A 57671-nucleotide genomic window follows, 5' to 3' on the forward strand; every position below is an offset into this window, starting at 1 on the left:
CAGGACGTGCTCCCACAGGAGCCTGAGCCCCTGCTGTACGCCGTCCTCGGCCGAGCTGGCGCCGCTGCCCGTGACCGTCAGCTCGCGCGCGGCCAGTGCCTGGCGGTCGAGCTTGCCGCTGGGGGTGAGCGGCAGCCGGTCCACCGGGACGAACGCCACCGGCAGCATGTACTCGGGCAGGGCCTCGGCGAGCCGGTCCCTGAGGTCGCCGGGCAGCGGCGTCTCTCCCACGACGTAGGCGACGAGACGCTTGCCCGCCGTGGGACTCTCGTTCACCACGACCGCGGCGTCGGCCGCCTCCGGCAGGGCCCTGACCGCCGACTCGATCTCACCGAGCTCCACGCGGTAGCCGCGGATCTTGACCTGCCCGTCGTCGCGGCCGAGGAAGTGGATCCGCCCCTGCGCGTCGACCCGGCCCATGTCGCCGGTCCGGTACACCCGCGATCCCGCGGGCCCCAGCGGATCGGGCGTGAAACGCTCCGCGGACAGGCCGGGCCGGTTGAGGTAGCCGCGGGCGAGCACCGGGCCGCCGATGACGATCTCACCGGTGACCCCCGCCGGGACCGGGTTGTCCTGCCCGTCCACGACCCGCACGCGCGCGGCGTCGATGGACCGGCCGATGGGAGCGCGCTCCGGCCAGGACGCGGGCTCGCCGGGCAGCCGCAGGGCCGTCACGTTGTGCGTCTCCGACGGTCCGTACTGATTGTGCAGCGCGACATCCGGAAGGGCGCCGAAGAACTGCCGCACGGCGGGAGTGACGTAGAGCTGCTCACCGCCGCAGACGACCTCGCGGAGCGAGCGCGGATGGCCACCCACGTCCTGTGCGGTGTGGGCGAGCGACTGAAGGGCCACGAACGGCATGAACACGCGGTGCACCCGCTGCTCGTCGAGGAAGCGCAGCAGCCGGTGGGAGTCCCGGCGTATCTCCTCGTCGATCAGCACCAGGCAGCCGCCCGTGCCCCAGGTGCTGAACATCTCCTCGAAGTGCACGTCGAAGCTCGCCGCCGCGAACTGGAGGGTCCGGTCGCCGATGCCGCATGTGAACGTCTCGCGCTGCCAGCTGATCAGGTTGCGCAGCGGGCCGTGCGGCATGGCGACGCCCTTGGGCGTGCCCGTGGACCCCGACGTGTAGATGACGTACGCGAGGTCGTCGGTGCCGGCTGTGGAGACCGGAGCCTCCGGAGGGTTCGGGCTCGGGTCCGGGCCGGTCGTCAGGTCGTCGTCGAGCAGCACGACCTCCGTTCCGAGGGGCGCGGGCGGCAGCCCCGCGGGGGTGCGGTGCGTGAGCAGGACGCGCATGCCGCTGTCCCGCATCATGAAGTCGAGCCGGGCCTCCGGGTAGGCGTGATCCAGAGGCATGTACGCGGCGTCGGCGCGCAGCGCGGCCAGGATGGCGACCGGGAGCCGGAAGGACCGGTCGGTGCGGACGCCGACGACCGTGCCCGCGACGGAGAGGCGTCGCAGGCGCGTGGCCAACTCGTCCGCCGCACGGCCGAGTTCCTCGTACGACAGCCGGCGCCCCCGGTACTCCACCGCGGGCAGGTCGGGCCACGCGCGCCGCGTGTCGTCGAAGTACCGCAGCACTGTTCCCTGAGGCGGGGACGGCGTGGCACGGGTCTCGTCAGGCATGAGGGACGTCCGCCTCCTGAAGGGTCTTCTCCATCTCCGCCGCCAGGCCGGACACGAACGGCTCGTCCAGCATGGAGTAGTGGTCACCGGCCAGGACCCGTGGCGGGGCGAGGGCCGAGCACAGGTCCGCCCAGGCCGCACCCGCCGTCGCCCGTACCCGTGGATCGCTCTCCTGCGCCTGGAACAGGGCCGTCGGACCGTCGTAGGGCGCCGGTCGGTAGCGCAGGGCCGCGCGCCCGTGCGCGTCCTCCGGCGCCGATCCGGCGTCGGCCGGGAGCTGGTCGCCCAGGTAGCTGTCGACGAGGATCAGCATGGCGACCCGCTCTCCCAGCCGCGTGAGCCGCCGGGCCATCTCGTAGGCGACGAGGCCACCCATGGACCAGCCCATCAGGAGGTACGGGCCGTGCGGCCGGACCTCGCGGACCACCGCGAGGTGGCGCTCCGCGAGTGCCTCGACGTCGGTCTCCGGAGTCCGCCCCTGCCCGGTCTCTCCCTGTTGCGCGCCATCGGTGCCATCGGAGCCATCGGCGCCGTCGTGCAGGGCGTACAGCGGGCGCCGGAGCACGGACCCATCGGTGAGGTTCCGGAAGCCGATGGCGTCCCCGCCGCCGGGGTGGACGCAGAACAGCGGGGTTCCCTCGCCCCGGGTCTGGAGCGTGACGAGGTCACGTGGACGCTCGCCTGTGCCTGTGCCTGTGCCTGCGCCTGTGCCTGCGTCTCGGAGCAGTGCGGCAAGTGCCCTCGGCGTCGCGGGGTCGAGCGGTGGTCCGTCGAGGGCCGCCGTCTCCTCGAAGAGCACCGACACCGGCAGCTCGGCGGAGAAGGCCGCGTTGATCCTCGCGATCAGCCGCACCGCCAGGATCGAGTGGCCGCCGAGATCGAAGAAGACGTCGTCCGCTCCGACGGACGGGACCGAGAGCAGATCACCGAAGATGGCCGCGACACGCGCCTCCAGGCTGTCGCCGGGCGGCCGGACCGCTGTCCGTGCGCCGGGGTCGCGCGGGGCGTCGGCGGCGAGCAGCGCGTCGCGATCGGTCTTGCCGTTCGCCGTGAGGGGCAACCGGTCGAGCCAGACGTACGAGGCGGGGACCATGACGGCAGGCAGCCGCCCGCCGAGGTGGCCGCGCAGTTCGGAAGGCGCGACCGCGCCTTCGGCCGACGGCGAGAGGAACGCGGTGAGCAGGCCGCCGTCGCCACCGTCGGGCCCGAGCACCACCGCCGCGTCGCGAACGGCCGGGTGGTCGAGCAGCGCCCGCTCGATCTCGGCCGGTTCCACGCGGACACCGCGGACCTTGATCTGCTCGTCCCGGCGCCCGAGGCAGTGCAGCGACCCGTCAGGGGCGTAGTAGCCGACATCACCGGTCCGGTAGAGGCGTTCACCCGGCACATCGGAGAAGGGATGCGGTACGAAGCGTTCGGCCGATCCGGCCGGATCGGCGACGTAGCCGCGCGCGAGGCCGATGCCGCCCACGCAGATCTCCCCGAGCGCTCCGACCGGTACCGGGTCCAGGCGGCTGTCCAGGACGTGGATGTCGCCGCCGTCCACGGGCCGGCCGATGGGCACGTCACCGACCGCCGGGTCGTCGGCCGTGATCTCGTGGACGGCGCAGCCCACCGCGGCCTCCGTGGGCCCGTACTCGTTGAAGATCCGTGTGGTCGCCGCGTGTTCGCGCCAGGGCGCGATGTGCTCCCAGGAGAGGTTCTCGCCGCCGAGGACGAGCGAGTGCGCGACCCCGTGCGTGTCGGCGGGATCGAGCGCGTGGTTGATCACGCCCAGATGGGAGGGCGTCATCTTGAGCACGTCCAGACCGGCCCGTCGGCCCAGCTCACCGGTGAGGCCGAAGACGTCGCGCCAGGCCGGGTCCAGGTGCACCGTGCGTCCGCTGACCAGGGGCACGAACAGACTGGTCACCGTCATGTCGAAGGCCACGGAGGAGTGGACCATGGACCCCGTGCCGTTCTCGTGCACGTAGGTTCCGGCCGCCCAGAGCACGTAGTTGGCCAGGGCCCGGTGGGGCAGCATCACGCCCTTGGGGACGCCGGTGGAGCCGCTGGTGAACAGGATGTAGGCGAGGTTCTCCGGCGTCACCTCGGGCAGCGGCCCGACCGGTTGCTCCGGCGCCGGCTGTCCGTCGGCACGCAGGCAGCGGATCGTGCCCGCCTGGTCCTGCGGAGTGTCCGGTGCGGTGAGGATCAGGGAACACCCCGAGCGCGCCAGCATGTCCTCGGTCCGTGCCGCGGGCAGCTCCGGATCGAGCGGCAGATACGCGCCGCCCGCCTTGAGCACGCCGAGCATCGCCACCAGAAGGTGACGGGTGTGCCCGATGGACACCGCCACCGGCCGATCCGGCCCGACCCCGTGCTTCCGCAGCATCAGGGCCACTTGGCCGGCCTGTTCGTCCAACTGCCGGTAGGTCAGCCGGGCGCCGGGGTCCACGACCGCCACGGCGTCCGGTGACCGCCGGGCCTGCCGCTCGATGATCCGGTGCAGGCACGAGGGCGTCTGCCGGGTGGCACGGCCGTGGTCGGCCGCAACCCGTACGAGGTCACGGCTGTGGTCGTCGAGCACGCTGAGGGTGTCGAGCGGGGCCGAGGGGGCGGCGACGGCACCTTCCAGCAGGGTCAGGTACTGCCCGGCGATGCTCCGCACGTAGTCGGCGGGGAACTCGCCCTGGTGGTGGCGCCACACCAGCCGCAGGCAGTCGTAGCCCGTGATGCTCTCCAGCTTCAGCGCGCACGGCTCGGCCTCGACGTCGTCCCAGACCAAGGTGAAGGTGACGCCGTCGGCATGCTCGGCGGGTGTCTCCTCCTTCGCCTCGAACGCGGCCGTCCGGTCGGCGGGGGCGGTGGCGTACGCAGCCGGCAGGCGCTCCGCGGCACGCTCGGCGCGCGAACGCTCGCTCCGGACCTGGGCCAGGAGACCGGAGAACGTGGTGGCCGAGCCGGGCCCGGTGCGTACGGGCGACCAATGGGCGAAGGGACCGGCGCAATCGCTCAGATCGTCGTACGGGCGCCCCGGCAGGGCGGCGGCGACGGTGACGTCGGGCCGGTCGGTGACCCTGCGCAGGAGAGCCAGCAGGCAGGTGAGCAGCACGACGTCGGGCGTGACGCGGTGCTGCTTCGCACAGGCCCGGACGGCCCGCGCCAGCAGGGGCGGCACCGTGCGGTCCAGGCGCAGGACGTCGGTCCCGGTGTCCTGCCCGGCCCGCGGAGCACGGCGCAGGGGCAGGGCCAGTGGGCCGGGGTGCGGTGTGTCGACGCCATGGGCGGCGTCGTCGGACACCGGCTCGGCGGCGTCGACCTGGTGCTGCCATTGCGCGTACTGGATGTACTGCAGAGGTTCGGCGTCCGGTGATCGGCCGTCGTGGGCGAGGGCGAGCTCGGCCGGGAGGGCGCGCAGGGTCCGGCTGTCGGCGGACAGACCGGAGGCCGTGATCAGCAGCGCGTGCCGTTGGTCGGTGAGCCTGAGCAGGCGGGCGCGCAGCGGGGCGGCGTCGTCGATGCCCGCAGGCCGCAGACGCTCGGCCCGTACCTCGGCGTCCAGCTGCGCGGGGATGTCCGCGGGCGCGAACGCCCGCAGGTCCCGCACCGTCCACTCGACGCTTCCGCCGTTCCCTCCGCCGAGGTCCGCGAGCGCGGTGTTCGCCCCCGGTACACGGCGGTACCGGGCCCGCAGCGCACCATGGCGGGCGGTGACCGCGCGCAGCGCGTCGGCCAGCCGGTCCGGGTCGACGGCGCCGTCGACGTGGAGAAGCGCCTGTGCCCACCCCGGAGCTTGTGCCCACCCCGGCGCTCGTGCCCCTCCCGGCGCCTGCGCCCCTCCGAGGTCCGAGAATCCGTACGCCCGCCAGGTGCGCTGCTGCTGGAACGAGAGCCGGAACCCCTCGACCCGGTCGGCCGTCCCGCCCCGGTTCCCGTCTTCGGCGGTCTCCTGCCCCGTCATGTGAACCGCACCATGTCGCCCATGGCCACCAGGAGTTCGCGTGGGCCGCGGAAGGGGTTGCGGGCATGCGCGACCAGGATGTTGTCGAGCACCAGGACATCGCCCCTCTCCCAGGGGAAGCAGACTTCGAGCTCGGCGTACACCCGGCACATCTCGGCCATGGCCTCGTCCGGGATCACGGAGCCGTCGCCGAAGTGGCACTGGCGCGGCAGCGTCTCCGGGGTGTGGGTGGCCTCCAGCGCCGCCCGGGTCGCGGGGGCCAGGCAGGCAGGGTGCCAGTGCTGGGCCTGACAGATCCAGGACCACACGCCGGTTCGCGGATGCCGGACGGCTGCCGGGCGTACCGCCTCGGTGCGCAGCCGGTCGCCGTCCCAGGTGGAACGCAGGCCCTGCTCGGCGCAGCGTGCCTCGGCCGTGTGCCGGTCGTCGGTGCGCAGGACGTCACGCCAGTCGAGACCGAGCCCGGTGCCGTAGTTCCGGACGTACATCACGCCCTTGGCCAGGAACTCGGCCCGCAGGTCCGCGTCGAGCCGCCGGAACACCTCACGGCTGTCGACGATCGGGGTCTCGCCGCCGGAGGCGGCGGGCCGCGCACAGCAGAACATGATGCGGGCGGGCCCGGTGTCGTTGAAGGAGTTCTCGGTGTGCCACAGCAGCTTCTCCTCGGGCGGAAAGAACACCGGGGAGACGATGCTGCCGCTCAGCGAGGCACGGGGATGCTCGCCGTTGTCGCGGTACAACTGGTCGATGAGCGCGTCGGCGAGGCGTTCCAGGTCGTTCGTGGTGGTGACCGAGAACCCCCTGAGCAGCACGGCGCCGTGGTCGTCGAGGGCTTCGTCGAGCCACGCCCTCGAACGGGAGGCCCAGGCCGCGACATCGACGCCGGCGGCGGTGGGCCGGATGAGCAGGGGCGGTTCGCCCGGGGCGGCGAGCGGCGCGTGGGTGACGAGCGAGTCGGAGGTGAAGGTGAGGGGGGAGGGAACGGCCTGCCGGAGGCCCTCGGGGCCCGGCATGCCTCCGCGCGGTGTGTTCACGCGGGCTCCTCCTGGTGCAGGGCCCGGCCGAGGCGGTCGGCGGCGAGCAGATACAGGGCTTCGACGTCCCGGCCGGTGATCGAGGAGAACTGATGCGCCGTCTCGAAGGCCGGGTGGCGCACCAGCTTCTCGCGGTAGTCGGGCAGCGTGGCGCCCGACTGGAGCATCTGGAGCCATTGGCGGGTGCCGGGGTAGGGGCTGTTGACGTTGAGGGCGACGCAGCCGTCGGGGATGCAGCCCGCCCGGTGCAGTTCGGCGATGAGGTCGAGCGTCGTCAGCCGCTGCTCGGCCGTCTCCCCGAGTCCGAACTGCAAGGACGTGCCGACCCGGATCCCGGCCTCGCGGCACCAGTGCGCCACGCTGCGGAAGCGTCCGGTCCAGTCGCTCTCGGAGACCAGCAGCAGCTGCCGGACCTTCTGGACGCGTACGGCGTCGGGCTCGGCCGATTCGACGCCGAAGTACACGTAGCTGCAGCCGGCCGCCGCCATGCGCCGCAGGAGGTCGCGGTCCACGTCGTTGACGGTGGTCTGGCAGCCCCACTCGAAGGTGCCGTGCTCGGCCGCGAGGTCCTCCAGGAGGGTCAGGAACTCGGCGAGCCAGCGAGGATTCTGGGTGAAGGTGCTGTCGTCGAAGAACACCGCCTCGAAGCCCTGGTCGACGCGCAGCCGGATCTCCCCGATGACGTGCTGCGGGGACCGCTGGCGGATCTTGGGCTGTTCGTAGAGGAACGCGTCCGCGGATTCATGGCAGAAGGAGCACGCGTACTTGCACCCCAGACAGGCCATGACCTGCGCGGTGAGGCGGTGTCCGAAAACGGGGAAGCGGTTCTCGTGCGTCAGCCGGGTCACGTCGATGTACGGGAGCCGGTCGCCGTCGATCGGCACGCCGCTGAGCGGCATCGACTCGATGCGGCGCGTGCTCCAGTCGTACAGGAACAGGCTGCCCACGCCCGGCAGTTCGGCGATCCGGTCCTGGTCGGCGAGCAGGCGCTTCTTGACGGTCTCGGTGTCGGCCGGCAGGCAGTCCGCCACCACCTTGAGCACCTCGGGCAGCGCGAACGCGGAGTCGCCCGCGAACACGATGTCCATCAGCTCCCGTTCCTCGGGGCGGGCGAACGTCTGCAGGGCGGTGAGGCGGCCGAGTTGCTCCGCGCCGATCCGGAACTCGTCGTGGCTCTCCTGCCGGCGGCCGCTCATCTTGGCCACACGGTGCGAGGCCGCGCGGTAGGCGTCCGGGTTCACGGCGTCCTCGTGCTGGCCGCCGAGCAGGACGAGGGCCTGCGGGCACTCCTTCTTGACCGTCTCCGCGATGCGCAGGGCGAAGTGGTGGCCCTCGGAGAGGTTGCTGATGCCCACCACCACCGGGCGGTGCTCGCGCAGGCAGGCGACGAGCTCCTCCTCGAAGGCGGGGGAGTAGGCATGGGGGTTGAGGACGGCGACGACCTCGGGGACCCGCGTGCCGGGGAACTCGTCGATGCGCAGCATCCGGTCGAGGACGCAGGTCGCGTAGAGCAGCGGGGTCGGCATGCCGGGGAACGAGCCCGTCGCGCCTTCCTCGATGTGCGGGGCGCTGACGAAGAGCACCGGAAAGTACTTGAGGCGCCGTCGTTCTTCCCGGCGACGCGGGTCTTCGGGACCGGCCGTGGCCGGCCCGAGCCGGGCGGTGATCTCCTCCTCCACCGCGGCCTCGCGGAGCAGCGCTTCCTGCGAGACGGTGCGCGGGTCCTCGCCGTCGCCGGGACGCAGACGCCAGTGCTTCTCCTCCTCGTACAGCTCACGGTCTATTCGGTCCGCGCGTGCCTGGCGCACACGGCGCGCCAGGGCTTCCGGGACGGCGAGCGGTGCGGGGTCCATGGGTGTCACCCGCCCATCACACGGGAGACGTACGCGGCGACCTCGGGGTCCGCGAGCAGTCGGGTCCGGTCCACGGTGAACCCGGTGGTCGTGCCGCGCGGGTCGGCGGCGCAGGTGCCGACGCCCCCGGTGGCGGAGAGGACGGTCGTCGCCGGGGGCGCGTCCGGCGGCGGGGGCTGCGCGTCCGTCCAGGCGGCCGCGGCCAGGTAGGCGAGGTAGTGCGAGAAGCGGTCGGCGAGTTGCTGCCGCACCGCGGGGGCGACGTCTAGGCGCCGGCAGGCGGCGGCCACCGCCTCCTGGTAGGCCGTTTCCAGCGCCGCGGCGAGCGGCAGAACGTCCGCTCCGGTCGCCGCGGGTTCGCCGTCGCACGGCAGGGCCGCCGCGAGGGCGGTCTCGAGGTCCTGCGGGGAGAGCTGGGCGGCGAGCGTGCGGACGGCGGTGCGGTAGTCCTCGCCCAGGGTGTGGCTGTCGACGAGCACCGGATCGAAGGTGATCAGGGAGGGCTCGCCGAGCCCCAACATCCGTAACCGGTACGCCAGTTCGCGGGCCAGGCCGCTTCCCGCGCAGTGTCCGAGCACGGCGAGCACCGGTTGCCCGCGCTCCTTGACGGCCTCCAGCCAGGGCGTCACGTACTCGCCGGGCCCCTGCCGCAGGAGCGCTTCGACCGTGCAGTGATTCGGCACCCCCTCCAGTACATGCCTTCCGTCCAGGAAGGAGGCCAGGTCGGCGAAGCGGGCGTCCCCGCGCCCCGCGTCGAAGGCCACCGTGAGGATGAGGCCCGCGTCGCCCTGCCGCAGTACGTGCCATCGAGAAGAAGTCATGGTGCTCCCGTCTGTCCGGGGCCGCGGAAGGCTATACGTGGGCATCGGCCCAGAAGGTGCCGTACTCGTCGGCGGTGCCGGGGGCCGGCGCGGCACCGAAGTACGGGGTCTTGTCCATGGCCTGCGCGAACAGGTCCTGGCCCTCAAGGAACACGTCGTAGACCTGGTCCGGGGTGGCCTTGTCGGTGGCGAAGACGGGTGGCAGATCCTCGTGGTAAAGACGGAAGTCGCGGTGGAGCAGCTTCATCCCGAAACGCTCGGGGTGCTCGAACATGGCACTTCCCGGATAGGGCACGAGGCCGAAGAGATAGGTCGCCTGCAGCAGGTCCTCGTCGAGCAGTTCGCATACCCAGTCGATGCTGCGCCGCATGTCGTCGGTGCTCTGGTCGGGAAAGCCGTTCACGGTGAAGGAGCAGGCCGCGAGCCCGGCGTCCCTGACCTTCTTCAGGGTTTCCCTGGTCGCACTCAGCTTCATGTGGTGTTTGTGCGTCTCATGACTTTCCTGGACCGCGGTCTCCAGGCCGATCTCCACCCACTGGCAGCCGCTGCTCTTCAGCTTGCGCAATATGCGGTCATCGGTCAGACAATTCAGCCGGGTCTGGCAGTCGTAATTGATGTCGCCTTCCTGCTCCAGGAGTTCCAGGAGTTCGAGGGTGCGGTCCGGGTGCAGGGTGAAGGTTTCGTCGCCCCAGTAGATGTTGTGCCGACCGCCGTAGCGGGACCGGTAGGCGCGGATCTCTTTGAGAACGCGGTCCAGGGGGAAATAGTCGGGGCGTTGACCGATCGTCTGGATGGTGCAGAACGTGCACTTGTAAGGGCAGCCCAGGGCATAGACCTGGCGTAAGTAGCGGATGTCCTCGCCGGTGCTCGTGGGGAAAAGGTCCACTTTGGGGAAGGGGATGTCGGCGGGGAGCAGATGCGGATAAGTGGATTCCGTCCGGACGGTGGAGCCGTCGGAGCGCCGGTGCACCAGGTTGCCCACGCCGGACACGTCGCGTCCGTCGGTCAGGGCGTCCAGGAGCGCGGGCAGGGCATGCTCGCCGCGGTCGACCACGACGTAGTCGACGCTGGGGTGGGCGGCCACCTCGTGGGCCAGCGGTGTGGCGACGACCCCGCCGTAGACGATGTGGGCCGCGGGACTGATCCGCTTGACGGCGTCCGAGATCTCGTACGCGTAGCAGAGGTTCACGGTCATCGGGGAGAACAGATAGACGTCCGCGGGGTGCCGGCGCACGGCCGCCTCCACGGCGTCCACGGCCAGGTGCCCCGGTCGCGTGAACGCGTCCGGATCGGTGTAGAGATCGACCACGTCGATGTCGGTGTAGCCGTGCGCGACGAGTACTCCGCCCAGCCAGTGCATCCAGTGCGGAAGCTCCCACATGTTCTTTCGCATGTGGTCGAGCCCCGGGTGGGCCGCATGGTACTGAATGTCGAAGTTCCGCCAGAAGTCTTTGCGCTGAGCAATAGGAACGGTAGACATGGGCGTATGCACAAAAGCGACCCGCAATTTCTCTCCAGGCAAGAGGCGGTTGGGGGTGCGTACAGACGTACCAAGCGAAATTGAATGTTTAGCATGTGTGACGGAGCACCGTCAAGAAGGCGCATCAAGGGGGCTTGATCCAGGCGTCCTTGACGGCCCTCTGGGCGTGTGATCTACTGCCCGTCGGCAGATCTGGATTGGGGGAACCCGTGCCGTCAGGGGAACTGTCCGAGGATCAGGATCAGGCACGGCCGACGGGTACGGAGGGCAGTTCGCCCTCTTTATGGAGCAACCCCGCGTATCGCATTTTCTTAGGCGTTCAGACCCTTTCCGCGCTCGGTGACTCCTTCTCTTATGTCGCGTTGCCGCTGTTGGTGCTGCACAGCACGGGTTCGGTCCTCCAAATGGGTCTCGTCACCGGCCTCACCGGTGTCGCGTCGATCCTGACCGGCCTGTTCGCCGGAGTCGTGGCCGACCGCTTCGACCGCAGACGGCTCCTCATGCTTGCCGACGGGGCGCGCTGCCTGCTCTACCTCGTGATCCCCCTCGCGTGGATCTCCGCGACGCCCGTCTGGCTGATCTACACCGTCGTCCCCATCGCGGGATGCTTCTCGATGCTTTTCCAGGTCACCTACGTGACCGTGGTGCCGGCCATCGTTCAACCGGATCAGATCACCAGGGCCAACGGCCACATGTACGCGACGTACGCGGTCGCCAGCGTCGCCGGACCCGCGCTCGCGGGTTTCGTGGCCTCGTCCGCGGGTCCCGCCGCCGCGATCGGCATCGACTCCGCGACCTTCGCGGTCTCCGCCCTGGGTGTTCTGCTGGTGAAGTTCAACGGCAGGCCGCGCACGTCCGAATCCGCCCAACACGGCTCCATCCGCAACGAGTTCCTGGCCGGCGCGAAGTTCCTGTGGCTGCACCCCGTGCTGCGTCCCCTGACGCTCCTGCTCTCGCTGATCACCTTCCTCATCTACGGCCTGACCGACCTCGTCATCTACCTGGTCAAGGACGAGCTGAACCGCCCGGACACCACGGTCGGCTATGTGCTGACGGCCGGGACCGTCGGCTCGTTCATCGCCTCCGCGGTGGTCGCCCGGGTGCGCCGACGGTTCGCGTTCGGCGCGACCTGGATCTGCGCGTTCTCGGTCGCGGGGTTCGCCGTCGCCGGGATCGGCCTGTCCGGGAGCGTCCCCGTGATCGCCGTCCTGATGACGATCACCCTGATGTGCACCGGCATCGCCGGCATCTCCTCCATGTCGCTGCGTCAGGAAGTGACGCCCAGTCATCTGCTCGGCCGCGTCACGTCCGCCTTCTGGACCATTCACACGGCGCTCGGGCCGATCGGTGCGGCCATCACCACCGCGGCCGCCGCCGGAGCCGGGGTCACCACGATCTGTCTCGTCATCGGTGTCGCCGTCCTGGCCATCGCGCTGACCGGCATGCTGACCGGCATCGCCCGGCCCCACGCCGCCGACCGCCCGGCAGGAGAGGTCGCATGAGCTTCGGCACCCCCGGCACCCGGCCCCTGTCCGGCTCTACGGCGCCGTCGGCGACGGACACGCTCTCCCCGGTCCAGGAGAGCTTCTGGTTCCTGGACCGGATGCATCCCGGCACCGCGCTCTACAACGCGTGCTCGGCGATCCGCCTGAGGGGCCCGCTCGACGCCGGCGCGACCGCCGGCGCCGTGCGGGAGATCGTCCGCAGGCACGACGTCCTGCGCGCGAGCTTCCCGGCCGACGGCGGCGTACCCCGCACCCGCGTCGCGTCCGAACTGCCGCTGACCACGGCCCTGATCGACCTGACCGGGCTGCGCCCCGAGCGCCGCGCCGCCGAGACCCACCGCCTCGCCGAGGAGCACGCGCGACGCCCCTTCGACCTGGAATCCGGCCCTCTGATACGCACGGTCCTGCTGCGCTCGGCCGACGACGACCACACCCTGCTGCTCAACTGGCACCACATCGTCAGCGACGGCTGGTCCCGGCAGGTGTTCCTCGACGAATTCCTCGAACTCGTCGGCGCACAGGCCGAGTTCCGCGAGCCCGACCTGTCCCCACTGTCCGTTCAGTACGCCGACCTCGTCGCCCGGCGTCGGCACCTGAGCGCCGGTCACCCCGTGTACGACGCCGAACTGGCATACTGGCGCGCGCGACTTTCGGCACTTCCCGACGTCCGGCGACTGCCCCCGGACCGCACGCCCTCCGACCGGTCGACGCCTCCCGCTGCCACCGCGCGCCGCACGCTCGATCCTGAACTGATGGGTCGCATAAGGGATTTGGCCCGCGCCGAGCGCGGCACCCCCTTCATGGTGCTCCTCACCGGCTTCGTGATCGCGCTCTCGCGCCACATGGACCAGGACGATGTCCTGGTCGGTACGCCGAGCGCCCTGCGGGAGGACGTCGACGCCGACCTGCTGATCGGCCCCTTCCTCAACATGCTCGCCCTGCGCACCGACCTGTCGGGCGACCCGACCGTGCGCCAGGCCCTGGCCCGGGTGCGCCAGACCTGCCTGGGGGCCTACGAACACCAGACGGTCTCCTTCCAGGACGTCGTGTCCGCCCTCGACACGGAGCGCGGCGACGGCGACGGCGACGGTCAGTTCTTCGGCGTCACCTTCCAGTACATCGCTGCGCCCTCCACCCGCACCGGACCCGGCGCCCTGACCGCGAGCGCCGAGGAGGTGGACATCGGCGTCGCCAAGTTCGACCTGACCGTCGACGTGTTCGCCGAAGAGGGGCGTACGGACGTCCTCGCCCACTACGACAGCGGGCTCTACCGCGCGGAGACCGTCGACGGGCTGCTCCGCCTGTGGCGGTCCGTGCTCGACGACATGACCCGGGACCCGGAACAGCCCGTCGGCCTGACGGGAGCGCTCGGCTCCGAGGACCGCGCGCTGCTGCTCGGCGCCGCGACGGGAGTGCCGGTCGCGTCCGACGCGTCCGCCGGGTCCGTCGCAGAAGGCTGCGTGCTCGACGTGTTCGAGCAGTGGGCCGACCGCACGCCCGACGCCCCCGCCTTGGTGCACGGCGACACCCGGCTCACCTACGGCGAACTCGACCGCGCGGCCAACCGCCTTGCCCACCGGCTGCTCGGCGAGGGCGTCACCCCCGGGTCCCGCGTCGGCATCTACATGGAGCGCTCCGCCGAGAGCGTCGTCGCGGTCCTCGCGGTGTGGAAGGCGGGCGCCGCCCATGTGCCGCTCGACCTCGACAGCCCCGCCTCCCGCCGCGCGATGATCGTCGCCGACGCCGGGGTGGAGGTGGTGGTCACCCAGGGGTCGATCGTCGCCGACCTGGCCGGCGATCCCGTACGCAGCCTGATGGCAGGACCGGACGGCGGTGTCCCGGGCGGGGCCGCCCGCGCGGACAGCGCCGGCACCCCCGGCACCCGGCCCGAGCGCGACCTCGGACCTGACAGCCTCTGTTATGTCATGTATACGTCGGGCTCGACGGGGCGCCCGAAGGGCGTCATGGCCACCCACGGATCGCTCCGGCGCATCCAGCTCGCGTGGGAGCACGCCTTCGCCCTGCGCGGCCGCATCCGGGCCCATCTGCAGATGGCCAACTTCAGCTTCGACGGGTACCTCGGCGAGCTCGTCCGCTGCGTCGGGTCCGGCGCCACCCTCGTGGTCTGCCCCCGCGAAACGCTGCTCCTTCCGGCCCGGCTGCTGCGGCTGATGCGCGAGGAGGGCGTCGACGTGGCCGACTTCGTGCCCACGGTGCTGCGGACCCTGGCCGCGCACGTCGCCGAAAGCCGCGCCGACCTGGCCTTCCTCAAGCTGCTCATCGTCGGCTCGGACACCTTCCCCGCCGACGAGCTGGCGAGGATCCGCGGGCTGTGCGGACCGGAAACAGACGTGGTCAACTGCTACGGGCTGACCGAAGGCACCATCGACAGCACCTACTTCACCGTCGGCGCCGATGACCACGACACCCGGTGCGTGCTCATCGGCACCCCCCTGCCCGGCACCGAGGCCTATCTCCTCGACGACCGGATGCGCCTGGTGCCCCCGGGTGTGCCCGGCACCCTGTACATCGCGGGCCCCACCCTCAGCCGCGGCTACCTCGGCGCCCCGGGCCGCACCGCCGACGCCTTCGTGCCGCACCCCTTCGCCTCCCGGCCCGGCGAGCGGATGTACCGGACCGGCGACCGCGGCCGCTACCGCCACGGGCCACAAGGCCTGCGCATCGAGTTCCTCGGCCGCCGCGACCACCAGCTCAAGGTGCGCGGCTACCGCGTCGAACTCGGCGAGATCGAGGCCGCGTTCCGCCGCTCCCCGCACGTCCGCGACGCCGTCGTCCTCACCGAGGGGGAGCCGGACGCGAAGCGAGTCCACGCCTACCTCGTACCGAAGGCCGGGCAGGACGGCGTGGACTGGCACGGCGTGCTGCGCGAGCACCTGCCGCTCTACATGCTGCCCGACCGCCTGGTGCTCCTGACCGAGCTCCCGCTCACCCCGAACGGCAAGCTCGACCGCGCCGCGCTTGCGGGAGCCGTCGGCACCGAGGTCGCCCCGCCCGGCACCTCACGGCCGGCCCGCACCCCGGTCGAGCACACCCTGCTCGACCTGTGGCGCACCGCGCTGCGGCGCGCGGACATCGGCGTCAACGACGACTTCTTCAGCCACGGCGGTGACTCACTCATGGTGATGCGAGTGATCGCCGCCGCTCATGACACCTGGGGCGTGGACATCACCGTCCGGGCCTTCTTCCGTGCTTCGACGGTGGCCCGCCTTGCGCCACTGGTCGAGCAGTTGCTCGCCGAGCCCGCCACCGACGGCGGGACGGACGAAGGACCGGGCCGGCTCGACCGGATCGTGCCGGTCGCCCGCCAACGCATCGTGTACGAGGAGGGCTAGTGACGGCTGGACCGCACGGCGGCGACCCGGACGGATACCGGGTGGTCGTCAACCACGAGGAGCAGTACTCGATCTGGCCCGCGGGACGGGAGCGGCCGGCGGGCTGGGACGACACCGGGCACGGCGGGACGCGCGAGGAGTGCCTGGCGTACATCGAGACCGTGTGGACCGATATGCGGCCGCTGAGCCTGCGCCGCCGGATCGAGCGGGAGGCCGCGGGATGACGCCGTACTACCTGGGCTGCCTCCTCGGCGATGTGCGCGGCTTCGCCGGCTGGGCCGCATCGGCGGCCGGGGAACAGCGCGACCTGCCCGACGACACCGTGGTGTACCTGCGCGACGACCTGGCCGTCGTACGGCACCCGGTCCAGGCCGACCAAGGGGTGCTGTGGGAGGCGTCCACGCCGCAGTGGCGTGCCTTCTGCGCCGACGAGCTGCGGTTCGAGCCGCCCGCCGGGCGGGAGTGACGGCCGTGGAGCTGCCCCACGTCATCGAGGCACACGAGGGCGAGAAGCTCCTCGACCGGATCGGCGGGGACCGCACCGCGATACGGCGGCGGCTGCGCACGAACGGAGCCGTCCTGCTGCGCGGCTTCGCGGTCGGCGGGGTCGACGGATTCGAGTCCGCGGTGCGGGAACTGTCCGGCGAGGACCCGCTGCCCTACGAGGAACGGTCATCGCCGCGCAGCACCATCAAGGGCCGGGTCTACACCTCCACCGACTACCCGCCGCACGAAGAGATCTTCTTCCACAACGAGAACTCCTACCGCGTGTCCTGGCCGATGAGCCTGTACTTCTACTGCGTCCAACCGCCGGGCGGCCGCGGGGCGACCCCGCTGTCGGACACCCGTCGTGTGCTGCACGCCCTCGACCCCGCCGTGCGCGAGGAGTTCGAGCGGCGTGGCTGGAAGGTGGTGCGCAACTTCGGCTCCGAGTTCGGGCTGCGCTGGCAGGAGGTCTACGACACCGAGGACCGCGCGCAGGTGGAGCGGTTCTGCGCGGCCAACGGCGTCGACGCCGAGTGGCGCGCGGACGGCAGACTGCGCACGTCATCGGTGCGCGAGGCCGTGCACCGGCATCCGGAGACGGGGGAGGAGGTGTGGTTCAACCACGCCGCGATCTTCCACCTCTCGACGCTGTCGCCGGAGAACCGCGCGGGCATGCTCGAACTGTTCGGCGAGGAGGATCTGCCCAACCAGAGCTACTTCGGCGACGGCGCGGACATCCCGGACGACGTCGTGGCGCACGTGCGCGACTGCTACCGCTCGGCGGCCACCCGGTTCGACTACGTCCGCGACGACGTCCTGGTCGTCGACAACATGCTCACCGCGCACGGCCGCGAACCCTTCACCCGCCCTCGCACGATCGCCGTCGCCATGGCCGAGGCGGTCGCGGCGGCCGGGCAGAGGCGTCCGGCATGACGGGCCGCACCGTCTCCGCCCTGGTGAGCGACGCGTCGTACGCCCAGGCCAGGATGTACTTCCTCGACGAACTGGCCGACCGGGCCGGGGTGTTCACGGTCGCCCGCGTCCTGGACCTGGACGGTGACGTCGACCCGGTGTCCCTGGCCGCGGCGGTGCGCGCGTGCGTCCGCCGCCACGAGAGCCTGCGCACCTGCTTCCGCGTCCTCGACGGACAGCTCCGCCAGATCGTCACCGACGACGAGCCCGCGCCGCGCACCCTCGATCTGCGTGCCCTGCTCGGGCGGGACACCCCGGTGGACGAGCGGGAACTGGTCGCGGGGCTGGCCCGTCAGGAGGCCGCCGAACCCTTCGACCTGCGGCGGGTCCCCCTGCTGCGGACCACGCTGATCCGGCTCACCGACCGGCGGTCCGTCCTGCTCGTGACGCTCCATCACATCGTGGCCGACGCCTGGTCGCTCGACCTCTTCCTGCGGGAGCTGTGGGCGCTGTACCGGGCCCATGCCGCCGGGGTCCCGCACGAGCTGCCCGAACTCCCCGTGCAGTACGCGGACTTCGCGGCCTGGCAGCGGCGAGCCGAGGCGTCCGGCGGCCACGACCGGCTCATCGCCCACTGGCGCGAGCGCGTCCGCGACCTCCCCGACCTCGTCCTGCCCACCGACCGACCGCGGCCCGAACAGCGGTCCTACCGCGGCCAGGAGCTCTCCGTCCCGCTCGACGACCACCTCGCGGACCGGCTGAACGACCTGTGCCGGGAGGAGGGAGCGAGCCTGTTCATGGCACTCCTCGCCGGCTTCTACGTCGCCCTGCACCGCTACAGCGGTCAGACCGACCTCACCGTGGGCGGCACCACGTCCGGCCGCGCCCGCCCCGAGACCCAGAACGTGATCGGCTCCTTCGTGAACATGGTGGTCCTGCGGACCCTGGTGCGCGACGACCACACCCTGCGTGACGTGCTGCGAGCCACCGCGGAGACCTGCCACGACGCCTACGAACACCAGGACCTGCCCTTCGAGCGGCTGGTGGCCGCGCACGGCGGGGACCGGCGGGCCAACCGAAACCCCCTGTTCCAGATCGTGTTCCAGATGATCGTCGAACCGGACGACGATCTGTCCGTACCGGGGCTGCGCGTCCGGATGCGCGAAGCGGCCACCACCGTCACCACCTTCGACCTGGTGTGCACCGTCGCCAACACGGCCGGCCGGCTGTCGGCGACCCTGGATTACGCGACCGAGCTGTGGGGCAGGGACACCGTCGCCGCCCTGGGCCACGCCTGGCGGCGGGCCCTGCGCGAGCTGGCCGAGCGGCCCGACCGCGCCGTGCGGGACCTCCCCCTGGCCGAGGAGCGGCGCTACGCCCCGGGCGCGTTGCCGGACGAGCTGCGCCGGACGGAGGCCCTCGCGGACCTGCCCGCGGATGCCGAGCTGAGCGTCCGCGACCCCTACGGCCATCCCGCGCCGCAGGGAGCGGTCGGTGAACTCCTGCGCCACGACCGGCCCGAGGCTCCCGGCGTCCCCGCGCGGCCGACCGGAGTCGCGGTGCGGTCGGACGGGAGCGGCCGGCTCATGGCCGCCCCCTCCCGGGACGAGACCCCGGCCCTTGGCCCGTCACCGGCCGCCGACCACACCGAACCCGTGGGCTCCATGGAGCGTGCACTCGCCGCCCTGTGGGAGGAACTCCTCGGCCGGTCCGGCATCGGACGGCACGACAACTTCTTCCGGCTCGGCGGCCATTCGCTCCTGGCGACGGTGCTCATCACCCAGGTCCAGGAGCGCTACGGCGCCGACGTGACCCTGGAGGCGTTCTTCCGCGTGCCCACCCCCGCGGGTCTTGCCGAGGCCGTCGCCGCCGCGTCGGACACCGCGGGGAGCGAGGGCGCGCAGGCGGACGAACTGGCCGCGCTCGTGGCCGCCCTGGAGCGACAGGAGGACCATGCCTGAAGCCGATCTCGCCGAGCGGATCCAGAACCTCGGCGCGAAGAAGCGCGCGGAACTGCTCCGGCAGCTGAGCGAACGCGGCATCACCCCGCCGCTGAGCCTGTTCGCCGGGCCCACCGAGGGCGACGCGCCGGTGTCGTCGGCCCAGCGGCGCATCCTCTTCCTGGGCGCGCTCCAGCCGGAGAGCTCCGGCTACACCAGCGTGAACCCCTTCCGGCTCACCGGGCGACTCGACCCGGCCCTGCTCCGCCGCTGCCTCGACGAGATCACCGCCCGGCACGAGATCCTGCGCACCGCGTTCCCCACGGTCGACGGCGTCCCCGTGCAGCGCGTCCTGGATGCCGTACGCGTCCCGCTGCCCGTCGTCGACCTGCGCGCACTGCCGCCCGCACGGCGAGCGGCCGAGGCGGACCGCCTCATCGAGGCCGAGCACGGCGTCCCCTTCGACCTGGCGGCCGCCCCGCCCGCGCGGTTCCGGCTGCTTCGGCTGTCCGCCGAGGAGTCGGTGCTCCTCTCGGTGTTCCACCACGTCGCCGTGGACGGCTGGTCCCTCGCCGTCCTCGGCCGCGAACTGACCGCACTGTACGAGGCGTTCGCACTCGGTCTACCGAGCCCTCTGCCGCCCTTGCCGGTGCAGTACGGCGGTTACGCCCGCTGGCAGTCCGTCCGCGAGGGCGGCGAGGAGATCCGGCGGCAACTGGCCTACTGGGAAACACACCTCAGCGGCGCCCCCGACCGGCTCGACCTGCCCACCGACCGGCCCCGGCCACCCGTGCAGAGCCACCGGGGGGCCACCCACCATTTCGTGGTCGGCGCGGGGCTGACCGAGTCCTTGCGCGAGCTGGGGGTGCGGCACGGGGCCACCCTCCACATGACGCTGCTCGCCGCGCTCTCCACCGTCCTGCACCGCTACAGCGGGCAGGACGACATGCTCATCGGCGGGGCCGTCGCCAACCGGCGGCAGAGCGAACTGCACGACCTGGTGGGCTTCTTCGCCAACTCGGTGCTGTTCCGCACGCGCCTCGACGGCGACCCCGGCTTCGCGGACCATCTGGCCCGGGTGCGACAGACCTGCCTGGAGGCGCACGCCCACCAGGACGTCCCGGTGGACCTGATCGCCCAGCGTCTGTTCCCCGAGCGCGATCTCGCGCGCAACCCGCTGTACCAGGTCAATTTCACGCTGCACAACACGCCGCCCGTCGCCGGTGACCCTTCCGGCCTGACGGTGACGCTGCTGGACACGGCCACCGAGTCCTCCCGCTTCGACCTCGACTTCAACATCCTGGAGACCGACGAGGGACTCGACTGCCTGGTCGACTACGCCACCGACCTCTTCGACGCCACCACCGTCGGCCGCATCTGCGACTCACTCGGCGAAGTGCTCTGTGCCGCGGTCACCGACCCCGAACAGCGCCTGTCCGCGCTGCCGGTGCTGTCCGCGCGCGAACTGCGGCGGATCGTCCACGAGTGGAACGACACCGGCACCGGTTCCTGCGACACGCCCCTGCACGAACTGGTCGCGGCCCAGGCATCCCGTACCCCCGACGCGGTCGCCGTGTGCGGGGCGGACCGCACCTTGACGTACGAAGAGCTCGACGGCGCGGCGAACCGGCTCGCCCACCACCTGCGGGACGCCGGGGCCCGCCCCGGCACCGTGGTGGCCGTCCTGATGGCGCACGGCCCCCACACGGTGACCGCGCTGCTCGCGATCCTCAAGACCGGCGCCGCCTACGTCCCGCTCGACCCCACCCACCCGCCGTCCCGGACGAACGCCATGCTCGCCGACAGCCGGGCCGCCGTCCTGCTCGCGGACGACGGCTTGCCCACCGAGGTGGACCCCGCCGGCGCCCGAGTCGTCCGGCCCGCAGCCGAAACCGACGCGATCGCGCGACGGCCCGCACACGCACCGGACGTGCGGGTGTCGGCGGACGACCTGATCTACCTCATGTTCACCTCGGGCTCCACGGGCCGGCCCAAGGCGGCCCTGCTCACCCACCGCAACATCGTCAACTACCTCCTGTGGGCCAAGGACCACTACCGCGCGGCCACGGGAACAGGCGTACCCGTGCACTCGCCCCTCGCCTTCGACCTGACCGTGACGAGCGTCTTCGCGCCGCTGCTCGCCGGACAGCGCGTGCTGCTCCCGGCACCGGCCGCCGACGACACGCCCGACGCCGCCCTGCGCGACCTGCTGGCGGACGCCGCCGACCTGAGCTTCGTCAAACTGACGCCCTCCCACCTGAGACTGCTCGAACAGGCAGCGGACGGCGCGCCGCTCGCTCTGCCCGCCCGGACGGTCGTCCTCGGCGGCGAGGGCCTGCACGAGGACGCCCTGTCCGCGCTGCGCGCGGGCTCACCGGCCGCGCGGATCATCAACGAGTACGGACCCACCGAGACCGCCGTGGCCTGCACCGCCTTCGAGGCGGCGAGCGGCGAGGAGGCGGGCGGCACGGAGGCGGACATCGCGCGGGCGGCGGGCGGCGGGGACCGGGTGCCGATCGGGCGGCCGATCGCCAATGTCCGCGTCCACGTCCTGGACGAGGCGCTGCGCCCGGTGCCGGTCGGCGTGCCGGGCGAGGCCTGCGTCGGCGGCGCAGGAGTGGGCCAGGGCTACTGGAGCCGGCCCGCGCTCACCGCGGAACGCTTCGTGCCCGACCCCTTCGGCACGGTCCCGGGCGCCAGGCTGTACCGCACGGGAGACCTGGTCCGGCTGCTGCCCGGCGGCGAGCTGGAGTACCTGGGCCGACGGGACGAACAGGTCAAGGTGCGGGGCCACCGGCTCGAACCCGCCGAGGTCGAGGCCGCGGTGCGCAGCCACCCCGAGGTGTGGGACTGTGCCGTCGAGGTGGTGCGACGCGCACCGGGCGACGAGCGGATCATCGCCTTCGTCTGCCTGCGGGAGGGCGCCCGCAGCGAGGGGAACTGGGACGGCGACCGCGTCGAGGAGTGGCGCCGCCTGTACGAGACCACGTACGGAGACCTGCCCGCGGACGGCGGTGCCTCCTTCAACCTCGCCGGCTGGCTCAGCAGTTACACGGGGCGGCCCCTGGACGAGGCGCAGATGCGTGGCTGGCTGGACGAGACGCTCCGGCGCCTCAGGGCCCTGCGGCCCCGCGACGTCCTGGAGATCGGCAGCGGCACCGGCATGATCCTGCTCAACCTGGTGGATGCGGCCAGGAGTTACCGGGCCACCGACCTATCGGCCGCCGCCGTCGCCCACGTACGGAGCGCGGTGGACGCCATGGGCCTACCGCCCGGCAGGGTCGAGGTCCGGACGGCCCCCGCACACCGGAGCATCACGCGACCAACGGCGGCCCCGGCGCCCGACACCGTGGTGCTCAACTCGGTGGTCCAGTACTTCCCCTCGGCCGGTTACCTCCTGGACGTGCTGCGGCAGGCCGTCGACGCGGTACCGGACGGCGGCCACGTCTTCCTCGGCGATCTGCGCAGCCTTCCGCTGCTCGACCTGTTCCACACGTCCGTCCAGGTGCACCGGGCCCCCGCGAACATGCGCCTCGGCGAACTGCGCTCCCGTATCCGCCGCCAGAGCGCCCTCGACCCCGAACTGTGCGTCGATCCACGGCTGTTCGACGAGGTCGCGGCTCGCTGGCCCAGGATCGCGCGGGTCCGCGTCCTGCCCAAGCGGGGCCGCGACGACAACGAACTCAGCCACTACCGCTACGACGTCGTCATCACGGTCGGCCCCAGGCCGCCCGCGCCGGAGCCCACCGGCACGGTGCTCGACTGGGCCACCTCGCCCCTGGCCCCCGGCGAGCTGCTGGACCTGGTCGAGCGGGAGCGCCCCGAGCGCCTGCGCCTCGCCGGGGTGCCCAACGCCCGGCTGAGCGGGGCGCTCGCCCTGCGCGACCTCGTCGAGGAGCGTGCGCCGTCCTCCTCCGTGGGCGAGCTCCGTGCCCGCGCCAGCGCCCTGCCCCCACAGGGCTGCACGCCCGAGGACTGGTGGGAGCTGGCGGAGCAGGGCGCGTACGAGGTGGAGCTGAGCTGGCTGGACGGGCGGTCCGACGGCGCCTACGACGTGACCCTGGTGCGCCGTGCGGCCGAGGGCTCCGGGCTCCCGGCCACGGCGACGCACCCCCACGCCACGGAGCGCCGCACGACGCCCGGCGCCGAGCCCCCCGCCGCCGAACCCTTCGACGCACGGCATCACACCAACGACCCGCACTGGCGCAGGGCCTGCGCGATGGCCGTCCCGGACATCGACGCCCACGTACGGAACTGGCTGCCCGAGCCGCTCCTTCCGGCGCACTACGTCCCGATGCCCGAACTCCCGCTCACCCCGAACGGCAAGACGGATCGCACCGAACTGCGCCGGCTCGCGGCGGACCCCGCGGTCGTGGAGCGGGCCGTGTGGACCGTGGCAGGCCGGGAGCTCACCGGCACCGAGCAGGTGGTCGCCGACATCTGGCGCGAGCTGCTCGACTGCGGTGACGTCACGCCCGGCGACGACTTCTTCGGTCTCGGAGGGCACTCCCTGCTCACCCTTCAGGTCGTCTTCCGCCTGCGCAAGCGCCTGGACGTCGCCCTGCCCGCGCGCGCCCCGTTCGACCACCGCACCCTCGCCGAACTGGCCGCCTGCGTCGACGCGTTGCGCGAGCCCGAGGCAGGTTCCGGGCCGCCGCCGCTCACCGCCGTGCCGCGCACCGGGGTGCTGCCCGCCTCGTGCGCGCAGGAACGCCTGTGGTTCATGGACCAGTTGAACCCGGGCGACCTCCGGTACAACGTCCCGGTCTTCGATCGGATCCACGGCCCGCTCGACGTTCGCGCGCTCTCCCGGGCCCTCGACGCGCTCGTCGCCCGGCACGAGGTGATGCGGACCCTGATCACCGCGCCCGACGGAGTGCCCCGGCAGGAGATCCGGCCGCCCGAGCCGGTGCCCTGCCCGCTGGTCGACCTCAGCGCCCTGCCCCGGGCCGCACGGGAGACGGAACTGGCGCGGCTGGTCCGGGCGGAGTACCACCGCCCCTTCGACCTGGCCCGGGGGCCGGTCCTGCGGGCGCATGTGGTGCGCCTCGCGCCGCGGGACCACGCCTTTCTGCTGTCCCTGCACCACATCGTCCACGACGGCTGGTCGCTCGGCCTCTTCAACGCCGAACTCGCCGCGTTCTACGAGGCCTTCGCCGAGGGCCGCGAGCCCGAGCCGGTCGCGCCACAGGTCCAGTACGCCGACTACGCCCTATGGCAGCGGCGGATGCTGGACGACGGCCACCTGGACGACCAGCTCGCCTACTGGAGACGCAGGCTGGCCGGCGTCACGGAGCTGCCGCTGCTGCCCACGGACCACCCACGCCCCGTGCGGCCCACCGGCAGCGGCCGACTGCTCCCGGTCGTGATCCCGGCGGAGACCGTGGCGGAGATCCGGCGGCTGTGCCGCGAGTCCGGGGCCACTCCGTTCGCCGTGCTGCTCACCGCGCTCGGCGCGGCCCTGTGCGCCCACACGGGGGAGCGGGAGGTCACCGTCGGCACCGATGTCGCGGGCCGCACCGCCGCCGAGACACAGGAGATGCTCGGCTTCTTCGTCAACCAGCTGGTGCTCCGCATCGACCTCGCGGGCGAGCCGACCTGGCGGGAGCTGCTGGGCCGGGTGCACGGCACGGTGCTCGAAGCGCTCAGCCATCAGGACGTGCCCTTCGAACGGGTCGTCCAGGCGCTCAACCCGCCCCGCAGCCGCCGGCACAGCCCGCTGTTCCAGACCAAGCTCGTGCTGAACAACACGCCGGGACGGTCGGGCATGGAGATACCGGGGCTGAGGATCGCACCGGTCCCGGTCGGCCTCGACACCACCAGGTCCGACGTGGCGCTGATCCTCCAGGAGAGCCAGGAGAGCCAGGAGAGCCAGGAGAGCCAGACGGACGCGGACGGTGAGATCACCGGGTTCCTCGAGTACAGCACCGAGCTGTTCGAGGAATCGACCATGACCGAACTGCTCGACGACTTCGTCGGCACCCTCAACTCCCTGACCCGGAACCAGCCCCCCACCCTGACCGACGATCCGGGGGCCGGTGCCGCCTGATGAAGAGACTCGCCCTCCCCGACGGCAGCCGGGCCGCGTTCGACGCGGGCCTGGCCCTGTTCGAGACGGGAGACCACCGCGCGGCGGTCGGCCCGCTCCAGAAGGCTGCTGAGGACCCTCGGCTGCGGGCCCGCGCCCTGTACCTGGTCGGGGAGTGCTTCCAGCACCTCGGAGCCCAGTCGGCCGCGGCCATCGCCTATCAGCAGGCGGCCCTGAGCGGCCCCGGGGACGACGACAAACGCCTGCTGTACGAGAGCGCGCGGGCCCTGCGGGAGGAGGGCAGACACGCCGAGGCCGCCGACCGCTTCGAGACGCTGCTCGCCTGGGACGCCACGTACGAGGATGCCTGGAAGCTGCATGAGGACAGTCGCAGCTGCGCCGGCCCGGCCGTCCCGTCCTCCGCGCTCGTCAGGGACCTGGAGGCGCGGGGTCTGCTCGGGAACTCCGACTCGCGGATCGCGGCCTACGACGCTCTGTTCTACGTCCAGTTCGACCACACCGGCCTGCACGACAGCATCAAGAAGCGTCTCGAACTGGTGCAACTGCTCACCGCCGTCGGGGATGCCGTCGGGGACGTCACCGCGGTGGCCACCTCGCTCGACGTCGGCAGCGGCACTCTGCGCTACCCCCAGGTGCTCGACCGGTACGGGGTGCGGTCGTACGGGATCGACCTCAGCGACGCGGGAATCCGGGTCTGCGTGGACGAACGCTGGGCCCGCCGGTTCGCCGTCGCCGACGGCACCGCGATGCCCTTCCGCGAGGGCAGCTTCGACCTGGTCACGTGCATGATGGGCACGGTCAACCACCTGTCGGCGGCCCAGCGCGAGCGCTTCCTCGCCGAGGCGTTCCGGACGCTGCGGCCCGGTGGGCTCCTGGTGGTGAGCGCGTGGGACCCCGCCTGCCGCTTTCAGACGTTCCTGTCCTTCTACTCACCGGCGGAGATGGCCCAGCTGCGGTCACGGCTGACCGAACGGGAGCTGCTGCGCGCGGAGTTCACGGAGGCGGGCTTCGCGGAGGCGCGCGCCACGCCGTTCTGCACGTCGCCGGACTGGCAGGTGACGGGGGCCGGCGCGGCGGGGACGAACGCCGACCATCTGGCGCGCCTCGTGGACCTCGACCGGGACCGCACGGCACACGATCCGACGGCCGTCGGCCAGATGTTCCTGCTCACCGCGCGCCGCTGACCTCCGCCCCGCGCAACGCGTCCGCGAGGCTGTCCGCCGTGAGGAACCGCACGCTGCGTACGGTGATCCCCTTCCGTCGGCAGGCGGTGGCGAGCTTCATCGCCGTGATCGAGTCCCCGCCCAGGTCGACGAAGTTGTCGCCGGGCCGGACTCCGCGCACTCCGAGAACGCGCTCGCACAGGGCGCACACCTCACGCATCAGCCCGTCGCGCTGTCCGGCTTCGGATTCCCCCGCAGCCCGGTCGGCGGACGCCGGAGCCTGCTTCTCGAACAGGTCCTGCAGGAGCCCCCGGTCGAGCTTGCCGTGCCGGGTGAGCGGCAGCTCGGCGAGGGCGGAGAAGTGCTGGGGGATCATGTACGGCGGGAGGGACGCGGCGAGTTCGGAGCGCAACCGCCCGAAGTCCGGTCCCGAAGGGCCGCTCGCGTCCAGGACCACGAACGCGCCAAGCACGCTGCGTGGCTCGCGGGCCTTCAGCACCACCGCCGCGCGGACCCCCTCCACCGCGCACAACCGCGCCTCGATCTCCGCGACTTCCACCCGATGGCCGCGGATCTTCACCTGCCCGTCGGCCCGGCCCACGACGACGGGACGGCCCCGCGAGTCGAGCCGGACCAGATCTCCCGTGCGGTAGAAGCGTCCGGCGCCGTCGGGCAGCACGCCGAACGCCTTGTCCGTGGCGTCGGGCAGGTTGAGATAGCCGCGGGCCACGCCCGCCCCGCTGATCACCAGCTCGCCGACCCCGTCGGCCGCCCGGCGCTCGTCCACGTGGTCGACGGTCACCCGCGTACGCGGCAGGGGGTGGCCGATCGGCAGCGGATCGTCCGGCGCGTACTCCCCGGCGTGGAACCCGGCGGTGGCGTCCAGGCGCAGGAAGCAGCGGCCCACCACGGTCTCCGTCGGCCCGTAGTGGTTGTAGACGACCGAGTCGGGGAAGAGCCGCCGCAGGGCCGCGAGATGGCGGGCGCGCAGGATCTCACCGCCGACGACGAACCGCCGCGGCCCGCGCAGCCCGTGCCGGTCGCCCAGGCGTGCCGTGAGCATCTCGATGTGCGAGGGGGTCAGGCGCACCAGGTCGATGTCCGGGTTCTGGACGGCCGTCGCGAGATCCTCGGCCTCCTGCTCGCGCGGGGCCAGATGGAGGGTGCCGCCGGTGACCAGCGGCAGGAAGAAGCTCGTCAGGGAGAAGTCGAAGCCGAGCGGCGTATGCAGATACGTGTCGACCGGCGCTCCACCGGAGAACTCGGACACCGTCCAGCCGACGTAGTTCGAGAGCCCGGAGTGTTCCACCGCCACGCCCTTGGGGCGCCCGGTGGAGCCGGAGGTGTACAGCACATAGGCGAGCCGTGCGGGGTCCGGCGCGTCCGGCCGGGCGGGGGCGTGCTTCGGCGGCGTGGCGCTCGTGGGGCGAAGAGGCACGGTCCGCACCTCTTCGCCCGTAGGCAGACGCTCGTGCCCGGTATCGGTGACGGCGAGTTTCATGGCGGTGTCGCGCACCATGAACGCCAGCCGTTCCGTGGGTAGATCGGTGCCCAGCGGCACATAGGCGCCGCCCGCCCGCAGTATGGCGAGGAGACCGATGACCAGGCCGGGCGAACGGTCCGCGAAGAGCCCGACCGTCTGCTCCGGACCGACTCCGTGCCCCAGGAGCTCCTCGGACAAGCGGACGACTCCGGCATGCAGTTCCCCGAACGTCATCCGGACGTCGCCCTGCACCACGGCCGTGCAGTCGGGCCGCCGTTGCGCCTGCCCGGCGAACCACTCGTAGACGGAGGGAGGGAACTCGTCGTCCTGCGAGGCTTCCTGATCCACCGTCACGGTCATGGCCGGCTCCGTTCGCAGTTCCGGGACGAGTATCCGCGCGCAGACGCATCGAGTGACAGCCGCAGAAATGCTAGAGGTGCGGCCGCGGTCCCACAACAGGCCCGCGGCCGTTCACCGGTTCACCCCTGTCACACCGCCGATCAGCGGCGTATTTCAGGCCGTGGCTTCGGACGCCGGGCGCGGATCGGTGGCGGTCTCGGTGTCGGGACCGGCCACCACCTCGCGTACGGGAATGAACGCGGCCACCACGGCAGCCGCGAGGCCCACCCCGCAGCCCATCAGCATCGCGGCCCGGAAGCCGTTCTCCGAGGGCAGGAAGTGGCCGCCGAAGTCCGTCGTCATCTGGGCCAGGACCACGCCGATCACGGCTGCCGCCGCGGAGCTGCCGATCGAGCGCATCAGGGTGTTGAAGCTGTTGGCCGAGGCGGTCGCCGACTGGGGGACGGCGCCCATGATCAGGGCGGGCATGGCGCCGTACGCGAGGCCGACGCCCGTGTTGCAGATGAGCGTCACCACCAGCAGGCCCCAGGTCGACCCCATCAGGAGCAGGGAGGAGCCGTAGCCGAGCGAGATGACCAGGGCTCCGACCGACAGTGTGACCTTGGGGCCGCGGGCGGCCGAGAGCTTGGCGCCGAGCGGGGCCAGGGCCATCATCATCAGGCCCGCCGGGGCCATCCACAGGCCCATGGCCATCATCGACTGGCCCAGGCCGTAACCGGTGGCCTCCGGAAGCTGGAGGAGCTGCGGGACCACCAGCGACTGGGCGTACATCGCGAAACCGACCAGGACCGAGGCCACGTTCGTCATCAGGACCTGCGGGCGTGCGGTGACGCGCAGGTCGACCAGCGGCTCACTACTGCGCAGCTCCCACCGGCCCCAGGCCAGCAGGACGACGACCGCGGCGGCGAACAGGCCGAGCGTGGTGCCGCTCGTCCAGCCCCAGTCGGAGCCCTTGGACACGGCGAGCAGCAGGCAGACGAGACCGGTGCCCAGGCCGACCGCGCCGAGCACGTCGAAGCGGGCCGTGCCGGAGCCCGTCCGTCCCGCGGGCACGAAGAGCCAGGCCAGGACGGCGACCAGCAGGCTCAGGGCGGCGGCGACCCAGAACAGCACGCGCCAGCTGGCGTTCTCGGCCACCGCCGCGGAGAAGGGCAGGCCGAGCGCGCCGCCCACGCCCATGGACGCGCTCATCAGGGCGATGGAGGAGCCGAGCTTCTCCGGGGGCAGCACGTCACGCAGGAGGCTGACGCCCAGCGGCACCACGCCCATGCCCAGGCCCTGCAAGCCCCGGCCGACGATCATCGGCACCACGGAGGAGGACAGTGCGCAGACCACCGAGCCCGCGACGAGCGGCACCACGGAGACGAGCAGCATGCGCCGCTTGCCGTACATGTCGCCGAGCCGCCCGGCCACGGGTGTGGCCACCGCCGCCGAGAGCAGCGTGGCCGTGATCACCCACGAGGCGTTCGACGGGCTGGTGTCGAGCATGGCGGGCAGGTCGCCGATCAGGGGCACCACCAGCGTCTGCATGATCGCGGCCACGATGCCCGCGAGAGCGAGTACCCCGACGACGCGCCCAGGGCGGACATCGGGCTTCGAGCTGACCACAGACTTCTCCCTCGGTTATCCGGGCGCCCACGGACGGCTTCCAGGCGGCTTCCGGACGATCGCGCGACCTGATGGCGACGCGATATGCATGATGCATACGACATGCATGATACACATACCGAGTACGATGACTCCATGGACAATCCCGGTCGTCGCATCGACAAGCCCCTAGGCCGCCCGGACAAGCCTGTTCGACAGGTCGAATTCGAGACGATGCTGCTCGGACGGCACTCGCACCTGTTCAATCCCCGCACGCGCTCGTCCGGCGGACGCCTGGACCGCAGTGCCTACATCCTGCTCAGCCGCATCCAGATGGACGGTCCGATGTCCATCGGCCAGCTCACCGACGCCTTCGGTCTCGACGCCTCCACCCTCAACCGGCAGACCGCGGCCATGATGCGCGGCGGACTCGTCGAGCGCATCCCCGACCCCGACGGCGGCATGGCCCGCAAGTTCCGCATCTCCGCCGAGGGCACGCGGCAACTCGACGCCGACCGGGCCGAGTACACCCAGGGCCTGGAGAAGGTCCTGGGCGACTGGTCACGGGAGGACGTGGCGACGTTCGCCGGGTTCCTCCAGCGCTTCAACACCGACATCGAGCGCCTGGAGGGGCATCCCTGGCCGCGTCCCCGGGCTACTTCTTGAGCCCGTCCATCGCCGCGCGGGTGTCGGACGTCAGCATCTCCTCGACCTCCGCCGCGGTCGGCGGCTCGGCCTTGTCGTCCGTGCCGCCGTACGAGCTCCAGTGCATCTGGTACGTGAACCAGCCGTCGCGCACGGCAAGGGTCATGCCGTTCAGGTCGTCCGCGTCCGTGCCGCTCGTCTCGGTCACCAGGAACGCCTCGTCCCCGATGCCGCTCACGGCCTTGGTCTTGTAGCTGTACGCCTTCTGCGACTGGTCCTCGTAGGCCTTCTGCTCCGAAGCGAAGTCGCCCGCCGGGTCGGTGGCCTTGTGCCACCGGGCGGTGGAGTAGACGAAGGTGCTCGAATAGGAGTCGGCGTCCGCGTCCGGGTCCTTGAGCTTGCGGCTGCAGTAGCCCTGGTCGAACGCCTTCTGCCGGGAGCCGTAGTTCGTGGTCGACGCGGTGTCCAGGTCGATCTCGTACTTCTTCTGGAAGGCGTCCAGCGGGGAGACGTCGCAGAGGTTCTTCGTGTACTGGTAACCGCCGAGGTCCGCCTTCGCGTCGCCGCCGCCGGAGCCGCTGTCGGAGCCGAGGTCGCCGGTGGCGAACAGCGCTCCCGCCCACAGGGCCGACGCGACCACGACGCCGCCGATTCCCCACACCCAGCCCGGCGTGGGCCTGCGCGGCCCTGCCGGGGGAGCGGGCGGGGCGGGCGGCTGGCCGTACGGGCCCGGCTGTTGGCCGTAGGGGCCCGGCGGCTGGCCGTAGGGCTGAGGCGACACCCCGCCCGGGGGCTGCTGGTAGGGATTCGGGGTCTGCTGGTACGGATTGGGCTGGTTGGGCTGCGGGTTCGGTATCGACATAGGCGGCAATGTACCGGTGGCCCCGGGGCAGGCGACGCGGCCATGCCCTGGTCGGCGCAGGGGGCGCCGACTCAAGTAAGGTCACCCTTAGCCATGTGTGCGCAGGAGCAGTGAACGTCTGCGCAGCGAACCCCTGGAGGCTCCCCCGATGCCGCTCACCGCTCCTCCCGACGGGGCCACCCGTCGGCCGCCCCGCATCCCGCGACCGCGCCCCGTCGAGCGCGCGGAGAGTGCGTGGCTGGAGCGGGCCGTGGAGCGCGGCGACTTCTGGGGCGACGTGCGGGCCTTTGGCGGGACGCCGGTCGTCGAGCCCGACCCGCAGGGCGACGACGGGCACCGGGTGGTCACCTTCCTGTGGCGCGGCACGGACGCGACCCGCGCCGTCCTCGTCATGCCGAACAAGATCGTCGACCCGCGTGACATGACCCCCAACCTGATGGAGCGGGTGCCGGGCACCGACATCTGGCACTGGTCGATCCGGATGCGCGCCGACTGGCGAGCGACCTACAGCCTGTGCGTGGACGAGGGGGACGGACCGCAGGAACAAGGCGCCTACTGGCCCTGGCTGCGACAGCAGCAGCGCACCGACCCGCTCAACGCGCGCACCCTCACCCGGCGTTGGGGCGGCGTCCCCGTCTCGTACGTCGAGCTGCCGCAGGCGCCGACCGGCGACGACTGGCAGCGCCGCGACGGCATCGCGCACGGCACCGTCACCACCCACTCCGTCCGCAGCGAACTGCTCGGCAACGAACGGCGCGTGCATCTGTACGAGCCGCCGGGCGGCGGGCGCGACCTGCCCGTCCTGGTCCTGATGGACGGCGAGATGTGGCAGCCGGGCCTGGATGTCGCGGCGCTCCTGGACAACCTCATCGCCGACGGCCGCATCCCGCCACTCGCCGCCCTGCTCCCCGAATCCCTCGGCGCCGACCAGCGCTGGGCCGAACTCGCCTGCAACGAGCGGTTCGTCGGGTTCCTGGAGACCGAACTGCTGCCCTGGGCCGGCGAGCGGCTGTCCCTGACCGGCGATCCGGCCCGGACCGTCGTCGCGGGCCAGAGCCTCGGCGGCCTCACCGCCGCGTATGCGGGAGTGATCGCGCCGGGGCGGTTCGGCCGCGTCCTCGCACAGTCGGGGTCCTTCTGGTGGCCCGACGGGCCGGACCTGGAGCGCTCCGAGTGGCTGACCGGACGCATCGCGGCGAGCGAGAGGCTGCCGGTGCGGTTCTGGCTCTCGGCCGGCGAGCAGGAGTGGGTCGCGCTGCCCGCCATGCGCAGGCTGCGCGCCACCTTGCGGGAGAAGGGGTACGACGACGCCGTGTACCGCGAGTTCAACGGCGGGCACGACTACCTGTGCTGGCGCACCGAACTCGCGGACGGACTCGTCGGGCTGCTCGGCGCCGAGTCCGCGACGGACACCGCCGCCGCATAGCCCTCGGGCACGGCCACGTCCCGTACTGTCCAGCCCGGGACGGCGAGGGGCGTGCGCCCCGTCCCCACCAGCAGCGACGCCATCCCGCCACCGGCGAGGCCCTCACCCGTCCCCTTGAGGCACGCCTCCTTGCGGGTCCAGCAGCGGGCGAAGGCCAAAGGCCGCTCCCCATCAGGGAGTTCGGCCAGTTCGGCCCGCTCCCGGGGATGCAGGGACGCCGCCACGTCGGCCAGCACGCCCGCGGACGGCAGCTTCTCGACGTCGGCGCCGACCGGCCGGTCCGCGAAGGCGAGCAGCGCCAGGCCGTCGGTGTGCGAAAGCGAGAAGTGCGGGCCCGCCCCTCCGGCCACGGCGGGACGGCCGTGCGGACCGCCGCAGAGCGGGCACGGCAGCCGTACCAGCTCCACCGCCGCCGGATCGACGCCGAGGTGCGCGCCGAGCCGCCGGCGCAGCTCGGAGTGTGCCGCCGCGTACAGCTCCCGGTCCGCGGGGCGCCGCAACGCCGCCGCCCGGCGCCGCTCGTCGGCGTCCAGGAGCGACACGTCGAGCGGGGCCGGGCGGACCAGGTGGAGCTCCGTCACGCGGGCGGTTCCTGGAGGCGGGCCACACAACGGCCGTAGGTCTCCGGGCCGTACACCGCCGTCCAGCCCTCGGGCGCGTGGCGGAAGACCGGCCACAGGGAGTACTCGCCGAGCGCGTTCTCCAGGACCAGGTGGGTCGGCTCGGTGTCGGTTCCGGTGCCGGTGTCGACCGCGTCGAAGGGGCCGGGTGTGCTCGTCATGCGTGGTCCAGCTCCTTGAGACGGGCGGCGAGGACGGCACAGACCTCGTCGAGACGGCGCGGCTGGGTCAGCTCCGGGTGCAGGCAGTCCACGTCGTGGTTGCTGATCGAGCCGCTGACGTACGGCGCCCAGGCCTCCCTGGTCAGCCAGTCCTCCGCGCGCGGCGCGGAGGCCGTGAAGAACAGCGCGTCGCCGTCGAACGCGCGGTGCTCGTGCTCGCGCATCAGGCGGGCGTTGTTGACCACGATGTCGAGGACCGCCGTCAGCGTCCGGTCGGGAAGCCCCGCCAGGGCGCTGCCCTCGCGCTGGAGCGTCGCCAGGACGTCCTCGCGGGTCAGCTCGTCCGTCAGGTCGTAACCCGCCATCCGCAGCAGCGCCTTGAGGGCGTCCGCCTCCGCCGGGACCGCCGCGTCGCGCCACTGGTCGGACGGATAGGCGTCGAGCAGCGCCAGCAACTCGACCTCCTCGCCCGCCTCCTGGAGCAGTACGGCGACCGTGTGGGCGAGGACGCCGCCCACCGACCAGCCGAGCAGCCGGTAGGGGCCGTGCGGCCGGACGGCCCGCAGGGCGTCGACGTACTCGGCCGCCATCTCCTCCATCGTGGCCGGGAGTCCTCCCTCGCCGTGCAGCCCGCGCGCCTGGAGGCCGTACACCGGCTGGCCGGGATCGAGCCGCGAGAGCAGCCCCGAGTAGCACCAGCTGATGCCGCCGGCCGGGTGGAACGCGAACAGCGGGGTGCGGTCGCCGCCCGCGCGCAGCGCGAGCAGCACGTCCAGGGCGTGGTCGGCGTCGCTGTGGTCCGCGTCCAGGTGGGCGGCGAGCGCCGCCGGGGTCTGCGCCTGGAAGAGCGAGCCGATGGTGAGCCGGGCGCCGAGCGTGTCGCGGACCCGGGCGACCAGGCGGGCCGCCAGGAGCGAGGTGCCACCGAGGTCGAAGAAGGCGTCGTCCACGCCGAGTTGGGGCACGCCGAGGATCTCGGCGAAGAGCCGGGTGAGCGTCTCCTCGCGGTGGCCGCCGGGCACCCGGCCGCCGTCGCCGGACCCCTCGAAGGCGGGGGCGGGCAGGGCGCGCCGGTCCAGCTTGCCGTTCGGGCTGAGCGGGAAGTCGTCCAGGACGACGATCGCGCCCGGCACCATGTAGTCGGGCAGCGTGCGGGCCAGCCGGGTCCGCAGCTCCTCGGGGGCGGGGACGATTCCGGTGTCGGAGGGCGTCACGTACCCCACGAGCCGCTGATCGCCCGGCCGGTCCTCGCGGACCAGGACGCTGGCCGCTCCCACCGCCGGATCGGCGGCCAACTCGGCCTCGATCTCGCCCAGTTCGATGCGCAGACCGCGCAGCTTCACCTGGTGGTCGGTGCGGCCCAGGTACTCGATCTCGCCGTGCTCGGTCCAGCGCGCCAGGTCGCCCGTGCGGTACATGCGGGTGCCGGGCGGGCCGTACGGATCGGCGACGAAGCGGGACGCGGTCAGCTCGGGCCGCCCCAGATACTCGGCTGCCAGCTGCGTCCCCGCCAGGAACAGCTCGCCCTGGATGCCGGGCGGGCACGGCTGGAGCGCCGCGTCCAGGACGTACAGGCGGGTGTTCCAGACGGGCCTGCCGATCGGCACGGGGCCCGTCGCGCCGGTGGCGCACGGGTGGTACGTCACGTCGACGGCGGCCTCGGTCGGGCCGTACAGATTGTGCAGCGGCACGCCGTCGAGCACGCGCCCGAACTCCCGCACCGTCTCGCGCGGCAACGCCTCGCCGCTGCAGAAGACGTGCCGCAGGCCCGCGCAGTCAGCGGCGGCGGGCTCGGACAGGAACACCTGGAGCATCGACGGCACGAAGTGGCAGACGGTGACGTCCTGTTCGCGGATGACGCGCGCGAGGTACGCCGGGTCCTTGTGGCCGCCCGGCTCGGCGACGACCAGCGTCGCACCCACCCGCAGCGCCCAGAAGAACTCCCACACCGACACGTCGAACCCGGACGGCGTCTTCTGCAACACCCGGTCACCGGCGGTAAGTTCGTACTCGGCCTGCATCCAGCGCAGCCGGTTGTCGATCGCCGAGTGCGGCACGACGACGCCCTTGGGGCGGCCCGTCGACCCGGACGTGTAGATGACGTAGGCGGGGTGGTGCGGGGTGAGCGCGCGCGGTGGGTCGTACGTGCCGTACGGCGTCGTGTCCAGGCGGTCCAGGGCGACGAGCGGCACACCCGACGCGGGCACCCGGTCGGCGCGGTCGGCGATCACGCAGGCAGGGCCCGCGTCGTCCAGCATGTACGCGAGGCGGTCCGCCGGGTAGTCCGGGTCCAGGGGCAGATAGGCGCCGCCCGCCTTGAGCACGGCCAGGAGCGTGACCACCAGGTCCAGGGAACGGGGCACGGCGACCGCCGCCAGCGCGCCCGGACGTACGCCCACCTCGATGAGGTGGTGGGCGAGCCGGTTGGCGCGGGCGTTCAGCTCGGCGTAGGTCAGCTCCTGGTCGCCGAAGACCAGGGCGGTGGCGTCCGGGGTGCGGACCACCTGACCCTCGATCGGGCCGATCAGGGTGGTGGGCGGCACCGGATGCGCCGTGGCGTTGAACTCGTCGACCACCAGGGAGAGTTCGATGCGGCGCGCGATCGTGTGCTCGGCCAGCGGGGTGTGCGGTCCCGCCTCCGCGATGCGCTCCAGGAGCTCCATGAACCGCGCCTGGTGGACGCCGAGTTCGTCCGGCTCGTACAGGGCGGGGTTGCCGTCGTAGTCGATGCGCAGGCCGCTGCCGTCGGCGCGGTCGTAGACGTTGACCGTGAGGTCGTCGACCGGGCCCGCCGACAGGTTGTGGGCGTCGGTGCGGGCGCCCGCGAAGGTCAGGCCGTAGTCGAACGGCATGACATTGATCAGCGGTCCGACCAGCGAGCGGCCCTCGCCGAGCAGGCCCAGGTCGCGGCGGATGTCCTCGTAGCGGTAGCGCTGGTGGCGGCGGGCGGCACGGATGCCGAGCACCACCTGCCGGGTCAGCTCGGCGAAGGTCGCCCGCGGGGTCACGGTGAGCCGCAGCGGCAGCACGTTCATCACCATGCCGGGCACGCGAAGCGCCACCGAACCCATGCGGCCCATCATCGGCAGGCCGAGCACCACCTCGGCGGAGCCGGTGGCCCGCGAGACGTACAGGGCCTGCGCGGCGACGAGCACCTCGGGCCAGGTCGCCCGCATCGAGGACGCCGACTCCCGCAGCCGGGACGTCGCCTCGGGGGAGAGGCGGGCGCTGCGGCGGTGGAAGGTGCGCGACGGCAGCGCGGTACGCCCCGCCAGGTTGGGGGCGTCGGGCCGGTCGGCGAAGGCGCCGTCCCAGTGGCGGCGGTCGGTGTCGAACGCCTCCGACGCGCGGTACGCGGTGTCCTCGGCGACCAGGTCCTCAAGACGCCCGAAGGGGCTCTGGCCGGGCGACTCGCCCGCGGCCAGCGCGGTGTACACCTCTGCGGTGCGCCGCGCGAGCAGCGAGTAGCCGAAGCCGTCCATCACGATGTGGTGCACCCGCTGGTACCACAGCCAGCGCTCGTCGCCGACGCGGAACAGCGCGTGCGTGAACAGCGGCCCGGCCGCCAGGTCGAACGGCGTGGCCAGGTCCTCGCGCATCCACGCCCGCGCCTCGGCGTCCGGGTCGGGCGCGGCGCGCAGGTCGCGCACCTTCAGCGGCAGCGTCGGGTCGACGACCTCCAACTGCTGTGGCCCGTCGGCCCCTTCGATGATCCGTACGCGCAGGGCGTCGGCCTCGGACACCACCTGACGCAGCGTCCGCGCGAACAGCGACGGGTCGACGGGACCGTGGATCTCCAGGCACTCGGCCGTGTTCTGGGCCGGGCTGCCGGGGTCGAGCGCCTGCGCGAACCACATGCCCGACTGGGCAGCGGTGAGCCTCATGCCGAGGCTCCCAGAATCGGCGCCCAGGCCTCGATGGCGGGCTGCTCGGCCAGGTCCACGAAGGTCGCGGTGATCTCGTGCTCGCGGCGCCAGCGCTCGATGAGCGACATGATGCGCACCGAGTCAAGGCCGTAGTCGACGAGGTTCTCGTCGAGGGGGATGTCGGCCGGGTCCTCGCCGAGCACATCGGCGACGTCGGCCCGTATGAGTTCCACGCTGAGCGCCATGTCAGATCCCCTTCAGAACCGTGTCGGTGGTGGTGACGACCGCGCACCGTCCGGCCGCGTAACGCAGCGCCATGTCGTGGTCCTCGCGGGAGAAGTCGGCCACCGCGTCCGCGACGACGAACGCCTGAACGTCCCGCATCCACGCGTCGCAGGCCGTCATCAGGACGCCGATGTGCGCGTACACGCCGACGATGACGATCTGGTCCCGGCCCGCCGCGCGCATGCGCTCCTCGAGGTCGGTGCGGACGTACGCGCTGTACTTCCACTTCGTGAGCACGGTGTCGCCGGGCTCCGGCGCGACCGGGCCCGCGATGGCCTTGGCGTGCTCGTCGTCGGGCAGCCCGGGGCCCCAGAAGTCCTGCTGGAGACCGCGTTCGGCCGGCGACTGGCCGCCCGGCTGCGCCGAGTACAGCACGGGGATGCCCGACGCGCGCGCCGCCTTCGCCAACTCGCCCACGTTCGCAAGGAGTTCGGTGGTCGGCGAGGTGTCGGGGGTGTAGGCGGTCAGGAAGTGGTTCTGCAGGTCGTGGACGAGCAGCACCGCCCGCTGCGGGTCGATGGTCCAGGAGACCCGGTTGGCGGGCAGTTCCTCGGACGAGGGCATCGGGTACGGCGTGACGGCGGGGAGCGCCATGGTGGTGGCCTTTCGGGAAATCCAGGAAAGCTGGGTGGATCGGGTGCTGCCGGGCAGTGGTCGGCTGCCCGGAGCCGGAGCCGGAGCCGGAGCCGGAGCCGGAGCCGGAGCCGGAGCCGGGGGCGGGGGTCAGCCGCCCGGGGCCGCGGCGGTCGTCCGCTGGTCCTTCTTGCTGATCTTGCCGATGCCGGTCTGCGGGAAGGCGGTCACGAACTCGACCCGGTCGGGCACCTTGTAGGCGGCCAGACCGCGCTCCCGTACGAACTTCTTGATGGCGACGGGCTTCAGCGGTTCGGCGTCCGCGCGCAGGATCACGTACGCCAGGGTCCGCTCGCCCAGATACTCGTCGGGCACGGCGACGACCGACACGTCGTGGACGTGGGGGTGGGCGAGGATGATGTTCTCGACCTCCTCCGGTGCGATCTTCTCGCCGCCGCGGTTGATCTGGTCCTTGGCCCGGCCCTCCACCACCAGATGCCCGGTGGGGGTGCGGCGCACGATGTCGCCGGTGCGGTAGAAGCCGTCGGCGGTGAACGAGCGGGCGTTGTGCTCGGGCGCGCGCCAGTAGCCGCGGATGGTGTACGGACCGCGGGTCAGCAGGTGGCCCGCCTCGCCGTCGGGGACCTCCTGGTCGAGGTCGTCGACGATGCGGATCTCGTCGGCCGGGGAGATCGGGCGGCCCTGCGTGGTGACGATGGTCTCCGCCGGGTCGTCCAGACGCGTGTAGTTGACCAAACCCTCGGCCATCCCGAAGACCTGCTGGAGGGTGCAGCCGAGCGCGGGGGCGACCCGGCGCGCGGCCGACTCGCTGAACTTCGCGCCGCCCACCAGGAGCACCTCCAGGCTGGAGATGTCGTACGGCGTGGTGCGTCCCGCGTCCGTCCACACCAGGGCGAGCGGCGGGACGAGACCGGTGATCGTCACCCGCTCCCGTTCGATGAGCGGGAACGCGGTGTCCGGGTCGGGCTGCGGGCACAGCACGACACGGCCGCCCGCGTAGAGCAGCCCCAGCGAACCGGGAGACGACAGCGGGAAGTTGTGCGCGGCGGGCAGCGCCACCAGGTAGACGGAGTCCTCGGTCACGCCGCAGAGTTCGTTCGAGCCCCACAGCGAGTACATGTAGTCGTCGTGGGTGCGGGGAATCAGCTTGGGCACGCCGGTGCTGCCGCCCGACAGCTGGAGGAACGCGAGGTCGGACGGTTCGGGTCCGTCGACCGGCGCCGGCTCGCGCGGCACGTCGGACAGTGCCGTGTGCTCGCCCGGCTCGCCCACCACGAACACCTCGCGCAGGGTGGGCACTTCGGCGCGGATCTTCGAGGCGAGGTCACGGTGGTCGAAGCCGCCTGCCCGGTCCGGGATGACGTAGGCGACGGCCTCGGTGAACTCGCAGAAGTAGTGGATCTCCGTCTCGCGGTGCGCGGGCAGCGCGAAGACCGGCAGGGCGCCGATCCGGAAGAGCGCGAAGATCACCTCGAAGAACTCGGCGACGTTCGGCAGCTGGACGACGACCCGGTCGCCCTTGGCGATGCCGCGGGCGGCGAAGCCCGCGGCCAGCTGGTCGGCGCGCACGTCGAGTTCGCCGTACGTCCAGTTCCGGTCCCCGTCGGTGATCGCGACCCGCGCGGGGTGCGCGTCGGCACGCTCGCGGAGCATGCCGCCGAACGTCTCGCCGCGCCAGTACCCGGCGGCGCGGTAGCGCTCGGCGAAGACCTCGGGGATGGGCGGTGCGTCTGTGCGCCTGTCTGCCGTCGTCATCGGTCGACCCCCACCGCGTCCAGGAACGTACGGAACTTGGCGCCCGTCTCGGCCCGTTCGGCCTCCGGCGAGGAGTCGGCCACGACCCCCGCGCCCGCGAAGAGCCGCAGCTGTCCGCCGCCGCTCTCCGTCTCCTCGGCCTCGGCGCAGCGGATCGTGACGACCCACTCGCCGTCGCCGCGCGCGTCGCTCCATCCCACCATGCCGGTGTAGTGGCCTCGGTCGAAAGGCTCCAGTTCGCCGATGACGCCACGGGCGTGCCCGGTAGGGGTACCGCAGACAGCCGGAGTCGGGTGCAGGGCGGTCGCCAGCTCCAGGGCGGAGGTGGCCGGTTCGGCCAGCTCGCCGGTCACGGTCGTCGACAGGTGCCACATGGTGGCGGTGCGCACCAGCGTGGGCCGCTCCGGCACCTCCAGGTCGGTGCAGAACGGGGCGAGGGCCTTGTGCACGGCGTCCACGACGACGGCGTGCTCGTGCAGGTCCTTCGCCGATTCCAGCAGCGCGGCGGCCCGGCGCACGTCCTCGGCGAGGTCCGCCGAGCGGGGCGTCGAACCGGCCAGGGGGTTGGCGGTCAGGCGGTTGCCGTGCCGGGAGACGAGCAGCTCCGGGCTGGCTCCCAGGAGGGTGCGTCCCGCGCCCGTGGGCACGGCGAAGGAGTAGCCGCGCGGGTCGCGCCGGGCCAGGCGCTGGAGCATCGCGGGCAGGTCGAGCGGGCTGTCCGTGGACAGCTCCAGGGTGCGGGCCAGGACGACCTTGTCGAACTCACCGCGCTGCATGCGCGCCACGGCGGCCTCGACCGAAGCCGCGTACTCCGCTCCGGAGGGAACCTCGCGCACCTGCCAGCCGCCGGCTGTGGCGGGCGGCTGGGTGGGCAGCGCGACCAGCGGGTCGGTGCGCAGCGCGGGCGCCCAGCGGGTCGCTTCGGGCACGGCGAGCACGGCGCGCGCGGCGGGGTCGAAGGGGATGGAGCCGACCACGATCGGGGCCTGGTTGCCCGCGCGTCGCTGCGCGTCGAGGGTGGCGGCGACCCGCTCCGTCAACGGCCGTTCGTCGTGCGGAACTTCGGCGGCCGTGCCGTGGGCGAGGAGGGTGCGGGTGGGCGACGCGAAGAACCGGGTGTCGCCGGGTCGGTAGGCGTCGAGCAGAGCGGTTGCCGCGCCGACGGCCCCGGGGGTGGTGGGGGCGGCGGGAGCGACCACGTCATGGGGGGGTGTCACGGATGACTCCTCGTCAAGTAGGGGAGGGCGGCGCGGCTTTCAGGCGCGCAGGGTGGCGCCGCCGTCCACGTACAGGTCGTGCAGGGTGATGTGCCTGGCCCGGTCCGAGACCAGGAAGGCGACCGCGTCGGCGATGTCGGAGGGGTCGGCGATCCGGCCGAGCGGAATGCCGACCCGGTAGGAGGCCGGGTCACCGTCGATGACCCGGGCCTCGGCCCGCTCGTGATCGCCCGTCCACAACTGCCGCTGCATGTCGGTGTGCGTGGAGCCCGGCGACACGACGTTGCAGCGCACGCCGTCGCGGGCGACCTCCAGGCCGAGGCATTTGGTGAACATCGTGGCCGCGGCCTTGGACGCCGCGTACGCGGCCATCTGCGTGCGGGGCACTCCGGCGGCGTTCGAGCCGACCGTGACGATGGACCCCTTGCCCCGTGCGGTCATGCGGCGGGCCGCGGCGCGCGAGGTGTGGAAGACGCCGTTCGTGTTGACGGCGAAGGTCTCCGCCCAGTCGGTGTCGGTGAGTTCGACGACCGGGGCGGGCCGCAGGATGCCCGCCACGTTGACGAGGATGTCCAACGGCCCCGTGGTGCGCTCGATTTCCTCGAACGCCGCGTCCACGGCGGCCGCGTCGGTCACGTCGAGGACCATGCCGGTGATGCGGCCGCCGCCCTCGGGCCGCGCCTCGACGTCCTGCTTCTTGACGTCGGGCGACCGGTCGGCGGCCACGACCCGCGCGCCGCGCTCGGCGAGCGCGCGGGCCACGGCCTGTCCGATGCCCCGGCCCGCGCCGGTGACCAGAGCCACCCGGCCCGCGAGCTCAGGGTCGGTTATGCCGGAAGTCACTTGCCCATCGCCTTCTCGACGTCCTCCAGGACCGACACGGCGGCCTGCGCGCCGCCCAGGCTGGTCCACTTCGAGCCGTCGATCTCGGTGGTGTGGTCCTTCTTGACCGCGTCGAGCTGCTTGTACGCGGCCTTGCCCTTCAGCTCCTTGAAGAGGTCGGCGTCCGGTCCCGCGGAGGCGAGCGTGCCGATGAACAGCCAGTCGGCGTCGATCTGCTTGAGGTCCTCGTCGCTGAGCGGCGTCGAGTGGCCCTCGCCCTTCTTGTTCTGGATGCCGGGGCGCTTGAAGCCGAGGTCCTTCAGGACGTCGGAGATGAACACGCCCTGCTGCATCACGGCGGTGCCCTTGGCGGAGTAGCGCGCCACGGAGACGCTCGCGCCCGCGTTGTCGCCGAGGTTCTTCTTCACGGCGGCGGCCTTGGCGTCGTAGTCCTTGAGGAACGCGTCGGCCTCGTTGGACTTGCCGAGCACCTCGCCGGTGATCTCCAGGGACTTCTTCCAGTCCTTGGTTCTGTCGATCGTGACGACCGTCGGGGCTATCGCCTTGAGCTGCTTGAGCACCTGCTGGTCGGCGAGCTGACCGGCGAGGATGACGTCCGGCTTGGCCTGCAGGACCTTCTCGATGTCGGGGCCGGTGACGGCGCCCACGACCGGGATGTCCTTGGCCTGGTCGGCCAGGTACTCGGGGGCACCCTTCTGGCCGCGGCCCGCGGAGAGGCCGACGGGCTTGACCTTCAGGGCGAGGGCGGAGTCGAGGTCCATCTCGCTCAGCGCGACGACCTTCTCGGGATTGGCCGGAACCTTTACCTCCGCACCGGAGGCGTCGGTGACGGTGACGTTCTTCGCGGCGTTCTTGGCCTTGTCGCCGGAGCCGGAGCCGGAGTCGTCGGACGAGTCCGAACCACAGGCGGAAAGAGCGAGCGCGGAGGCCAGAGTGAGGGCCGCAACCGCGGTCAGCCGGGTGCGCGGGGAGTGGTTCGAGGGCATGTCCGTGATCTCCATGATTCTGTAGTCCGGCGGTCAGTCCGGACATAAGGGTCATCCCTGGCCGTGTCGGGGCATGACGAATTGCCCCTGAAGGAACAGGGAGTTCGCCGCCACCCCGACTCGGGGCTCCAGGTCAAGGTTAGGTTAGGCTAACTTCATGTTGGTTGCGCAAGGGGGGCCGGTCCCAACGTCCGGATCCAGACCTCCGATACCGGACTTGGCGAAGATGCATCGCCCCACACTGTGGGCGGCCGCCGCCCTCGTCGTCCTGCTCCTGCTGCTCGGCCTCCTTTCGCTCCTGGTCGGGTCGGGATCGACGCCGATGGGCCGCGCCTGGGACTTCGTCACCGGGGATCCGTCGGCGCGGGCCGACGCCCAGATCCGCCTCGCCGTGATGGACGTACGCCTTCCGCGTACGCTCGCCGGCGTCCTGGTCGGTGTCGCCCTCGGCGCGGCGGGCTGCCTCCTGCAGGCCGTCACGCGCAACCCGCTCGCCGAGACGGGCCTCCTGGGGGTCAACTCGGGCGCGGCGCTGGGTGTCGTGATCGGCCTCACCTACTTCGAAGTGACCTCCGCGTACGGCGTGTTGGTCTGGGCCCTGGTCGGCGGCATGGCCGCGAGCGCGGTGGTGCTCCTGCTCGCCGCGTCCGGCCGGGCCGCGGGCTCGCCGCTGCGGCTGGTGCTCGCCGGATCGGCGCTGGGCGCCACCTTCCACGGCATGACGTCGTACGTCCTCCTCGGCGAGCAGGCCACCTTCGACACCTACCGCTACTGGACCATCGGCTCGCTGGCCGGGATCAAGACCTCCGAGACCTACCCCTTGATCCCGCTGATCGCGGTCGGACTCCTCATCGCCTTCTGCTGCGTACGCCCGCTCTCCGCCCTCGCGCTCGGCGACGACAGCGCACGCTCGCTGGGCCACCACCCGGGGCGCATCCGCCTGATCGTGGCGGCGGCGGTGACGCTCCTCGCGGGCTCGGCGGTCGCACTCGCCGGACCCATCGCCTTCCTCGGTCTCCTCGCCCCCTACGCCGCGCGCGCCGTCACCGGCCCCCGGATGGCGGGCCAGTTGGTGCTCTCCGCACTGGTCGCGGCGAACGTGATGATCGCCGCCGACCTGCTCGCCCGGGTCGTGATCCGCCCCTGGGAGACCCCGGTGAGCGTGCTTCTCGCCTTCATCGGCGGCCCGTTGCTGATCTGGATCGCACGGTCGCAGCGGATGTCGACGGCGGGGGTTGCGGCGTGAGTACCCATGAGACACCGGAGGCTGTTCCGGAGACCCCGCGGGCTTCGCAGGCTTCGGAAGCGGTCCCGGCCGACATCACCCCGCCCGACTCCACCGCCGTACGCGTCGGCACCTTCTCCTGGCTCTTCCCCTACCGCAGCGCCCTCGCCGCCGTCGGACTCACGCTGGTGATCGGCGTGGTCGTCTCGCTCGCCACCTTCGCCAGCTCCACCGGAATGAGCTTCTCCGACAGCCTCTCCGGGCTGCTCGGAACCGGCGACTCCGCCACCGTGATGCTGGTGCAGGACTTCCGGCTGCCGCGGATCGCCGTCGGGCTCATGGTCGGCGCCGCGCTCGGCATCGCCGGGTGCCTGACCCAGACCCTCGCTGGCAACCGGCTCGCCACCCCCGACATCATCGGCGTCAACGAAGGCGCCACCGCGGCCGTCGTCGCCTCCGTCGTCGGCTCGTCCACCGGCATGATCGGCGACTGGTGGCTCGGGCCGCTCGGCGCCGCCGCCGCGGCCATGGTCGTCGTCGCCTGCGCGGGCGGCGCGGGCAGCGGCGGATACCGCATCCTCGTCGTCGGCATCGGCGTCTCCACCGTCATCGGCGCCGTCACCGACCTCGTCATGTCCCGCGAGAACGACAACACCGCGGGCGGCGTCTTCCTCTGGACCGTCGGCTCGCTCAGCGGCCGGGACTGGAGCGTCGGCACGCCCCTGTCGCTGCTCCTGCTCGTCCTCGTCCCGCTCTCCCTCGTCGCCGGAAGCCGCCTCCAACTCCTGCGCTTCGACGACGACATGGCGTCCACCCTCGGCGTCAACGTCCGCCGCGTGCGCGCCGTGACCCTCGCCCTCGCCGTCGCCCTGTCCGGCGTGGCCGTCGGCATCGGCGGACCGATCGCGTTCGTCGCGCTCGCCGCCCCCGTCGTCGCCACCCGGCTCAGCGGCCCGACCCGCGTCCCGATCATCGGCTCGGCCCTGGTCGGCGCGGCCCTGGTGGGCGCCGCCGACGCGCTCGGCCGCGTCGTCGCCCCCGTGGAGATCCCGGTGGGCGTCATCACCAGCGTCCTCGGCGGACCCTTCCTCCTGTGGGTCCTCTTCGGCAAGAACTCCGAGCAGACCGGAAAGGCCTGACCCCGTGCAACTGACCGTCGAGGCGCTCACCTCCGGCTACCCCGGCCACACGGCCGCCGTGGACGGCGTCGACCTGACCATCCCCAGCGGACAGGTCGCCGCCATCGTCGGCCCCAACGGCTGCGGAAAGTCGACGCTCCTTCGCTCCATCTCCCGCCTCCACAAGCCGAGTTCGGGCACGGTGCACGCCGGGGACGAGGACGTGTGGCGGCTCACCCAGCGCCGCGCGGCGCACCGCATCGCACTGCTCGCCCAGTCCCCGCAGGCCCCCGAGGCGGTCACCGTCGCCGGACTCGTCCGCTACGGCCGCCACCCCCACCAGGGCCTGTTCCGCCAGTGGTCGCGCGAGGACGAGGCCGCCGTGCGCGAGGCCCTCGAAGCCACCGGCACCACGGACCTCGCCGCGCGCCGCCTCGACCACCTCTCCGGCGGCCAGCGCCAGCGCTGCTGGCTGGCGATGGTCCTCGCGCAACAGACACCGATCGTTCTCCTGGACGAGCCGACGAGCGCGCTCGACCTCGGGCACGCGGTCGAAGTCCTGTCCCTGGTGAGGGAGGTGGCCGCGGCGGGCCGCACGGTCGTCATGGTCCTGCACGACCTGGCGAGCGCCGCGCGCTACGCCGACACCGTCATCGCCATGAACGCCGGAAAGATCGTCGCGAACGGCCCGGCCCGCGATGTGGTGACCGCCGAGCTGGTCAAGGAGCTGTACGGGATCGACGCGGACATCCTTCAGGCACCGGGCGACGGCTCCCCGGTGGTCGTACCGACGATAAAGGCGAAGGCCAAGGCGAAGGCGCCTACGAAATCTCCGAGCGGCTGACGGCGAAGTCCGCGGCCGTCCACGCGAGCCCAACGGCCCCGTCGACCATGGCCTGTTCGGCGACCGGCGTGGCGGCCGCCGCGGCGAACTCCGGCTGGTGCGGGCCGCAGCCGCCCCCGCTGATGTCGAGCACGGGGTGGATCGAGGGCACGACGTGCGAGACGTTGCCCATGTCCGTGGACGCGAAGGGCCCGCGCCGCTGCGGCTCGGGCCGCCCGAGGGCGCGCGCGTTCGCCTCCCACAGCGCGACGAGACCGGCGTCGGACCGGAAGTCGAGATAGTCGGGCGCGGGCTGCTCCAGCTCCACCGCGCACCCGGCCGCGAGCGCCCCCGCCCGGAAACAGTCGGCCACCCGCTCCCGTAGCTCGCGCAGCTCCTCCACCGACGGCGTCCGCAGCGCGTAGGCCGCGCTGGCCCGCTCGGGAATCGCGTTGAGCGCGGTCCCGGCCTCGGTGGTGATGCCGTGCACCTTCCACTCCCCGGGCAGCTGCTGGCGCAGCAGCCCCAGGGCCACCTGCGCCACGGTCAGCGCGTCGGCCGCGTTCCGCCCGTCCTGCGGGTTGAGCGCGGCGTGCGCGGACTTGCCGGTGTACTGAACGGAGAGCGCCCCCATCGCGTACGAGTGGAAGTCGGCGACCTCGAACGGACACGGGTGGATCATCATCGCCGCGTCGACGCCCTTGAAAGCCCCGGCGTCGAGCAGCAACGCCTTCCCGGCACCACTCTCCTCGGCAGGCGTACCCAACACCCGCACGGTGAGCCCCAGTTGCTCGACGAAGGGAGCGAGCCCGAGAGCGGCCCCCACTCCGGCCGCCGCGATCAGATTGTGCCCACAGGCATGCCCCATGCCGGGCAACGCGTCGTACTCACAGGTGAACGCGACGGTCACGGGCCCCGACCCCAGGACCGCCTCGAAGGCGGTGTCGAGCCCGTACGCGGGCGCGGTCACCGCGAAGCCGTGCGCACGCAGCACGTCCGCACACCACCCGGCGGCCTGCCGCTCCTCGAAGGCGATCTCCGGATGGGCGTGAATGCGCCGACTGAGCCCGACGAGCTCACCCCTGACGTCACTGATCCGCTCCCGGATCTCCTCCTTGACCTGGTCCACGCCGCCTGCCACGTCGTCTCCTCGCCGTTCCGCCCACCGCTGCCGGGACAGCTTAAGGCGGTGCGGCCCGGGTCCCGGAGCGCCGCCCTCGGGCACGGCCGCAGGGGATGCCAAGGCGTTGATTTCTTCGAACCGCCGGGGCCCTCATGGGTCCCGGGGCCGCCGGCGGACGTCGGCGGACGTCGGCGGATCAGACCGGCAGCAGCCGGGCGATCAGGGCGCTGAGCTGCCGCGCGTTGCGGCACTCGTACATCTCCACCAGCTCGGCGTACGTCCCCGCCGCCGAGTCGCCCGTCTGCCACTGGGCCCGGCGCTCCGGGTTGAGCCAGTACACCTTGCGGGCGCGCGACGCGAGGGTGCGCAGGGCGGGGACGTTCGGGTCGCTCATGTTCGTGCGGGCGTCGCCGAGCACGAAGACCGTGGAGCGCGAGGTGACCGCATCGGCGTAGCGCTCGGTGAACTCGCCCAGGGAGGAGCCGTAGTCGCTGCTGCCGTGGTAGCCGGTGACCGCCGCCCCGGAGATGATCCGGCTGCCCAGGCCCTCGGGGTCGGACGTGCCGCGCGCGATGAGGTCGGTCACCTCGTCGACACGGTTGACGAAGGCGAAGACCCGCACCTTGCTGAACTGGTCGTGCAGCGCCTGGACCAGCAGCATCGTGAAGTTGGCGAAGCCCGCCACCGAGCCCGACACGTCGCACAGGAGGACCAGTTCGGGGCGTGCGGGGCGGCGCCGCCGCAGGACCGGGCGCATCGGGATACCGCCCGTCGAGAGGGAGCCGCGCAGGGTCCTGCGCAGATCGATGTGGCCGCGGGCGGCCCGGCGGCGGCGCGCGGCCAGGCGCGTCGCCAGTTTGCGGGCAAGGGGCTGGACCGTCCTGCGGAGTTCGTCGAGCTGCGCGCGGCCCGCGATGAGGAAGTCCACCCGGTCGGCGGTCGGGGCGATGGCCCGTCGCGCGATCTCGTCCGCGCCGCGCCGCTCGGCGATCCGGCGGCGCGCTTCGGTGCGCACCTGGCCGCGGAAGCTCTCGATGCGGCGGCGGATCTCGTCGGCCGTGAGGCGGTCGGTGAAGTCGTCTTCGGCCGTTCCCTGGCGGATACCGGCCAGGATGCGGGCCAGCAGGGTCTCCGGACGGAGCCGGGACAGCGTCTGGTGCGACGACCATCCGTCCGACCCGCCTGCGCCGCCCGACCCGCCTGTGCCGCCCGACCCGCCTGTGCCTCCGGAGCCCGGCCGCGTCCCGTATCCGCCCATGCCGTCCACCGCCTCAGCCGCCAACTGGGCCAGCAGCGCTTGATCGTTGGCGGCCAGTGCCGCTGCCAGGCGGTCCCGTAGGTCGTCCCTGTCGAAGCCCCGCCCCGTGCCGGAGGTGTCCTTGGTGTCCGGCGCCCCGATCCCGCGCGGAAAGTACAGGTCGAAGACCGGGTCGAACACCGGCCGCTGCCCCTCGCTGTGCAGCAGCGCCGCCGCCAGCCCCTCCCGCACCCGCTCCCGGTCGGTGAGGCCGAGCGCCTCGATGGCCCGCCCGGCGTCCACCGTCTCGCCCGTACCGATCCGGATGCCGTGCGAGCGCAGCGCCTGCACGAGTGCGGTGAGACGCTCGGGGACCCCGGTCGCCGCCGCCGTCACACCGCGTCCAGGTCCAGCTTGGCCGCCGCCTTCAGCACGTCGTCCTGGTGCTTGAGCACGACGCCGAGCGTGTCGCGTACCACGTCTTCGTCGAGGGTGCCGGCGCCGAGGGCGAGCAGCGTACGGGCCCAGTCGATGGTCTCCGCGACCGACGGCACCTTGCGCAGGTCCATCGCGCGCAGCGCGCCGACCACGCGGACGACGGACTGCGCGAGCGCCTCGTCGAGTCCGGGCACCTTCAGGCGCACGATGCGGCGCTCCAACTCCTCGTCGGGGAAGCCGATGTGGAGGAAGAGGCAGCGCCGGCGCAGCGCCTCGGAGAGCTCGCGGCTCGCGTTCGAGGTGAGGACGGTGAAGGGGCGGCGCGTGGCGGTGATGGTGCCCAGCTCGGGGACCGTGACCTGGAAGTCGCTCAGGACCTCCAGGAGCAGCCCCTCCACCTCGACGTCCGCCTTGTCGGTCTCGTCGATCAGGAGGACCTTCGGCTCGTCGCCGCGGATGGCGGTGAGCAGCGGGCGCGGCAGCAGGAACTCCTCGCTGAAGATGTCCGTGCGCGTCTCGTCCCACGACTCGTCGCGGCCCGCGGTGATGCGCAGGAGCTGCTTGGCGTGGTTCCACTCGTAGAGCGCGCGGGACTCGTCCACGCCCTCGTAGCACTGGAGGCGGACCAGGCGTGCGTCCGCGACCTCGGCGACGGCCTTGGCCAGCTCGGTCTTGCCGACCCCCGCCGGACCCTCCACGAGCAGCGGTTTGCCCAGGCGGTCGGCCAGGAAGACGGTGGTGGCGACGGCCGGCGAGGCCAGATAGCCCGTCTCGGCGAGCCGCGTGGCGACATCGTCCACGGAAGTGAAGAGCAACGGGGCCTCCGGCATGGCGGGTGCGACGTGATCGCGAGTCGGGTGGTGGGACACAGCGGCCGATTTGGGGTGGTCGGGCACAGCGGCTGATTCGGGGCGGTGGAGCACGACAGCGGATCGGAGTGGTGGAGCACAACGGTGGATCGGGGCGGGTGGAGCACAACGGTGGATCGGAGTGGTGGGGCACAGCGGCTGGTTCGAGTGGGCGGGCAGAGCAGCTGCTGCCACTTGATCAGCCCTCTGCGCCGCTCCACAACGCCGCCGCCGCGTTTGCGTCGAACGTCACGTGATCGCTCCCGCACCCGCCACGGGCTGCTGAGTCCAGTCCCGAGACCCACCGGGACCGCTGGTCCCTTCTCGTATCCTTGCGGCATGAGGCGGACCTCCTTTGCCGACTGGCCCTGCTCCATCGCCCGCACCATGGACCTGCTGGGCGACTGGTGGACCCCGCTCGTGCTGCGCGAGGCCTTCTACGGGATCAAGCGGTTCGACGTCTTCCAGCAGGAGCTGGGCATCGCGCGCAACACCCTGACCGACCGGCTGCGCCGCCTGGTCGACGAGGGCCTGATGGAGAAGCGCGCCTACCAGAGCGAGCCGGTCCGCTACGACTACGTGCTCACCGAGAAGGGCCGCGACTTCTTCGGCGTGCTCGCCGTGATGAACAGCTGGGGCAACCGCTGGCTGAGCGGCGACGAGGGCGCGCCGGTCGTCTTCGAGCACGACCGCTGCGGGCACGAGGCCGAGGCCGAGGTGGTCTGCGGCCACTGCAAGGAGCCGATGTCGGCCGCGGACACGCATCCGCGCCTGGGCCCCGGCTACCCGGCGCGGCTCGCCGAACGGCCGGACATCCGGGACCGCTTCAACCGCTGAACCCCTGCCTCACCGTCGGGGACCTCACCCTTGACGAGTGAGTCTATCTACGCAACTCTCGTGGTCAGCGGCTACAGAGTTGACTAGTTGACTACAGAGAGGCGACCCACGATGGAGTGGACAGGCGCGCGTTACGCGGACGGGCCGACGGCCGAGGTGCGGACACGGATCGCCGCGTCACCGGAACGCGTGTGGGAGTTCGTCTCCGACATCGGCCTGATGCCCACGCTCAGCGCGGAGCTGCGGTCGGTCGAGTGGCTGGACGGGGCGACCTGGCCCGTGCCCGGCGCCCGGTTCGTCGGCCGCAGCGAGCACGCGTCGTTCGGTGCGTGGGAGACCACGTCGTACGTCGTGGAGTGCGAGGCCCCGCGCGTGTTCGCCTGGGCCGTCGAGGACCCCGAACGCCCCAGCGCCCTCTGGCGGTTCAGCCTCGGGGCGGCGGACGACGGCGGCACCGAGCTGACCCAGTGGGTGCGGATGGGGCCGGGTCGCTCGGGCCTGTCGTACGCGATCGACCGGATGCCGGAGAAGGAGCAGAAGATCGTGTACGTACGGATGCGGGAGTTCGAGCAGAACATGACCGCCACGCTGGACGCGATCAAGAAGCTGGCCGAGGGCGCCGCTTCCGGGTCGGCCGGGGAGGCGAAGGCGTGATGCGTACGTCGACGACCATCGAGGCGTCCGGGGCGAACTGGCGGGAGACCGTCGACTTCGTCACCGAGGCCGAGAAACTGGGCATGGACATCTGCTGGGTCGCCGAGGCCTGGGGCTCCGAAGCGCCGTCCCCGCTGGGCTACTTGGCCGCGCGCACGGAGCGCATGCTGCTCGGCTCCGGCATCATCCAGCTCGCGACCCGGACCCCGGCGGCCATCGCCCGCGCGGCGATCACCCTCTCGAACATCTCCGAGGGCCGCTTCATCCTCGGCCTTGGACCGTCGGGGCCGCAGGTGATCGAGGGCCTGCACGGCGTGCCGTTCGCGCGGCCGCTCACCCGGATGCGGGAGACCGTGGAGATCGTCCGCCAGGCCGCCACGGGGGAGAAGATCTCGTACGCGGGACGGGAGTTCACCGTGCCGCTGCCCGGGGGCGAGGCCAGGCCCATGCGCCTGTCGATGCGCGCCGAGCACGAACTGCCCATCTACCTGGCCACGCTCTCGCCCAAGATGCTGCGCCTGACCGGCGAGATCGCCGACGGCTGGCTGGGCACCAGCTTCGTCCCGGAGGGTGCGAAGGAGGCCTACTTCGACCACCTCGACGCGGGCCTCGCCGCCTCCGGCCGCACTCGCGGCGACCTGAACATCTGTCAGGGCGCCGAAGTGGCCTTCGCCGAGGACGAGGACGCGCTGCGCACGATGGTCGCGAGCCGCAAGAAGGAGCTCGCCTTCAGCCTGGGCGGCATGGGCTCGGCCACCACCAACTACTACAACAACGCCTACAGCAGGCAGGGCTGGGCCGACATCGCGGCTGAGGTCCGCACCCGCTGGCAGGGCGGCGACCGCGACGGCGCGGCGGACCTGATCACCGACGACATGGTCCTCGCCACCACCCTCATCGGCACCGAGGACATGGTCCGCGAGCGGCTGAGGGTGTGGCGGGACGCGGGCGTGGACACGGTCCGCTTCTATCCGGCGGGCGAGAGCCTGGACGCGCGGCTCACGACCCTGGGGCGGGCGATCGAACTGGTCCGGGAGGTGGAGCGGCAGGGGAGCCCTCCGGTGGCCCGGCCGTCAGCCGCCACAGCGACGTGACCTCGGCGGCGCGGGCCGCGTGCAGGGGGTCCGCGGGGTCGGCTGCCCGGGGGTGGTGCGGCCGGGTGTCGATGCGGGCGGCGACGTGCAGGCCCGCCGCCGTGATGGCGCCGCCGAGTTCGCCCGGGGCGCGCAGGCCCAGGTGCTCGGCCAGGTCCGACATGATCAGCCAGCCTTCGCCGCCGGGCAGCAGATGTTCGGCCAGGCCCGTCAGGAAGGCGTGCAGCATGGCGCCCTTGGGGTCGTAGACGCCCTGCTCAAGGGCCGAGTTGGGCTTCGCGGGCAGCCAGGGCGGGTTGCATACGACCAGGGCGGCGCGGCCCGGCGGGAAGAGGTCGCCGCCGGTGGCGATCTCCACCTGGCCGGTGAGGCCGAGGCGGCTGACGTTGGCGCGGGCGCAGGCCACCGCGCGGGGGTTGTTGTCGGTGGCCACGACGTGGCGGATGCCCCGGCGGGCAAGGACCGCGGCGAGGACGCCGGTGCCGGTGCCGAGGTCGTAGGCGGGCCCGCCGTGCGCGGCGGGGCCGGGCAGCGGCGCCTGCGCCACCAGGTCGACGTACTCGCCCCTGACCGGCGAGAACACCCCGTAGTGCGGGTGGATCCGGGCGCCGAGCGCGGGGACGTCCACGCCTTTGGCGCGCCACTGGTATGCGCCGAGCACACCGAGCAGCTCCCGCAGCGAGACCACCGACGGGGTCGGCAGGGGCGGACCGTACGCCTCCGCGCAGGCCGCCCGGACGTCCGGCGCCCTGCGCAGGGCGAGCGTGTGGTCCGTGTCCAGCGGCACCAGGAGCCTGCCGAGTACGCGGGCCCGGTGGCCGCTCGCGCGGCGCTGGAGATGGAAGGCCGCGGTCGGTGACGGGACCGCCGACGGAGCCGCCGTCGGGGTCTTGCGGTCGACGCGCCGGCCCATCGCCCGGAGCAGCTGGCGCGCCTGGTGGTAGTCGCCCCGCCACAGCAGGGCGGTGCCTTCGCAGGCCAGGCGGTGGGCGGTGGACGCGTTCATGCGGTCGTCGGCGACGACGACACGGCGGGGCGCCGGCATTCCGGTCTCGGAGTGCCAGCGTGCGGTGTGCTCGGCGTCGCCGTCGATCCAGCGGATCCAGTGGATCTCGGACACAGATACTCCTCAGAGAGTGAACGTGCGGGGCACGAAGAGCACTTCGACGAGGAGCGGGAGCGAGGGGCTCAGGGCAGGTGGTGCGGCTCCCGCGTCGAAGTGCGGGAGGCGTCGCCGAGCACCAGGCCGGGCACCGTGCCGAGCGTCATGAGTGCTCCTTGAGGAGACGGACCCGAAGAGATGGGCCCGCGGAGACGAGTCCGCGGAGGTGAGACCGCGGAGGTGAGTCCGAGGATGGGCGTGATGCAGTGCGAATGTCTCATACGGGACCACGGCCGGGCAATCGACTTCTCGGCCCTCGGATGTCGCCGCCGCCACCGCCCCCGACCAGCGCGTCCGTTGATCGTCAACTACCCGCCGGGCAGGGCCTGTTGGCTCCGGGAAACCCTTGATCTAACCTGGTAGCCGCCTGAGGGGGAGACGAATGAGTGGAAGCGTCGAGCACACCCGGGACAGCAAACGGTCGGCCCCGGCCGGCAAGGGGGAGCGGGTCGCCGACTGGGCGGACGGCCGCCTCGGCATCAACACCCTGGCCAAGAGCCAGATGCGGAAGATCTTTCCCGACCACTGGTCCTTCATGTTCGGGGAGATATGCCTCTACAGCTTCCTGATCCTGATCCTCACCGGGGTCTGGCTGACGCTCTTCTTCGAGCCGAGCGGCTCCGAGGTCGTCTACGACGGCGTCTACACCCCGCTCAAGGGCATCCAGATGACCCGGGCGTTCGAGTCCACGGTCGACATCAGCATGGAGGTGCGCGGCGGTCTGCTGATCCGGCAGATCCACCACTGGGCCGCGCTGGTCTTCGTCGCCGCCATGCTCGTGCACATGATGCGGGTGTTCTTCACCGGCGCCTTCCGCAAGCCGCGTGAGGTCAACTGGCTGTTCGGCTGGACGCTGTTGTTCCTCGGGATCATCACCGGCCTCACCGGCTACTCCCTCCCGGACGACCTGCTCTCGGGCACCGGTATCCGCTTCGCGCAGGGTGCGATCCTGTCCGTCCCGGTCGTGGGGACGTATCTCTCCTTCTTCCTCTTCGGCGGGGAGTTCCCGGGGGACGCGATCATTCCGCGGCTCTTCAGCGTGCATGTGCTGCTGTTGCCGGGGATCATGCTGGGGCTCGTCGTCGCCCACCTGATCCTGGTCTTCTACCACAAGCACACCCAGTTCGCCGGGCCCGGAAAGACCGAGAAGAACGTGGTGGGGGCGCCCTTCCTGCCCATCTACATCGCCAAGGCGGGCGGCTTCTTCTTCCTCGTCTTCGGCGTCCTGGCGCTGATGGGCGCGATCGCCACCATCAACCCCGTGTGGGTGATCGGACCGTACCGCCCCGATCTGGTCTCCACCGGCGCTCAACCCGACTGGTATCTGGGCTTCTCCGAAGGCCTGATCCGGGTGATGCCCAGCTGGGAGATCAACGCCTGGGGGCACACGCTCGAACTGGGCGTCTTCATCCCGTTCTCGCTCTTCCCGCTGATCCTGGCGGCGATCGCGGTCTATCCCTTCATCGAGGCCTGGGTCACCGGGGACAAACGCGAGCACCACATCGCGGACCGGCCGCGCAACGCCCCGGTGCGCACCGGGCTCGGCGTGGCGTGGCTGACGCTGTTCGCCGTGCTGATGGTCGGCGGCGGCAACGACATCTGGGCGACGCACTTCCATCTCTCCATCAACGCGATCACGTGGTTCGTGCGGATCGCCTGCTTCGTCGGGCCGGTGCTCGCCTTCTTCATCACGCACCGATGGTGCATGGGGTTGCAGCACCGCGACCGCGAGAAGGTGCTGCACGGCCGCGAGAGCGGCACGATCAAACGCCTGCCGCACGGTGAGTACGTGGAGGTCCACGAACCGCTCTCGCAGGGCGAGTTGTACAAACTGACCGCGCACGAGCAGCCCAAGCCGTACGAGATCGGCCCCGTGGTCGACGAGCACGGCGTGGCGCGCAAGGTCACCCGGGGCGAGCGGGTCCGGGCACGCCTGGGCCGGGCCATGTTCGGACCGTCGGCGCAGGTGCCCAAGGCGACGCCCGAGGAGTACCTGGAGATCCAGCGGAGCGGCGGGGACGGACACCACTGACGGCGGGGCGCCGAAGGGAGCTGATCGCGCCCCGCGCGATCAGCTCTGCGGTTAGCCTCACGGAGTGACACAAGTACCCGAAAAGACGCCGAAGTTGTACGCCATCAGCGATCTGCACGTCGCGTACGACGACAACCGCAAGTTCCTCGAGACCCTGCGGCCGGAGACCGACGAGGACTGGCTGATCGTCGCCGGGGACACCGCCGAGCGCATGGCCGACATCGAGTGGGCGATGCGCACCCTCACCGAACGCTTCGCCAAAGTGGTGTGGACACCGGGCAACCACGAACTGTGGACACCCCGCGACGACCCGATCCAGCTGCGCGGCGAGGCCCGCTACCGCCACCTCGTCGATCTGTGCCGCTCCTTGGGCGCCGCGACCCCCGAGGACCCCTACCCGGTGTGGCGCGGCGAGGGCGGCCCGGTCACCGTGGCGCCGCTGTTCCTGCTCTACGACTACACGTTCCGCCCCGAGGGCACGTACGCCAAGCGGGACGCCCTGGAGGCGGCCCACGCTGCGGGCGTCGTCTGCACCGACGAGGTGTTCCTGCACCCCGACCCCTACCTCGGCCGCGACGACTGGTGCCGCGCCCGCGTGGCGTTCACCGAGGAGATGCTCGCGCGGCGGACGCCCGGCCTGCCCACCGTCCTGATCAACCACTGGCCGCTGGTGCGCGACCCCACCCGGATCCTGCACTACCCCGAGTTCGCCCTGTGGTGCGGCACCGAGCTGACCGCCGACTGGCACGTGAAGTACGACGCCGCGGCCGTCGTCTACGGCCATCTGCACATCCCCCGCACCACCTGGCACGACGGCGTCCGCTTCCAGGAGGTCTCGGTCGGCTACCCGCGCGAGTGGCACCGCGACCGCCACCCCGACCCCCGACTCCGCCAGATCCTGCCGGAGCCCCAGGAAGCCGGATAGTCAGCGGGACCGGGGCGCTCGGTGGGTACGGCGTCCAGGCCGTAGCGGGCATCGGCCAGGGAGCCGGCGGCGCGGCGGGCGCGGTCTGGGACGGGACTCATGGGCCCCACCCCGGTCGCGCCGCCCCCGTTGCCCCCGCCGCCCCAGACCGGATCTCCGCAGCCCTGGCCGAGCCTCCTCAGCCCTGCCCGAGGCCGAGCGCCCCTTCCATCTGGCGGTCGACGGCGAGGCCGAACTCCCGGAGCCAGTCCGGGCGTACGGCCGCCATGCCGAAGCCCGAAGGGGTGCGCAGCGGGCCGTGCGAGAGGTACTCCTCGCGGTAGCGGCGGCACTCGCGGTGCCAGGTGTAGATCCCCGCCATCCAGTTCTCCAGCTCGCGCACATAGCCGTCGAGGATGTCCCGCGTCTCCTGCGGCAGGGCGAAGTCGTCGTACAGGATCGGGAGTTCGTGCGCCACGACGTGCTGGAACTGGCTCAGACGCGACTTCATCAGGTCGTCGATGATGCCGAGCGCGCTCGGATAGTCGCAGTCGAAGAAGTTCTGCACGACGAGGATGCCGTTGTGGATCTCGCCCTCGTACTCGATCTCCTTCTGGTACGAGAAGACGTCGTTCATCAGGGCCGAGTAGTCACTCGCCGCGTTCTCCAGGTTCCGCATGGGGCCCGTGCGGTAGATCTCCTGCGGGACCTGGGGGCCGTGGCCGAGGCGGCACAGGCTCATCGTCAGCGGGCAGCCGAAGGTCAGGCGGCGCATCTCGATGTAGTCGACGGGGTCGGGGATACGGTTCTGCGCCTGGTTCTCCAGCTCCCAGAGCCAGCTGGCCGTCATGACCTCGACGGCGGTGCGCAGCGTGCGGCGGCCCTCCTCGTCCATCGGCCGCGCCGTGTGCTCCCACAGGTCGGCGAGGCCCCGCTCCAGGGCGTTGGCCGGGGCGGGCATGTCGGCGAGGTCCAGCGGCATGAACAGCGAGAGCCGCTCGTTGCAGAGCCTGGCCCCCGCGAGATCGCGGTGCCTGCCGAAGACCACGGGGAAGTAGTCGTCCCCGTACGTTCCCCAGGTCAGCCACTGCGAGCCCAGGTCGAGAGCCTCCAGGTCCGCGTCCGGATGGATGCCCGCCGCACAGAGCGGGAAGTCGTAGCCGTGCAGCTTGCGCGCGTCCCAGATGTCCGAACCGGGCACCCCGGCCTGGGGTTCGAGCATGCCCATCCGGTCCGCCCAGTCCACGGTGCGGGGGCGCGACTCCTCCAGGTGGGGCGAGAGCCGGGTCGCGTAGGGCAGGTCGAAGTCGGGCAGCCG

Annotated in this window: 41 protein-coding genes (2 of these 41 only partly in view); 18 read left to right on the forward strand and 23 right to left on the reverse strand. The window is 72.1% G+C overall.

The window, feature by feature from the left end; all coding sequences use genetic code 11:
* The 6 genes in view from ACIGXX_RS07895 to ACIGXX_RS07920 are tightly spaced (at most 31 nt apart) and all read right to left on the reverse strand, a layout consistent with a single transcriptional unit that may run on beyond the window.
* Positions 1-1629 carry the 5' portion of a non-ribosomal peptide synthetase gene (locus ACIGXX_RS07895; RefSeq protein ID WP_399973695.1) on the reverse strand. Its footprint begins 210 nt before the window's first position, so 1629 of the gene's 1839 nt are visible here — the first part of the coding sequence; its start codon is at positions 1627-1629; its stop codon lies beyond the left edge, outside the window.
* Positions 1622-5572, reverse strand: coding sequence for an amino acid adenylation domain-containing protein (locus ACIGXX_RS07900; protein WP_399973698.1), 3951 nt, complete (start codon positions 5570-5572; stop codon positions 1622-1624). Before ACIGXX_RS07900 ends, ACIGXX_RS07895 begins: the two co-directional genes overlap by 8 nt.
* Positions 5569-6606, reverse strand: a complete 1038-nt coding sequence (locus tag ACIGXX_RS07905; RefSeq protein WP_351160823.1) for a TauD/TfdA family dioxygenase — start codon at positions 6604-6606, stop codon at positions 5569-5571. The genes ACIGXX_RS07900 and ACIGXX_RS07905 overlap by 4 nt, the downstream gene beginning before the upstream one ends.
* Complete coding sequence (locus ACIGXX_RS07910; RefSeq protein ID WP_399973702.1) at positions 6603-8459, reverse strand: B12-binding domain-containing radical SAM protein; 1857 nt, start codon at positions 8457-8459, stop codon at positions 6603-6605. Before ACIGXX_RS07910 ends, ACIGXX_RS07905 begins: the two co-directional genes overlap by 4 nt.
* 5 nt (positions 8460-8464) lie before the next feature.
* On the reverse strand, positions 8465-9280 hold the full coding sequence (locus tag ACIGXX_RS07915) for a hypothetical protein (RefSeq protein ID WP_351160829.1): 816 nt from the start codon (positions 9278-9280) through the stop codon (positions 8465-8467).
* A 31-nt stretch (positions 9281-9311) separates the two neighbouring features.
* Positions 9312-10673 carry a B12-binding domain-containing radical SAM protein gene (locus ACIGXX_RS07920; RefSeq protein WP_351160832.1) on the reverse strand — a complete coding sequence of 454 codons (1362 nt, stop codon included), beginning with the start codon at positions 10671-10673 and terminating at the stop codon, positions 9312-9314.
* Between the two features lie 296 nt (positions 10674-10969).
* Between ACIGXX_RS07920 and ACIGXX_RS07925 the strand changes: the two genes are divergently transcribed.
* The 8 genes from ACIGXX_RS07925 to ACIGXX_RS07960 are packed head-to-tail and all read left to right on the forward strand — an operon-like array spanning position 10970 to position 26189.
* Positions 10970-12262, forward strand: coding sequence for an MFS transporter (locus ACIGXX_RS07925; protein ID WP_366462652.1), 1293 nt, complete (start codon positions 10970-10972; stop codon positions 12260-12262).
* Positions 12259-15618, forward strand: coding sequence for an amino acid adenylation domain-containing protein (locus ACIGXX_RS07930; RefSeq protein ID WP_399973706.1), 3360 nt, complete (start codon positions 12259-12261; stop codon positions 15616-15618). The genes ACIGXX_RS07925 and ACIGXX_RS07930 overlap by 4 nt, the downstream gene beginning before the upstream one ends.
* Positions 15618-15842 carry an MbtH family NRPS accessory protein gene (locus ACIGXX_RS07935; RefSeq protein WP_351160839.1) on the forward strand — a complete coding sequence of 75 codons (225 nt, stop codon included), beginning with the start codon at positions 15618-15620 and terminating at the stop codon, positions 15840-15842. Before ACIGXX_RS07930 ends, ACIGXX_RS07935 begins: the two co-directional genes overlap by 1 nt.
* Positions 15839-16084, forward strand: coding sequence for a hypothetical protein (locus tag ACIGXX_RS07940; RefSeq protein ID WP_351160841.1), 246 nt, complete (start codon positions 15839-15841; stop codon positions 16082-16084). Before ACIGXX_RS07935 ends, ACIGXX_RS07940 begins: the two co-directional genes overlap by 4 nt.
* A gap of 5 nt (positions 16085-16089) precedes the next feature.
* Positions 16090-17037: a TauD/TfdA family dioxygenase gene (locus ACIGXX_RS07945; protein WP_351160843.1), complete on the forward strand. Its 948-nt coding sequence runs from the start codon at positions 16090-16092 to the stop codon at positions 17035-17037.
* Positions 17034-18977, forward strand: a complete 1944-nt coding sequence (locus ACIGXX_RS07950; protein ID WP_399973712.1) for a condensation domain-containing protein — start codon at positions 17034-17036, stop codon at positions 18975-18977. Before ACIGXX_RS07945 ends, ACIGXX_RS07950 begins: the two co-directional genes overlap by 4 nt.
* Positions 18970-25005, forward strand: coding sequence for an amino acid adenylation domain-containing protein (locus ACIGXX_RS07955; protein ID WP_399973716.1), 6036 nt, complete (start codon positions 18970-18972; stop codon positions 25003-25005). The genes ACIGXX_RS07950 and ACIGXX_RS07955 overlap by 8 nt, the downstream gene beginning before the upstream one ends.
* On the forward strand, positions 25005-26189 hold the full coding sequence (locus tag ACIGXX_RS07960; RefSeq protein ID WP_351160849.1) for a class I SAM-dependent methyltransferase: 1185 nt from the start codon (positions 25005-25007) through the stop codon (positions 26187-26189). Before ACIGXX_RS07955 ends, ACIGXX_RS07960 begins: the two co-directional genes overlap by 1 nt.
* Here the strand turns inward: ACIGXX_RS07960 and ACIGXX_RS07965 are convergent.
* Positions 26173-28011 (reverse strand): non-ribosomal peptide synthetase, encoded by a 1839-nt coding sequence (locus tag ACIGXX_RS07965; RefSeq protein ID WP_399973720.1) that lies wholly within the window; start codon positions 28009-28011, stop codon positions 26173-26175. The two genes, ACIGXX_RS07960 and ACIGXX_RS07965, sit on opposite strands and share 17 nt — an antisense overlap.
* A gap of 153 nt (positions 28012-28164) precedes the next feature.
* Positions 28165-29619: an MFS transporter gene (locus ACIGXX_RS07970; RefSeq protein ID WP_361461668.1), complete on the reverse strand. Its 1455-nt coding sequence runs from the start codon at positions 29617-29619 to the stop codon at positions 28165-28167.
* Positions 29620-29754: 135 nt separating this feature from the next.
* Here ACIGXX_RS07970 and ACIGXX_RS07975 point away from each other — a divergent pair, with 135 nt between their 5' ends.
* Positions 29755-30264, forward strand: coding sequence for a MarR family transcriptional regulator (locus ACIGXX_RS07975; protein WP_351160856.1), 510 nt, complete (start codon positions 29755-29757; stop codon positions 30262-30264).
* On the opposite strand, the gene ACIGXX_RS07980 is transcribed toward ACIGXX_RS07975, so the two are convergent.
* Positions 30254-31105 carry a hypothetical protein gene (locus ACIGXX_RS07980; protein ID WP_351160859.1) on the reverse strand — a complete coding sequence of 284 codons (852 nt, stop codon included), beginning with the start codon at positions 31103-31105 and terminating at the stop codon, positions 30254-30256. The two genes, ACIGXX_RS07975 and ACIGXX_RS07980, sit on opposite strands and share 11 nt — an antisense overlap.
* A gap of 148 nt (positions 31106-31253) precedes the next feature.
* Here ACIGXX_RS07980 and fes point away from each other — a divergent pair, with 148 nt between their 5' ends.
* Entirely contained in the window at positions 31254-32531 is a 1278-nt protein-coding gene (gene fes / locus ACIGXX_RS07985; protein ID WP_399973724.1) for an enterochelin esterase, read from the forward strand.
* Here the strand turns inward: fes and ACIGXX_RS07990 are convergent.
* From ACIGXX_RS07990 to ACIGXX_RS08030, 9 genes are all read right to left on the reverse strand, one after another.
* Positions 32447-33112: a 4'-phosphopantetheinyl transferase family protein gene (locus ACIGXX_RS07990; protein ID WP_399973727.1), complete on the reverse strand. Its 666-nt coding sequence runs from the start codon at positions 33110-33112 to the stop codon at positions 32447-32449. The two genes, fes and ACIGXX_RS07990, sit on opposite strands and share 85 nt — an antisense overlap.
* Positions 33109-33312: an MbtH family NRPS accessory protein gene (locus ACIGXX_RS07995; RefSeq protein WP_361461655.1), complete on the reverse strand. Its 204-nt coding sequence runs from the start codon at positions 33310-33312 to the stop codon at positions 33109-33111. Before ACIGXX_RS07995 ends, ACIGXX_RS07990 begins: the two co-directional genes overlap by 4 nt.
* Positions 33309-37196, reverse strand: coding sequence for an amino acid adenylation domain-containing protein (locus tag ACIGXX_RS08000; RefSeq protein ID WP_399973730.1), 3888 nt, complete (start codon positions 37194-37196; stop codon positions 33309-33311). The genes ACIGXX_RS07995 and ACIGXX_RS08000 overlap by 4 nt, the downstream gene beginning before the upstream one ends.
* Positions 37193-37423: a phosphopantetheine-binding protein gene (locus tag ACIGXX_RS08005; RefSeq protein ID WP_351160872.1), complete on the reverse strand. Its 231-nt coding sequence runs from the start codon at positions 37421-37423 to the stop codon at positions 37193-37195. Before ACIGXX_RS08005 ends, ACIGXX_RS08000 begins: the two co-directional genes overlap by 4 nt.
* A gap of 1 nt (position 37424) precedes the next feature.
* Positions 37425-38057 carry an isochorismatase family protein gene (locus tag ACIGXX_RS08010; protein ID WP_351160875.1) on the reverse strand — a complete coding sequence of 211 codons (633 nt, stop codon included), beginning with the start codon at positions 38055-38057 and terminating at the stop codon, positions 37425-37427.
* Between the two features lie 129 nt (positions 38058-38186).
* Complete coding sequence (locus ACIGXX_RS08015; RefSeq protein ID WP_361461648.1) at positions 38187-39812, reverse strand: (2,3-dihydroxybenzoyl)adenylate synthase; 1626 nt, start codon at positions 39810-39812, stop codon at positions 38187-38189.
* Complete coding sequence (gene dhbC, locus ACIGXX_RS08020) at positions 39809-41029, reverse strand: isochorismate synthase DhbC (RefSeq protein WP_351160879.1); 1221 nt, start codon at positions 41027-41029, stop codon at positions 39809-39811. The genes ACIGXX_RS08015 and dhbC overlap by 4 nt, the downstream gene beginning before the upstream one ends.
* Before the next feature lie 39 nt (positions 41030-41068).
* The gene (locus tag ACIGXX_RS08025; protein ID WP_351160881.1) at positions 41069-41872 is read right to left on the reverse strand and encodes a 2,3-dihydro-2,3-dihydroxybenzoate dehydrogenase; all 804 of its coding nucleotides are present in this window, start codon (positions 41870-41872) and stop codon (positions 41069-41071) included.
* A complete protein-coding gene (locus tag ACIGXX_RS08030; RefSeq protein WP_361461642.1) occupies positions 41869-42858 on the reverse strand; it encodes an iron-siderophore ABC transporter substrate-binding protein in 990 nt (329 codons plus the stop codon). Before ACIGXX_RS08030 ends, ACIGXX_RS08025 begins: the two co-directional genes overlap by 4 nt.
* Positions 42859-43084: 226 nt before the next feature.
* Between ACIGXX_RS08030 and ACIGXX_RS08035 the strand changes: the two genes are divergently transcribed.
* The 3 genes from ACIGXX_RS08035 to ACIGXX_RS08045 are packed head-to-tail and all read left to right on the forward strand — an operon-like array spanning position 43085 to position 46045.
* Positions 43085-44104 carry a FecCD family ABC transporter permease gene (locus tag ACIGXX_RS08035; protein WP_399974364.1) on the forward strand — a complete coding sequence of 340 codons (1020 nt, stop codon included), beginning with the start codon at positions 43085-43087 and terminating at the stop codon, positions 44102-44104.
* Positions 44101-45222: a FecCD family ABC transporter permease gene (locus ACIGXX_RS08040; RefSeq protein WP_399973736.1), complete on the forward strand. Its 1122-nt coding sequence runs from the start codon at positions 44101-44103 to the stop codon at positions 45220-45222. The genes ACIGXX_RS08035 and ACIGXX_RS08040 overlap by 4 nt, the downstream gene beginning before the upstream one ends.
* A 4-nt stretch (positions 45223-45226) precedes the next feature.
* A complete protein-coding gene (locus ACIGXX_RS08045; protein ID WP_383817874.1) occupies positions 45227-46045 on the forward strand; it encodes an ABC transporter ATP-binding protein in 819 nt (272 codons plus the stop codon).
* Here the strand turns inward: ACIGXX_RS08045 and ACIGXX_RS08050 are convergent.
* From ACIGXX_RS08050 to ACIGXX_RS08060, 3 genes are all read right to left on the reverse strand, one after another.
* Positions 46023-47153 carry a M20 family metallopeptidase gene (locus ACIGXX_RS08050; RefSeq protein ID WP_361462247.1) on the reverse strand — a complete coding sequence of 377 codons (1131 nt, stop codon included), beginning with the start codon at positions 47151-47153 and terminating at the stop codon, positions 46023-46025. The two genes, ACIGXX_RS08045 and ACIGXX_RS08050, sit on opposite strands and share 23 nt — an antisense overlap.
* A 190-nt stretch (positions 47154-47343) precedes the next feature.
* Positions 47344-48780 carry a VWA domain-containing protein gene (locus ACIGXX_RS08055; RefSeq protein WP_399973740.1) on the reverse strand — a complete coding sequence of 479 codons (1437 nt, stop codon included), beginning with the start codon at positions 48778-48780 and terminating at the stop codon, positions 47344-47346.
* Positions 48777-49652, reverse strand: a complete 876-nt coding sequence (locus ACIGXX_RS08060) for a MoxR family ATPase (protein WP_351160890.1) — start codon at positions 49650-49652, stop codon at positions 48777-48779. The genes ACIGXX_RS08055 and ACIGXX_RS08060 overlap by 4 nt, the downstream gene beginning before the upstream one ends.
* A 357-nt stretch (positions 49653-50009) precedes the next feature.
* Between ACIGXX_RS08060 and ACIGXX_RS08065 the strand changes: the two genes are divergently transcribed.
* From ACIGXX_RS08065 to ACIGXX_RS08075, 3 genes are all read left to right on the forward strand, one after another.
* Positions 50010-50507: a winged helix-turn-helix transcriptional regulator gene (locus ACIGXX_RS08065; protein ID WP_399973744.1), complete on the forward strand. Its 498-nt coding sequence runs from the start codon at positions 50010-50012 to the stop codon at positions 50505-50507.
* A 111-nt stretch (positions 50508-50618) separates the two neighbouring features.
* Positions 50619-51161, forward strand: coding sequence for an SRPBCC family protein (locus tag ACIGXX_RS08070; RefSeq protein ID WP_351160895.1), 543 nt, complete (start codon positions 50619-50621; stop codon positions 51159-51161).
* Positions 51161-52255 (forward strand): LLM class flavin-dependent oxidoreductase, encoded by a 1095-nt coding sequence (locus tag ACIGXX_RS08075; RefSeq protein WP_366462666.1) that lies wholly within the window; start codon positions 51161-51163, stop codon positions 52253-52255. The genes ACIGXX_RS08070 and ACIGXX_RS08075 overlap by 1 nt, the downstream gene beginning before the upstream one ends.
* On the opposite strand, the gene ACIGXX_RS08080 is transcribed toward ACIGXX_RS08075, so the two are convergent.
* The gene (locus ACIGXX_RS08080; protein WP_399974367.1) at positions 52161-53366 is read right to left on the reverse strand and encodes a methyltransferase; all 1206 of its coding nucleotides are present in this window, start codon (positions 53364-53366) and stop codon (positions 52161-52163) included. The genes ACIGXX_RS08075 and ACIGXX_RS08080 overlap by 95 nt on opposite strands.
* A gap of 433 nt (positions 53367-53799) precedes the next feature.
* Here ACIGXX_RS08080 and ACIGXX_RS08085 point away from each other — a divergent pair, with 433 nt between their 5' ends.
* On the forward strand, positions 53800-55449 hold the full coding sequence (locus tag ACIGXX_RS08085; RefSeq protein ID WP_351160902.1) for a cytochrome bc complex cytochrome b subunit: 1650 nt from the start codon (positions 53800-53802) through the stop codon (positions 55447-55449).
* A gap of 64 nt (positions 55450-55513) precedes the next feature.
* Positions 55514-56374 carry a metallophosphoesterase family protein gene (locus tag ACIGXX_RS08090; RefSeq protein WP_383817881.1) on the forward strand — a complete coding sequence of 287 codons (861 nt, stop codon included), beginning with the start codon at positions 55514-55516 and terminating at the stop codon, positions 56372-56374.
* Between the two features lie 178 nt (positions 56375-56552).
* On the opposite strand, the gene ACIGXX_RS08095 is transcribed toward ACIGXX_RS08090, so the two are convergent.
* Positions 56553-57671: the 3' portion of a terpene synthase family protein gene (locus ACIGXX_RS08095; protein WP_351160907.1), read on the reverse strand. 1128 nt of this gene lie beyond the right edge of the window; 1119 of the gene's 2247 nt are visible here — the last part of the coding sequence; the start codon falls outside the window, past its right edge — the gene reads right to left on this strand; the stop codon is at positions 56553-56555.

Source organism: Streptomyces sp. NPDC055243, from assembly GCF_044544025.1.
Taxonomy (GTDB): Bacteria; Actinomycetota; Actinomycetes; order Streptomycetales; family Streptomycetaceae; genus Streptomyces.

Coding starts and splice junctions, on each gene's coding strand:
- ACIGXX_RS07910 (WP_399973702.1), bottom strand. CDS start 8,459: ATGGACCCCGCACCGCTCGCCGTCCCGGAAGCCCTGGCGCGCCGTGTG.
- ACIGXX_RS08065 (WP_399973744.1), top strand. CDS start 50,010: ATGAGGCGGACCTCCTTTGCCGACTGGCCCTGCTCCATCGCCCGCACC.
- ACIGXX_RS07995 (WP_361461655.1), bottom strand. CDS start 33,312: ATGACGAGCACACCCGGCCCCTTCGACGCGGTCGACACCGGCACCGGA.
- ACIGXX_RS08085 (WP_351160902.1), top strand. CDS start 53,800: ATGAGTGGAAGCGTCGAGCACACCCGGGACAGCAAACGGTCGGCCCCG.
- ACIGXX_RS08030 (WP_361461642.1), bottom strand. CDS start 42,858: ATGCCCTCGAACCACTCCCCGCGCACCCGGCTGACCGCGGTTGCGGCC.
- ACIGXX_RS07980 (WP_351160859.1), bottom strand. CDS start 31,105: ATGTCGATACCGAACCCGCAGCCCAACCAGCCCAATCCGTACCAGCAG.
- ACIGXX_RS07955 (WP_399973716.1), top strand. CDS start 18,970: ATGCCTGAAGCCGATCTCGCCGAGCGGATCCAGAACCTCGGCGCGAAG.
- ACIGXX_RS08010 (WP_351160875.1), bottom strand. CDS start 38,057: ATGGCGCTCCCCGCCGTCACGCCGTACCCGATGCCCTCGTCCGAGGAA.
- ACIGXX_RS08015 (WP_361461648.1), bottom strand. CDS start 39,812: ATGACGACGGCAGACAGGCGCACAGACGCACCGCCCATCCCCGAGGTC.
- fes (WP_399973724.1), top strand. CDS start 31,254: ATGCCGCTCACCGCTCCTCCCGACGGGGCCACCCGTCGGCCGCCCCGC.
- ACIGXX_RS07965 (WP_399973720.1), bottom strand. CDS start 28,011: ATGACCGTGACGGTGGATCAGGAAGCCTCGCAGGACGACGAGTTCCCT.
- ACIGXX_RS07915 (WP_351160829.1), bottom strand. CDS start 9,280: ATGACTTCTTCTCGATGGCACGTACTGCGGCAGGGCGACGCGGGCCTC.
- ACIGXX_RS07975 (WP_351160856.1), top strand. CDS start 29,755: ATGGACAATCCCGGTCGTCGCATCGACAAGCCCCTAGGCCGCCCGGAC.
- ACIGXX_RS07960 (WP_351160849.1), top strand. CDS start 25,005: ATGAAGAGACTCGCCCTCCCCGACGGCAGCCGGGCCGCGTTCGACGCG.
- ACIGXX_RS08075 (WP_366462666.1), top strand. CDS start 51,161: ATGCGTACGTCGACGACCATCGAGGCGTCCGGGGCGAACTGGCGGGAG.
- ACIGXX_RS08070 (WP_351160895.1), top strand. CDS start 50,619: ATGGAGTGGACAGGCGCGCGTTACGCGGACGGGCCGACGGCCGAGGTG.
- ACIGXX_RS07900 (WP_399973698.1), bottom strand. CDS start 5,572: ATGACGGGGCAGGAGACCGCCGAAGACGGGAACCGGGGCGGGACGGCC.
- ACIGXX_RS08000 (WP_399973730.1), bottom strand. CDS start 37,196: ATGAGGCTCACCGCTGCCCAGTCGGGCATGTGGTTCGCGCAGGCGCTC.
- ACIGXX_RS07950 (WP_399973712.1), top strand. CDS start 17,034: ATGACGGGCCGCACCGTCTCCGCCCTGGTGAGCGACGCGTCGTACGCC.
- ACIGXX_RS08060 (WP_351160890.1), bottom strand. CDS start 49,652: ATGCCGGAGGCCCCGTTGCTCTTCACTTCCGTGGACGATGTCGCCACG.
- ACIGXX_RS08035 (WP_399974364.1), top strand. CDS start 43,085: ATGCATCGCCCCACACTGTGGGCGGCCGCCGCCCTCGTCGTCCTGCTC.
- ACIGXX_RS08005 (WP_351160872.1), bottom strand. CDS start 37,423: ATGGCGCTCAGCGTGGAACTCATACGGGCCGACGTCGCCGATGTGCTC.
- ACIGXX_RS07920 (WP_351160832.1), bottom strand. CDS start 10,673: ATGCGAAAGAACATGTGGGAGCTTCCGCACTGGATGCACTGGCTGGGC.
- ACIGXX_RS07930 (WP_399973706.1), top strand. CDS start 12,259: ATGAGCTTCGGCACCCCCGGCACCCGGCCCCTGTCCGGCTCTACGGCG.
- ACIGXX_RS07940 (WP_351160841.1), top strand. CDS start 15,839: ATGACGCCGTACTACCTGGGCTGCCTCCTCGGCGATGTGCGCGGCTTC.